Consider the following 56,488-nt stretch of genomic DNA (forward strand, 5'->3'; position numbering starts at 1 on the left):
GCTGGCGTGGCGCAGGTCAGCTGAGCGAGTTGCCGACGGCGCGCTCCTGCTGGCTGCTGACCTTGGGCGGTGTGCGCGGGGCGGTAACCCTGGCGGGCACGCTTTCAGTCCCATTGTTGATGGCCCCTGGGCAAGACTTCCCCGAACGCGACCTGCTGATCTTCATCGCGGCGGGGGTGATCCTGTTGTCGCTGGTGACGGCCTGCATCGGCCTGCCATTACTGTTGCGCGGCCTGGTGCGCGGCCCGGACGATGCGCAGCAGCGTGCCGTGCGCGAGGCGCGCAGGGCCACCGCCGAAGCCGCGATCCGCGAGCTGGAGACGGACGATCCAGCGGATGCGGCCACCGGCGATGAAGCCGCCCAAGCCGCTCAGGCGGCGTTGGCCACTGAAGCCAAGGCGCGGGTCATGTCCGAGTATCGGCACCATCTGGACATCTTCAACGATTCGGAAGAGGCCCAGGCGCTGGCCAGGCAGATGGATCAGCTGGAGCGCCGCCTGCGGCTGCGCGCTTTGCGCGCGCAACGCCGCGAGCTGTACAGCCTGCAGCGTAGTCGGCGGGTGGGGGATGATGTGGTGCGCGAGGTGCTGGCCGAATTGGACCTGAGTGAGGCGCAGTTGGGCAGAGGGGTCTGACGGCAAAGTTCGAGGGGCTGTGCCCCCTCCCGGATTAGCCCCGCCACAGGGGGCCCGCGTTGAGGTGGGAGGGGGCGAAGCCGCCGAAAGGCCGGTTTGATCCCGAGAGGATCAGCGCTGCTGTACGAACTCGCGAATCCGCCCAGCCGCCTCGATGCATTCGGCCAGAGGGGCCACCAGCGCCAGGCGCACGCGCTGAGCGCCGGGGTTGAAGCCGTCGACTTCACGGGACAGGTACGAGCCGGGCACCACGGTCACATGCTGGCTGGCAAACAGCTCGCGAGTGAACTGCGCATCGTCCATCGGCACCTTCGGCCACAGGTAGAAGCTGCCGTCCGGCCGTTGCACGTCCAGCACCGGCGCGAGGATGTCGAGCACGGCGTCGAACTTGGCGCGGTACAGGTCGCGGTTGGTGCGCACGTGGGCTTCGTCGTTCCAGGCGGCAATGCTCGCCAGCTGGGTCTGCACGGGCATCGCGCAGCCATGGTAGGTGCGGTACAGCAGGAAGGCCTTGAGAATCTCGGCGTCGCCGGCAACAAAGCCCGAACGCAGGCCTGGCAGGTTGGAGCGCTTGGACAGGCTGTGAAACACCACGCAGCGCTTGAAGTCGCTGCGGCCCAGTTGCGCACAGGCAGTCAACAGGCCTGGTGGTGGCGCCTCTTCATCGAAGTACAGCTCGCTGTAACATTCGTCGGCGGCGATCACGAAGTCGTGTTCGTCGGCCAGGGCGATCAGTTTTTTCAGGGTCGCCAGCGGCACCAGTGCGCCGGTCGGGTTGCCGGGCGAGCACAGGAAGAGGATCTGGCAGCGCTGCCAGGTTTCGGCGGATACCGCATCGAAATCCGGATTGAAGCCGTTTTCAGCCAGGCAGGGCAGGTAGTGTGGCTGGGCGCCGGCGAGCAAGGCCGCCCCTTCGTAGATCTGGTAGAACGGGTTGGGGCTGACGACCAGGCCGTCGACGTCGCGCTGCACCACCGTTTGGGTGAAGGCGAAGAGCGCCTCGCGGGTGCCGGTCACTGGTAGCACGTGGCGCGCAGCGTCGAGCCAGCCGGCCGGCACGTCGAAGCGCCGCTCGCACCACTGGGCGATGGCCTCGCGCAGCGCAGGCAGCCCCAGCGTGGTGGGGTAGACCGCCATCTTGTCGAGATTGTCGGCCATGGCCTGGGCGACGAACGCCGGCGAGGTGTGCTTGGGTTCGCCGATCGACAGCGATATCGCGCGCTTGTCGGCCGGCGGCACGGCGCCGGCCAGCAGGGCGCGCAGCTTTTCGAACGGGTAGGGTTGCAGCAGATTCAGGGCGTTGTTCATTTCAAATGCTCAAGCGGGACAGTTCGACGCCGGGCGCCTGGCTGACGCTCAACTGTTCGACGATGGTGTTCTGCAGTCGCCCGCACAGGTGCGGGTCGGACAGCGGCTGGTTGTGCGCGTCGGTGATGAAGAACACGTCTTCGACGCGCTCGCCGAGGGTGGCGATCTTGGCGTTCTGCAGCGACAGGTCAAATTCCAGGAAGATCTTGCCGATGCGCGCCAGCAGGCCGGGACGGTCCGGGGCATTGAGCTCGAGAATGGTAACCGGGCGCTGGGTGTCGTTCTGGATGGTCACCTGCGGCGCAAAGGCGAAATGCTTGAGCTGGCGCGGGACCCGGCGCTGGATGATGGTCGGGTAGTCGTCCGGGTTGCGCAGTGCCTCGGCCAGGCCTTCGCGGATCTGCTTGATGCGCTGAGGGTTGTCGCCGATCGAGCCGCCGTCGTTGTCGAGCACTATATAGGTGTCGAGGGTGAACTGGCTGCTCGAGGTGATGATGCGCGCGTCATGGATGTTCAGGTTCAGCTGGTCCATGGCGGCCACGGTCACGGCGAAGAAGTCGTGCTGGTCCGGTGCATAGATGAAGATCTGCGTGCCGCCCTCGAACTCGCGCTGGGTGGTCTCCTTGATCAGTACCAGCGGGCCGCCGTCTACCGGTTGCTGCAGGATCGCGTCGCTGTGCCAGGCCACATCGGCGGCGTTGTGGCGCAGGAAATAGTCGTCACCCAGTTGCGACCACAGCTGCTCGACGTCGTCGGGGTCGGTGCCGCCGCGCACCAGGATATCCAGCGCGGCGCTTTGCGTGCGGCGGATCTGCTCCTCGCGCTCGAGCGGGTTCTCCAGGCCGCGGCGCAGTGCGCGCTTGGTCTCGGTGTAGAGCTGGCGCAGCAGGCTGGCCCGCCAGGAATTCCACAGCGTCGGGTTGGTGGCGTTGATGTCGGCCACGGTCAGCACATAGAGGTAGTCCAGGTGTACTTCGTCGCCAACCTGGCCGGCAAAGTCATGGATCACCTGGGGGTCGGATAGATCCTTGCGCTGTGCAGTAGTGGACATCACCAGGTGGTTCTGCACCAGCCAGACGATCAGCCGGCTGTCCCATGCTGGCAGCTGATGGCGCGCCGCGAAGGCTTCGGCATCCAGCGCGCCGAGTTCGGAGTGGTCACCGTTACGGCCCTTGCCGATGTCATGGTACAGCCCGGCCAGGTAGATCAGCTCGGGCTTGGGCAGGCGTCCCATGACCTTGCTGGCCAGGGGGAATTTCTCCGACACCTGGGTCTGGCTGTACTGCAGCTTGCGCAGATGCTTGATCAGGTTGAGCGTGTGCGCATCGACGGTATAGATGTGGAACAGGTCGTGCTGCATCTGCCCGACGATGTGGCCGAACTCGGGCAGGTAGCGGCCGAGGATGCCATAGCGGTTCATGCGACGCAGGTTGCGATGGATCCCGACTTCACATTTGAACAGCTCGATGAACAGGCTGGTGTTGCGGATATCGTTGCGAAATTCGTCGTCGATCAGGTGTCGGTGTTCGCGCAGCAGGCGGATGGTGTCGGCGCGCACGCCCTTGATGTCGGGGTTCTGGGCCATCAGCACGAAGATTTCCAGCATGGCGAACGGTGTACGCTTGAACACGTTGGCGTGGGTTGCCTCGATGTAGCCGTCATGAAGCTGGAAGCGCGAGTTGATCGGCTGGGTGCTGCTGCCGTCGTCGTCGGCGAGAATGACTTCCTCGAAATGCTGAATGATCAGATCGCTCAGTTCGGCAATGCTCATTACCACGCGGTAGTACTTCTGCATGAAGCGCTCGATGGCCAGCTTCGCGTCGCTGTCCTTGTAGCCCAGCAACCCGGCGATGCTGCGCTGGTAATCGAACAGCAGGCGGTCTTCGCTGCGCCCGGCGAGCATGTGCAAGGCGTAGCGTACCTTCCAGAGAAATTCCTGGGAGGAGGCCAGCAGGCTGTTCTCGCTCTCCAACAGGAAACCCTGGCCAGCCAGTGCGTGCAGGTTGAGGGTGCCGAACTGGCGCCGGGCGACCCAGAGGATGGTCTGGATGTCGCGCAGCCCGCCGGGCGAGCCCTTGACGTTGGGCTCCAGGTTGTATTCGGTGTCGTTGTACTTGTGATGCCGGGTCTTCTGCTCGGCACGTTTGGCCAGGAAGAATTCCTTGCTTGGCCACATGTGCGCAGGGCTGGTCACCTCGATCATGCTCCGGCGCAGGCGCTCGGGGCCGGCGATGGTGCGGCTCTCCATGAGGTTGGTGATGACGGTCAGGTCGGCCCGCGCCTCGGATGCGCACTCGGCGACCGAGCGCACGCTCTGCCCAACCTCCAGGCCGATGTCCCAGAGCAGCGTGAGGAAACGCTCGATGGAATCGCGGAAGACCTCGTGGTCGTCATGCTCCAGCAGAATCAGCAGGTCGATGTCGGAGTAGGGGTGCAGCTCGCCGCGACCGTAGCCGCCCACGGCCACCAGGGCGATGTCGGCCTCGTCGCTCCAGTCGAACTGCGCCCAGGCCTGCTGCAGGATGTTGTCGACGAACCAGGCACGGTCCTCGATCAGCCGGCGAATGTTGCGCCCGGCGCGAAACCGCCCGTCGAGCACTTCATGGGCCTGGCGGATGGCTTTCTTGAAGGCGCCGATAGGGCTGGCCTTGAGGGCGAGCTCGGCCTGGAACTGGCCGCGGTCGAACAGCTCCGGATCCACTTGTGGCATTACTACCTTCCTCGATTCGAACGGTGTCGCGGGCGGTGCATCAGTTGCTGCGAGGAATGGTGTCATCCGAGCGCAAGGTGAAGATCTCGTAGCCGTTGGCCGTCACCAGAATGGTGTGTTCCCACTGCGCGGAGAGCTTGCGGTCCTTGGTGATGGCGGTCCAGCCGTCGCCCAGCACCTTCGTGTCGGCCTTGCCCTGGTTGATCATCGGCTCGATGGTGAAGGTCATGCCCTCGACCAGTTCCATGCCCGTGCCGGCGCGCCCGTAATGCAGGACCTGCGGCTCTTCGTGGAACACCTTGCCGATGCCATGGCCGCAGAATTCACGCACCACCGAGAAGCCGTTCTTCTCCGCGTGCTTCTGGATCACTTCGCCGATGTCACCCAGGCGGCAGCCTGGCTTGACCAGTTCAATGGCCTTGTACAGGCATTCCTGGGTGACCTGGGACAGGCGCTCGGCCCATACCGGCACGCTGCCGACGTGGAACATGCGGCTGGTGTCGCCGTGGTAGCCATCCTTGATCACGGTGACATCGATGTTCAGCGTGTCACCGTCCTTGAGGGGCTTGTCGCCGGGGATCCCGTGGCATACGACGTGATTGATCGAGGTGCAGATCGACTTGGGGAAACCCTTGTAATTCAAAGGTGCGGGAATGGCCCGCTGCTCGTTGACGATGTAGTCGTGGCACAGCCGGTCAAGCTCTTCGGTGGTCACACCGGGCTTGACGTAGGAAGCGATCATTTCCAGGACATCGGCAGCCAACTGGCCGGCGATGCGCATTTTCTCGATGTCCTCGGGGGTCTTGATGGTGACGGTCATACAGGCTCTCTCGGCGCCACAGGCGCGGGTGAAGATGCAAAGAGGCTGATTCTACCAGAGCTCCGGCTGGGCATGGCGGACAGCTTTATATAGAGTAGCAAGCCACCGCAATGGGGCCCGCCACCTTGTGATTCAAGGGGTAACATGACCGGCGACACTCCGTCGGGCAGAAAACCCTTGGCGATCAACAGCATTACGGGTTTATCTGGTCAAGAATCTGTGTTATAAAATGCGCCGCTTTGCGAGGCACGCCCATGGCAGGCCCCGAAGCACAAACCCCACACACGTGTCGACACGATGACCTGGGTGCCTGAGGCGAATGCCGCTGGTTGGTCATTGGGATACGTGGAGGCCTAACCCGACTTATCAAGGAACTATCATGTCCCAAGTCAATATGCGCGATATGCTGAAGGCCGGTGTGCACTTCGGCCACCAGACCCGTTACTGGAACCCGAAAATGGGCAAGTACATTTTCGGCGCGCGCAACAAGATTCACATCATCAACCTCGAAAAAACCCTGCCTATGTTCAACGAAGCTCTGACTTTCGTTGAGCGTCTGGCCCAGGGCAAGAACAAGATCCTGTTCGTCGGCACCAAGCGTTCGGCTGGCAAGATCGTTGCTGAAGAAGCAGCACGTTGCGGTTCGCCGTACGTTGACCACCGCTGGTTGGGCGGCATGCTGACCAACTTCAAGACCATCCGTGCTTCGATCAAGCGTCTGCGCGACCTGGAAACCCAGGCCGAAGATGGCACCTTCGCCAAGCTGACCAAGAAAGAAGCCCTGATGCGCACCCGCGACCTGGAAAAACTGGATCGCAGCCTGGGTGGTATCAAGGACATGGGCGGCCTGCCTGACGCACTGTTCGTCATCGACGTCGATCACGAGCGCATCGCGATCACCGAAGCCAACAAGCTGGGCATCCCGGTCATCGGCGTTGTCGATACCAACAGCAGCCCGGAAGGCGTTGACTACATCATCCCAGGCAACGATGACGCCATCCGCGCCATCCAGCTGTACATGGGTTCGATGGCCGACGCCGTCATCCGTGGCCGCAACCACGTCGCTGGCGGTACTGAAGAATTCGTTCAGGACGCACCGGCTGCAGCGGTAGAAGGCTGAGTCTTAGACGCCAGGCGTTTACTCAGTACGCAAAAAGGGGGCTAGGCCCCCTTTTTGCCACCTCAAGAATCAGTCCAAGAGGATTTTGAAATGGCAGAAATTACTGCAGCGTTGGTCAAAGAACTGCGCGAGCGCACCGGCGAAGGCATGATGGATTGCAAGAAGGCCTTGACCAAGGCTGGCGGCGACATCGAAAAAGCCATTGATGACATGCGTGCTTCGGGCGCCATCAAGGCCGCCAAGAAGGCTGGCAACATTGCCGCTGAAGGTGCTATCGCGGTCAAGGTTGCAGCTGACCACAAGTCCGCTGTCATCCTCGAAGTCAACTCGCAGACCGACTTCCTGGCTCTGCAGGAAGACTTCAAGAATTTCGTCGCTGCCAGCGTTGAAAAGGCTTTCGCCGACAAGCTGACCGACGCCGCTCCGCTGATCGCTGCTCAAGAGCCTGCTCGTGAAACCCTGGTCGCCAAGGTCGGCGAGAACGTCAACATTCGCCGCCTGGTGCGTGTGGAAGGCGACGTGGTCGATGCTTACCTGCACGGCAACAAGATCGGCGTCGTGGTTGCCCTCAAGGGCGGCAACGCTGAACTGGCCAAGGACATCGCCATGCACGTGGCTGCCAGCAACCCTGAGTTCCTGCTGCCGTCGGAAGTCTCGGCCGAAGCGATCGAGCGCGAGAAGGGCGTTTTCCTGTCCCTGAACGAAGACAAGATCAAGGGCAAGCCTGCCGACATCGTCGAAAAGATGGTCGCCGGTCGCATCAGCAAGTTCCTCGCTGAAGCCAGCCTGGTCGAGCAGGCGTTCGTCAAGAACCCTGAGATCAAGGTCGGTGAACTGGCCAAGAAAGGCGGCGCTGAAATCGTCTCCTTCACCTACTTCAAAGTAGGTGACGGCATCGAGAAGCCGGTCGACAACTTCGCCGACGAAGTGGCTGCGCAGGTTGCGGCTGCCAGCAAGCAATAAGACAGCCTCACGTCTGTCGCCCCAAAAAAGAGGCTGCCCGCTCACGCGCGCGGCCTTTTTTTACAAAGTCTGTTTGGAACACTTTCGACAGTTTTTGTAACGGGGCATTGCAAGTGCGGGGCTGAAACCATCAGCCTGCTTGCAGAGCAAGGCGAGCAACGTGGATGGCGTGTACACTGCCGATCCACTGTGGGATGTGTTTTACCGGTTTGTAGTAATTTCGATCGAGGAAGGCGAACAATGATCAACGAAATCAAGAAAGACGCCCAGGCGCGTATGCAGAAGAGTCTGGAGTCGCTGGCTCACGCTTTCAGCCGCATCCGCACTGGCCAGGCGCACCCCAGCATTCTCAGTGGCGTGATGGTGCCTTACTACGGCGCCGACACCCCGATCAATCAGGTGGCCAACGTCACCGTCAAGGACGCCCGCACCTTGCAGGTGGTGGCATTCGAACGCAACATGCTCGGCGCCGTGGACAAGGCCATTCAGAGCTCCGGTCTGGGCTTCAACCCGACCAACCTGGGCGAGCTGCTGCTGATCTCCATGCCGGCGCTGACCGAAGAAACCCGCAAGGGCTTCACCAAGCAGGCGCGGGACGCAGCAGAAGACGGTCGTGTGGCCGTGCGCAACATTCGTCGCGATGCCTTGAGCCAGCTCAAGGATCTGGTCAAGGAAAAGGAAATCAGCGAAGACGAAGAGCGTCGTGCCGCTGACGAAGTCCAGAAGCTGACCGACAAGTTCGTTGCCGAAATCGAAGTGGCAGTGAAACAGAAAGAAGCTGACCTCATGGCCGTATAAGGACCAGCACTTTTTCATGGACAAGACCAAGCTGGCAGTGCCTGCCGCCGTGCCGCGCCACGTCGCGATCATCATGGACGGCAATAATCGTTGGGCCAAGAAACGCCTGTTGCCTGGTGTCGCCGGGCACAAGGCTGGCGTCGACGCTGTGCGCGCGGTGATTGAAGTCTGTGCCGAAGCCAAGGTCGAGGTGCTGACGCTGTTCGCCTTCTCCAGTGAGAACTGGCAGCGCCCGGCCGAAGAGGTCGGGGCGTTGATGGAACTGTTCTTCTCGGCGCTGCGCCGCGAGGCCCGGCGCCTCAACGACAACCAGATCAGCCTGCGCATCATCGGCGACCGCTCGCGGTTCCACCCCGAGCTGCAGTCCGCCATGCGCGAGGCCGAGGCCTTGACCGCCGGCCCCGGGCGCTTCGTGCTGCAGATCGCCGCGAACTATGGCGGTCAGTGGGATATCGCGCAGGCCGCCCAGCGCCTGGCGCGCGAAGTCCAGGCTGGCCATCTGCAGCCCGAGGACATTACCCCGCAGCTGTTGCAGACGTGCCTGGCCACCGGCGACCTGCCGCTGCCCGACCTGTGCATCCGCACCGGTGGGGAGCACCGCATCAGCAACTTCCTGCTGTGGCAGCTGGCCTATGCCGAGCTGTATTTCTCCGACCTGTTCTGGCCGGACTTCAAACACGAGGCCATGCGCAATGCCCTGGCCGATTTCGCCTCGCGTCAGCGTCGCTTCGGTAAAACGAGCGAACAAGTCGAGTCTGGAGCCCGCGCTTAATGCTCAAGCAACGCATCATCACCGCCCTGATCCTGCTGCCCATCGCCATTTGTGGCTTCTTCCTGCTGAGCGGTGCCGGTTTCGCTCTGTTCATCGGCCTGGTGGTGACCCTGGGTGCCTGGGAGTGGGCGCGCCTGGCCGGGCTCGACGGTCAGGTCTCGCGTATCGTCTTCGCGCTGGCCGTGGCCCTGGCGCTGACCTGGCTGTACCACTCGCCAGGTCTGGCGCCATGGCTGCTCGCCGTGGCCGTGCTGTGGTGGCTGGTGGCGACTTTCCTGGTACTGACCTACCCGCGTACTGTCGCGCTGTGGGGCGGCCTGGCCCGCCGGCTGGTGATCGGCCTGGTGATTCTGCTGCCGGCCTGGCAAGGCCTGGTGCTGATCAAGCAGTGGCCACTGGGCAACTGGCTGATCATGGCCGTGATGGTCCTGGTCTGGGGTGCCGACATCGGCGCCTACTTTTCCGGCAAGGCCTTCGGCAAGCGCAAGCTGGCGCCGCAGGTCAGCCCGGGCAAGAGCTGGGAAGGCTTCATTGGCGGCATGCTGTTGTGCCTGTTGATTGCGCTGATAGTCGGGCTGCAACGTCATTGGAGTGCGCGCGAGCTGGTGCTGGGGCTGATCGCCACGGCGCTGGTGGTAGCCATCTCGGTGGTCGGTGACCTGACCGAAAGCATGTTCAAGCGCCGCGCCGGGATCAAGGACAGCAGCAATCTGCTACCTGGCCACGGCGGCGTGCTTGACCGTATCGACAGCCTGACTGCGGCCATTCCGGTGTTCACCGTGTTGCTCTGGGCTGCAGGCTGGGGCGCGTTTTGAACGGCTCGGCCGGCGCCGTGCAGCGCATTACCGTACTCGGTGCCACCGGCTCCATCGGCCTGAGCACCCTGGATGTGGTAGCACGCCATCCCGATCGTTACCAGGTGTTTGCCCTGAGTGGGTTCTCGCGCCTGCAGGAGCTGCTCGCCCTGTGTCTGCGTCATCGTCCGCAGATGGCGGTGGTGCCGGATGACCAGGCCGCCCAATGGCTGGTCGCCGGGTTGCGCGCCGAAGGGCTGCACACCGAGGTGCTGGTGGGTGAGGCGGGGCTGTGCGAAGTGGCCGCGGCCCCCGAGGTGGATGCGGTGATGGCCGCCATCGTCGGCGCCGCGGGCTTGCGCCCGACCCTGGCGGCCGTGCAGGCGGGCAAGAAGGTGTTGCTGGCCAACAAGGAAGCGCTGGTGATGTCCGGCGCATTGTTCATGCAGGCGGTGCGCGCCAGCGGCGCCGTGCTGCTGCCGATCGACAGCGAGCACAACGCTATTTTCCAGTGCCTGCCGGGCGACTTCGCCCGCGGTCTGGCGCCGGTTGGCGTGCGGCGTATCCTGCTGACGGCCTCGGGTGGGCCGTTCCGCCAGACGCCGTTGGCGAGCTTGCAACATGTCACCCCTGAGCAGGCGTGCGCTCACCCCAACTGGTCAATGGGCCGCAAGATCTCGGTCGATTCGGCCAGCATGATGAATAAAGGCCTGGAGCTGATCGAGGCCTGCTGGCTGTTCGACGCCACCCCGGCCCAGGTCGAAGTGGTGGTGCATCCGCAAAGCGTGATTCATTCGCTGGTGGACTACGTCGACGGCTCGGTGCTCGCGCAACTGGGCAACCCCGACATGCGCACGCCTATCGCCCATGCACTGGCCTGGCCGCAGCGCATCGATTCGGGTGTGGCGCCGCTGGACCTGTTTGCCATCGCCCGGCTCGACTTCGAAGCACCCGACGAGCAGCGCTTCCCCTGTCTGCGCCTGGCGCGGCAGGCTGCGCAGGCGGGCCACAGCGCCCCGGCCATCCTCAATGCGGCGAATGAAGTGGCCGTGTCGGCTTTCCTGGCGGGGCGCATTCGCTATCCGCAGATCGCGGGTATGATCGAGGATGTGCTGAACCAGCAGCCGGTGTTGCCGCTGCAGGATCTGGAGGCTGTGTTCGCTGCCGACACTCAGGCTCGGCAGCTGGCCCAACATTGGTTGCAGCAGCACGGCAGCGACGCCACGCAAGGCAGACGATGAGTAACTTCACCGCGCCCGACAGCGGCAGGGCAGATTTTCGGAGAGAGCCATGAGCGCGCTTTACATGATTGTCGGCACCCTGGTGGCATTGGGCGTGCTGGTCACGTTTCACGAGTTCGGCCATTTCTGGGTCGCGCGGCGCTGTGGCGTCAAGGTCCTGCGCTTCTCCGTGGGCTTCGGCACCCCCTTGCTGCGCTGGAAGGATCGGCAGGGCACCGAGTACGTGGTCGCGGCCATTCCCTTGGGCGGCTACGTCAAGATGCTCGACGAGCGTGAAGGCGAAGTGCCCGCCGAGCTGCAGGATCAGTCTTTCAATCGCAAGACTGTGCGCCAGCGCATTGCAATCGTGGCCGCCGGACCGATTGCCAACTTCCTGCTGGCCCTGGTGTTCTTCTGGGTGTTGGCAATGCTGGGCAGCCAACAGGTGCGGCCGGTCGTCGGCGCGGTGGAGGCGGGCAGCATCGCCGCCCATGCCGGGCTGGTCAGTGGTGAGGAAATAGTTGCAGTCGATGGCGAGGCCACCCCGGGCTGGTCGGCGGTCAATCTGCAGCTGGTGCGTCGCCTGGGTGAGAGCGGTGTGCTGACCTTCAGCGTACGCGACGGCGCGTCGTCGGAGCCGGTGGCCAGGCGCCTGCAGCTCGATGACTGGCTCAAGGGTTCCGAAGAGCCTGATCCGATCCGCTCGCTGGGGATTCGCCCGTGGCGTCCGGCGCTTGCCCCGGTGCTGGCCGAAATCGATCCGAAAGGCCCGGCGCAGAGCGCTGGCCTCAAGGCCGGCGACCGTCTGTTGAGCCTTGACGGCCAGCCTCTGGACGACTGGCAGCAAGTGGTCGACCGGGTTCGTACACTCGCTGATACCCGAATTGTGCTGCATATCGAACGCGACGGTGCTCCAATTGACGTTCCGGTCAGCCTGGCCACGCGCGGGGAGGGCAAGGCAGCCACCGGTTATCTGGGGGCCGGGGTCAAGCCGGTCGACTGGCCAGCGGACATGCTTCGTGAAGTGCGTTACGGCCCGCTCGACGCTGTGGCCGAGGGCGCGCGGCGCACCTGGACCATGAGTGTGCTGACCCTTGATTCTCTGAAGAAAATGCTGTTCGGCGAGCTCTCGGTAAAAAACTTGAGTGGACCGATAACCATTGCTAAAGTGGCGGGCGCTTCGGCCCAGTCAGGCATCGGGGATTTCCTGAATTTCCTTGCCTATCTGAGCATTAGCCTGGGGGTTCTGAATTTGCTACCCATTCCTGTACTGGATGGGGGGCATTTGCTCTTCTATCTGATCGAGTGGGTGCGTGGTCGCCCAGTCTCTGATCGGGTGCAAGGTTGGGGGATCCAGATCGGTATCAGCTTGGTGGTTGGGGTCATGCTCCTCGCCCTGATAAACGATTTGGGTCGACTGTAAAGCTTCGCTCAATTGCGAACCTGCCGCATCTGCGGCAGTTTGTTTATTGCCAGTTGGAATAAGAAAGGACTTCATGAAACGTCTGTTGCTAACTGCGGTTCTTTCCGTATTGATGATCGCTGAAGTTCACGCCGAGTCCTTCACTGTCTCCGATATCCGTGTCAACGGCCTGCAGCGGGTATCCGCCGGCAGCGTCTTTGGTGCCCTGCCGCTGAACGTCGGCGAGCAAGTAGATGACAAGCGTCTGGTGGACTCCACCCGGGCGCTGTTCAAAACCGGTTTCTTTCAAGATATCCAACTGGGCCGCGACGGCAACGTCCTGGTCATCAATGTGGTGGAGCGTCCGTCCGTCTCGGCTATCGAGATCGACGGCAACAAGGCGATCACTACAGAAGACCTGCTCAAGGGCCTGAAAAGTTCCGGGCTGGCCGAAGGCGAGATTTTCCAGCGTGCCACCCTCGAAGGCGTGCGTAACGAATTGCAACGCCAGTACGTAGCTCAAGGCCGCTACTCTGCCGAGGTCGACACCGAGGTGGTGCCGCAGCCGCGCAACCGCGTACTGCTGAAAATCAAGATCAACGAGGGCGAAGTCGCCGCGATCAAGCACATCAACGTGGTGGGCAACACGGTGTTCTCCGAAGAGGACCTCACCGACCAGTTCGAGCTCAAGACCACCAACTGGCTGTCGTTCTTCAAGAACGACGACAAATACGCCCGTGAAAAGCTCTCCGGTGACCTGGAACGTCTGCGCTCCTACTATCTGGACCGCGGCTACATCAACATGGACATCGCCTCCACCCAGGTGTCGATCACTCCGGACAAGAAAAGCGTCTACATCACCGTCAATATCAACGAAGGGCAGAAGTACTCCGTTCGTGACGTCAAGCTCAGCGGTGACCTCAAGGTGCCGGAAGACCAGGTCCGTGCCCTGTTGCTGGTCAAGCCAGGCCAGGTGTTCTCGCGCAAGGTCATGACCACCACCTCCGAGCTGATCACCCGGCGCCTGGGTAACGATGGCTACACCTTTGCCAAGGTCGACGGCGTGCCGGTACCGCACGACGATGACCATACCGTCGACATCACCTTCATGGTCGATCCGGGCAAACGCGCCTATGTGGACCGCATCAACTATCGCGGCAACACCAAGACCGACGACCAGGTACTGCGCCGTGAAATGCGCCAGATGGAAGGCGGCTGGGCTTCGACCTACCTGATCGACCAGTCCAAGACTCGCCTCGAGCGCCTGGGCTTCTTCAAGGAAGTCAACGTCGAGACCCCGGCCGTGCCAGGCGTGGACGACCAGGTCGACGTCAACTACACCGTGGAAGAGCAGGCTTCCGGTTCGATCACCGCCAGCGTCGGTTTCGCCCAGAGCGCCGGTCTGATCCTCGGTGGCTCGATTAGCCAGAACAACTTCCTGGGTACCGGCAACAAGGTATCGCTGGGTTTGACCCGCAGCGAATACCAGACGCGCTACAACGCCAGCTACGTGAACCCGTACTTTACCCCCGACGGCGTCAGCCTTGGCTACAACGCGTTCTACCGCAAGACCAACTACGATGACCTCGATGTCGACGTCGCAAGCTATGCAGTGGACAGTCTGGGTGCCGGCTTGACCTTCGGCTACCCGATCAGCGAGACCTCGCGTCTGAACTTCGGCCTGACCGTGCAGAACGACCAGATCAAGACCGGTACCTACACCGTCGACGAGATCTTCAAGTTCATCGACGACGAGGGCAAGAACTTCCTCAACTACAAGGCCTCGGTCGGCTGGTCGTCGTCCACCCTCAACAAGGGCACCTTGCCCACCCGTGGCGCCTCGCAGAGCCTGACCGGTGAAATCACCATTCCGGGCAGCGACCTGTCGTTCTACAAGATCGACTACCGCGGCCAGTTGTTCCAGCCGCTGACCGACAGCCTGACCATGCGTTTCCACAGCGAACTGGGTTATGGCGACGGCTACGGCTCGACCAATGGCCTGCCGTTCTACGAGAACTACTACGCCGGTGGCTTCAACTCCGTGCGCGGCTTCAAGGACAGCACCCTGGGCCCACGCAGCACGCCGAGCAGCGGCAAATACCCTGGTACTGTGGCTGACCCTGACCAGGACCCGCTGGCCTTCGGTGGTAACGTGCAGATCACCGGCGGCGCGGAAATCATGTTCCCGATGCCGTTCGTCAAGGACCAACGCTCGCTGCGCACCTCGATCTTCATGGACGTGGGTAACGTGTTCGACACCAACTGCTCGGACAGCACCACGACCACGGGCGAGAAGGTCAAATGTACCAACATCGACCTGAGCAACATGGCCGTTTCCACTGGTCTGGGCGTTACCTGGGTGACCGCACTGGGTCCGCTGAGCTTCAGCCTGGCAATGCCGATCAAGAAGCCTGACTACTCGGAAACCCAGATCTTCCAATTCTCGCTTGGCCAGACTTTCTAAGGCCTGACCCAAGCAACAGCAATGAATTCTGTAGGAGTGTAACGTGCGTAAGTTGACTCAAATGATGGTACTGGCCGCCACCCTCACCGCTGCACTGGGTGCCACGCCAGCCTTCGCCGATATGAAGATCGCGGTACTGAACTATCAGATGGCGCTGCTCGAGTCCGACGCGGCCAAGCAGTACGCCGTGGATGCCGAGAAAAAATTCGGTCCGCAACTGACCCAGCTCAAGGCCCTGGAAAGCAGCGCCAAGACCATCCAGGACCGCCTGAACGGCACCGAGAAGCTGTCGCAGAACGACCGTGACAGCCTCGAACTGCAATTCAAGCAGAAGGCGCGCGACTTCCAGGTCAACTCCAAGAACCTCAACGAAGCCAAGGCCAACGCCGACCGTGACATGCTCAAGGTGCTCAAGCCGCGCCTGGATGGCGCTGTCGAAGAAGTGATCAAGAAGGGTGGCTTTGACCTGGTGCTCGAGCGTGGCGCGGTAATCGATGTCAAACCTCAATACGACATCACCCGCCAGGTCATCGAGCGTATGAACCAGTCCAAGTGAGCATGACGGCTACCATGAAACTCGGCCAGCTGGCCGAGTTCCTCGGCGCCACCTTGCGTGGCGACGCGGAGAAGCAGATTACCGGGCTGGCCACTCTTCAGGAGGCCGGCCCTTCTCAGTTGAGCTTCCTGGCCAACCCCCAGTACCGCAAGTACCTGACCGATGCCAAGGCCGGCGCCGTGCTGCTCAAGCCGGCCGACGCCGACAGCTGGGCCGGTGACGCCCTGGTGGTGCCGGATCCCTACCTGGCCTATGCGCGCCTCTCACACCTCTTCGATCCCAAGCCGCGTGCGGCTGCCGGCGTGCATCCTTCGGCGGTGATCGCCGACGACGCTCGAGTCGACGCCAGCGCCAGTATCGGTCCCTTCGTGGTGGTCGAGAGCGGTGCGGTGATTGGTGCCGGTACCACCATCGGCGCCCACTGCTTCATCGGCGCCCGCTGCGTGATCGGCGACGGCGGCTGGTTGGCGCCGCGGGTCACCCTGTACCACGACGTGCGCATCGGCCAGCGAGTGGTGGTGCAGTCGGGCGCGGTGCTGGGTGGCGAGGGTTTCGGCTTTGCCAATGAAAAAGGCGTGTGGCAAAAGATCGCCCAGATCGGTGGCGTCAGCATTGGCGACGATGTCGAGATCGGCGTGAACACTGCCATCGACCGCGGCGCGCTGGCCGACACGGTCATCGGCAACGGGGTCAAGCTCGACAACCAGATCCAGATCGCCCACAACGTGCAGATCGGCGACCACACGGCCATGGCTGCCTGTGTCGGTATCTCCGGCAGCGCCAAGATCGGCCGACACTGCACCCTGGCGGGCGGCGTCGGCCTGGTCGGGCACATCGAGATCTGCGACAACGTATTCATCAGCGGCATGACCATGGTCACCCGCTCGATTACCGAGCCGGGCGCCTATTCCTCCGGCACGGCCATGCAACCCATTGCCGACTGGCGCAAGAGCGCGGCGCGCATTCGCCAGCTCGACGACATGTACCGCCGCCTGCAGCAGGTGGAAAAACGGGTCGATTCGGTGACCCCGGGCGGTAAAGCATCATCTGATGGCTAGGGCCCTTGGCGAAGGGCCATCGAACAAGTGCACACAGCGGCTAAACTGCCACCTTTGATGCAACAGGAGTGCTGCGCATCGGTCGCGCGCTCCCTATCTTTTATACAGGCTTCCCCCAGAAATGATGGACATCAACGAGATTCGCGAATACCTGCCCCACCGTTACCCGTTCCTGCTGGTGGACCGGGTCGTGGAGCTGGATATCGAGGGCCAGAGCATCACCGCCTACAAGAATGTCAGCATCAACGAGCCGTTCTTCAACGGCCACTTCCCGGCGCATCCGATCATGCCCGGCGTGCTGATCATCGAGGCAATGGCTCAGGCCGCGGGTATTCTCGGCTTCAAGATGCTCAACACCAAGCCGGCCGATGGCACCTTGTACTACTTCGTCGGCACCGACAAACTGCGCTTTCGCCAGCCGGTGCTGCCGGGCGATCAGCTGATCCTGGAAGCCAAATTCTTGCGCAAGAAAGGCCAGATCTGGCGGTTCTCCTGCCGTGCGCTGGTCGACGGCAAGCCGGTGTGCTCGGCTGAAATCGTCTGTGCGGAACGGGAACTATGAGTTTGATTGACCCTCGCGCGATCATCGATCCGTCGGCCGTACTGGCCGATGGCGTCGAAGTCGGCCCGTGGTCGATCGTGGGACCCGGTGTAGAGATCGGCGAGGGCACGGTGATCGGCCCGCATGTGGTGCTCAAGGGGCCGACGCGCCTGGGCAGGCATAACCGCATCTATCAGTTTTCGTCGGTGGGTGAAGACACCCCAGACCTGAAATACAAGGGCGAGGACACGCGCCTGGTGATCGGTGACCACAACGTCATCCGCGAAGGCGTGACCATCCACCGCGGTACCGTCCAGGACCGTGCGGAGACCACCCTGGGTGATCACAACCTGATCATGGCCTATGCCCACATCGGCCACGACAGCGTCATCGGCAACCACTGCATCCTGGTCAACAACACCGCGCTGGCGGGCCACGTGCATGTCGACGACTGGGCGATCCTGTCCGGGTTTACCCTGGTGCACCAGTTCTGCCACATTGGTGCCCACAGTTTTTCCGGCATGGGCACGGCCATTGGCAAGGACGTTCCGGCGTTCGTCACGGTGTTCGGCAACCCGGCCGAGGCGCGCAGCATGAACTTCGAAGGCATGCGCCGGCGCGGTTTCAGCGACGACGTGTTGCACGCGCTGCGCCGGGCCTACAAGGTGGTCTACCGCCAGGGCCTGACCGTGGAGCAGGCGGTGCTCGAGTTGACCGAGCCGGCGGCCAAATACCCCGAAGTGGCGGTTTTTCGCGACTCGATCATGCGTTCGACCCGCGGCATCACCCGCTGATGCTGGCGTCTGGTCCCTTGAAGGTCGCGTTGGTCGCCGGTGAAGCCAGCGGCGACATCCTCGGCGCCGGCCTGATGCGCGCGCTCAAGCAGCGCCATCCGCAGGTGCAGTTCATCGGTGTGGGTGGGCCGCTGATGGAAGCCCAGGGGCTGGTCTCGTACTTTCCCATGGAGCGCCTGGCCGTCATGGGCCTGGTTGAAGTGCTGGGCCGGCTGCGCGAGCTGCTGGCGCGGCGCAAGGCGCTGATCGCCACCTTGATCGGCGAGCGGCCGGACGTCTTCATCGGGATCGACGCCCCTGACTTCACCCTCAATATCGAACTCAGGCTGCGCCAGGCCGGGATCAAGTCGGTGCATTACGTCAGCCCGTCGGTCTGGGCCTGGCGGCAGAAGCGCGTGCTGAAGATCCGCGAGGGCTGCGACCTGATGCTCACGCTGTTTCCGTTCGAGGCGCGCTTTTACGAAGAGCAAGGCGTGCCGGTGCGTTTCGTCGGCCACACGCTGGCCGATGCCATCCCCCTGGAGGCCGACCGTGCGGCGGCCCGCGCGCAGATCGGCCTGCAGGCCGCAGGCACTGTCGTGGCGTTGATGCCGGGCAGCCGCGGCGGTGAAGTCGGCCGCCTCGGCGGCCTGTTCTTCGATGCGGCCGAGCGCCTGCTGGCCGTGCGTCCGGATGTGCACTTCGTGCTGCCGTGCGCCAACGCCAGCCGGCGCGCCCAGCTCGAAGCGCAGTTGAACGGCCGCGAGCTGCCGCTGACCTTGCTCGATGGCCAGTCGCACCTGGCCCTGGCTGCCTGCGACGCGGTATTGATCGCCTCGGGCACCGCCACCCTGGAAGCCTTGCTGTACAAGCGGCCAATGGTAGTGGCCTATCGCGTGGCACCGGTGACCTACTGGATCCTCAAGCGCATGGTCAAGAGCCCCTACGTGTCGCTGCCCAACCTGCTGGCCCAGCGGCTGCTGGTGCCCGAGTTGTTGCAGGATGCGGCCACGCCTGAGGCGCTGGTCGATACTCTGCTACCCTTGTTGGCCGATGGCAGTGTACAGACCGACAGTTTCGATGCGATTCACCGTACCTTGCGCCAGGATGCTTCCAATCAGGCGGCCGAGGCGGTGTTGAGCCTGATCGACGGAACCCTCCCATGAGCAGACAGATGGAAATGGGCCTGGACTTCGAACTGGTCGAAGAGCTGGTCTGCGGTGTCGACGAAGTCGGTCGCGGACCGCTGTGCGGCGCCGTGGTGACCGCTGCGGTGATCCTTGACCCGGCGCGGCCGATCCTTGGCCTCAATGACTCGAAAAAGCTCACAGAAGCCCGGCGCGAGTTGCTCTATGAAGAGATCACCGAAAAAGCCCTGAGCTGGTTCATCGCCCGTGCCGAAGTGGCCGAGATCGACTCGCTGAATATTCTCCACGCGACCATGCTCGCCATGCAGCGAGCGGTCGAGGGCCTGCACATCACCCCACGGCACGCCATGATCGACGGCAATCGTTGCCCGAACCTGCGCATTCCTGCCTCGGCGGTGGTCCAGGGCGATGCCAAGGTCCCTGCCATCGCCGCTGCGTCGATCCTTGCCAAGGTCAGCCGTGACCGTGAAATGACTGCTTTCGATTTGATCTATCCCGGCTACGGCATCGGCGCGCACAAGGGCTACCCAACCCCCGTTCATCTGGAAGCCTTGGCCCGCTTGGGCCCCACGCCCATTCACCGGCGCAGCTTCGCGCCGGTGCGGGCGGCGTACGAGGCGCGCTTCGATCTCGACGCAGATTTCGCAACGGTTTGACCGGCTGATGTTTTAACCAAGGCCCGGTACAATCCGGGCCTCGTCGTCTTTGCGCTGGCCGCTCTGCACAATCCATAGGGTCACAACAGGCCATAGGGTCACAACAGGATCAACATGTCGGTTTCCTTCGTTCACCTGAGATTGCACACCGAATATTCCCTGGTCGACGGCCTGGTGCGCATCAAGCCGCTGGTCAAGGCCCTGACTGGCCTGAACATGCCGGCGGTGGCAGTGACCGACCAGAACAACATGTGCTCGCTGGTGAAGTTCTACAAGGCGGCCATGGGCGCCGGCATCAAGCCGATCTGCGGCGCCGACCTGTGGCTGTCCAACCGCGACCCCGACGCGCCGCTGAGCCGCATCAGCCTGCTGGCGATGAACGCCGTGGGTTATCGCAACATCACCGAGCTGATCTCCCGCGGCTTCATCGACGGCCAGCGCAACGGCCAGGTGATCATCGAACGCGAGTGGGTGGCCGAGGCCAGCGAAGGCGTGATTTGCCTGTCGGCGGCCAAGGAGGGCGAGATCGGCCGCGCGCTCCTCGACGGCAACCCCGCCGAGGCCGAGCGCCTGCTGGGCGAGTGGATGGCGGTGTTCCCGCAAAGGTTCTACGTCGAAGTGCAGCGCACCGACCGCGCCAACGATGAAGAACACCTGCACCTGGCGGTTGAGCTGGCCGACCGGCTGGGCGCGCCACTGGTGGCCACCAACGACGTACGGTTCATTCGCCAGGAAGATTTCGAAGCTCACGAGACCCGTGTGTGCATCGGTGAGGGCAGGGCGCTCGACGATCCGCGCCGCTCGAAGAACTACAGCGACCAGCAATATCTGAAAAGCGCCGAGGAAATGGCCGAGCTGTTCAGCGATCTGCCCGAGGCGCTGGCCAACACTGTCGAGATCGCCAAGCGCTGCAACATCGAGGTCAAGCTGGGCAAGCACTTCCTGCCTGACTACCCGATCCCGGATGGCATGACCATCGACGAGTATTTCCGCAAGGTCTCGTTCGATGGCCTAGAAGACCGCCTGCGCGTGCTGCTGCCCCGCGATACCACCGAAGACTATGACGCCCGGCGCCAGGTGTATGTCGACCGGCTTAATTTCGAACTCGACATCATCATCCAGATGGGCTTTCCCGGCTATTTCCTGATCGTGATGGACTTCATCCAGTGGGCCAAGAACAACGGCGTTCCAGTGGGCCCCGGGCGCGGGTCGGGTGCCGGTTCGCTGGTGGCCTACGTGCAGAAGATCACCGATCTCGACCCGCTGGAATACGACCTGCTGTTCGAGCGCTTCCTCAACCCCGAGCGGGTCTCCATGCCCGACTTCGACGTCGACTTCTGCATGGACGGTCGCGATCGGGTCATCGACTACGTGGCCGAGAAATACGGGCGCAACGCGGTGAGCCAGATCATCACCTTCGGTTCCATGGCGGCCAAGGCGGTGGTGCGCGACGTGGCGCGGGTACAGGGCAAGTCCTATGGCCTGGCCGACCGACTGTCCAAGATGATCCCGTTCGAAGTCGGCATGACCCTGGAAAAGGCCTATGAGCAGGAAGAAATCCTGCGCGATTTCATCAAGGTCGATGAAGAGGCCGCAGAAATCTGGGAGATGGCGCGCAAGCTCGAAGGCGTGGTGCGCAACGTCGGCAAGCACGCCGGCGGCGTGGTCATCGCGCCGACCAAGCTCACCGATTTCTCGCCCATCTACTGCGACGAGGCCGGTGATGGCCTGGTGACCCAGTTCGACAAGGACGACGTCGAGGCCGCCGGCCTGGTCAAGTTCGACTTCCTTGGCCTGCGCACCCTGACCATCATCGACTGGGCGCTGAAGACCATCAATCGCGACCGCGCCAAGGTCGGCGAAGAGCCGCTGGACATCGCCTTCATCCCTCTCGACGACAAGCCGACCTACTCGCTGCTGCAGAAGGCCGAGACCACTGCCGTGTTCCAGCTCGAGTCGCGGGGCATGAAGGAGCTGATCAAGAAGCTCAAGCCCGACTGTCTCGAAGACCTCATCGCCCTGGTGGCGCTGTTCCGCCCAGGCCCGCTGCAGTCGGGCATGGTAGACGACTTCATCAACCGCAAGCACGGCCGCGCCGAGCTGGCCTACCCGCACTCCGACTACCAGTACGAGGGTCTCAAGCCGGTGCTGGCGCCGACTTACGGCATCATCCTGTACCAGGAACAGGTGATGCAGATCGCCCAGGTCATGGCCGGCTACACCCTGGGTGGCGCCGACATGCTGCGCCGTGCCATGGGTAAAAAGAAACCCGAGGAGATGGCCAAGCAGCGCGGTGGTTTCATCGAGGGCTGCGCCGGCAATGGCATCGACGCCGACCTTGCGGGCAACATTTTCGACCTGGTGGAAAAGTTCGCCGGCTACGGCTTCAACAAATCCCACTCCGCCGCCTATGGCCTGGTGTCGTACCAAACCGCTTGGTTGAAGGCGCACTACCCAGCGCCGTTCATGGCCGCCGTGCTCTCGGCGGATATGCACAACACCGACAAGGTCGTGACCTTGATCGAGGAAGTGCGCACCATGAAGCTGCGCCTCGACGCGCCGGACGTGAACACCTCGGACTTCAAGTTCACGGTCAACGACGAGGGCCGTATCGTCTATGGCCTAGGCGCGATCAAAGGCGTGGGTGAGGGGCCGGTGGAGGCTATCATCGGTGCCCGTGAAGCTGGGCCGTTCACCGACCTGTTCGACTTCTGCAGCCGCGTCGACCTCAAGCGCATCAACAAGCGTACCCTCGACGGCCTGATCCGCAGCGGCGCACTGGACCGTCTGGGGCCGTACTTCCACGACGAGCCCAAGCAGTACCAGGCCAACATCGACCGCAACCGCGCCGTGCTACTGGCGGCCATGGAGGAGGCCATCAAGGCCGCCGAGCAGACGGCTCGTACCCATGACAGCGGGCATGCCGACCTCTTTGGCGGGTTGTTCGTCGAGGAAGACGCCGACGTCTACGCCAACCATCGCAAGGCCAAGGACCTGACGCTCAAGGAGCGCCTGCGCGGCGAGAAGGAAACCCTGGGCCTGTACCTCACCGGCCACCCGATCGACGAATACGAAGGCGAAATCCGCCGCTTCGCCCGTCAACGCATCATCGACCTGAAACCGGCCCGCGACACCCAGACGGTGGCCGGCATGGTTATCGCCCTGCGCGTGATGAAGAACAAGAAAGGCGACAAGATGGGCTTCATCACCCTCGACGACCGTTCCGGGCGCATCGAGGCCTCGCTGTTCGCCGACGCCTTCATGTCCGCGCAGTCGCTGCTGCAGACCGACGCCATGGTGGTGGTAGAGGGCGAGGTCAGCAACGATGACTTCTCCGGCGGCCTGCGCCTGCGGGTCAAACGGGTGATGAGCATGGAAGACGCGCGCACCAACCTGGCCGAGAGCCTGCGCCTGAAGGTGCGTGCCGAGGCGCTCAAGGGCGACCGGCTGGTCTGGCTGGGCGATCTGTGCAAGCGCCATCGCGGCGCCTGCCCGATCACCATGGATTACACCGGCACCGACGCCAAGGCCATGCTGCAGTTCGGCGAAGGCTGGCGCATCGACCCGGCCGACAGCTTGATTCAAGCGCTGCGTGACCAGTTCGGACGTGAGAACGTCTTTCTGCAATATCGTTGAAACCTGGCACCCGGCCAGCGGTCCTTTCTAGACCAGGCCGGGTGCGCACGTGCAACGTCAATTATTAAACTCGACCTGAATGCGCCAGTTCCTTTAAGGTATGGCGCCAAACGGATCAACCGGCCGGCCGCCTGGCCGTCGACCCAAGACGGAAGACTATGAACCCGAATTTTCTTGATTTCGAACAGCCGATCGCTGACCTGCAGGCCAAGATCGAAGAATTGCGCCTGGTGGGCAACGACAACTCGCTGAACATCGGCGACGAGATCTCCCGCCTGCAGGACAAAAGCAGCACGCTGACCGAAAGCATCTTCGGCAATCTGACCAGCTGGCAGATCGCACGGCTGGCGCGTCACCCGCGTCGCCCGTACACACTGGACTACATCCAGCACATCTTCACCGAGTTCGACGAACTGCACGGCGACCGGCACTTCTCCGATGACGCTGCCATTGTCGGTGGCATCGCCCGCCTGAACGACCAGCCGGTGATGGTCATCGGTCACCAGAAAGGCCGCGAAGTGCGCGAGAAGGTTCGCCGCAACTTCGGCATGCCGCGCCCCGAAGGCTACCGCAAAGCCTGCCGCCTGATGGAAATGGCCGAGCGCTTCAAGATGCCGATCCTGACCTTCATCGATACCCCGGGCGCCTATCCCGGCATCGACGCTGAAGAGCGCAACCAGAGCGAAGCGATCGCCTGGAACCTGCGGGTCATGGCGCGGCTCAAGACCCCGATCATTGCTACCGTCATCGGCGAAGGCGGCTCCGGCGGCGCCTTGGCCATTGGCGTCTGCGACCAGCTGAACATGCTGCAATACTCCACCTACGCGGTGATCTCGCCAGAAGGCTGCGCCTCTATCCTGTGGAAAACCGCCGAGAAGGCGCCGGACGCCGCCGAGGCCATGGGTATCACTGCCGAGCGCCTCAAAGGCCTGGGCATCGTCGACAAGGTGATCGGCGAGCCTTTGGGCGGCGCGCACCGTGACCCGGTCGCCGCGTCCGCGTCGATCCGCGCCGAATTGACCGCGCAACTGGAAATGCTCAAGGGCTTCGACACCGAAGCCTTGCTCAAGCGCCGTTACGACCGGTTGATGAGCTACGGCCTGTAACCTCGGAAACACTTGCGGGCTTTGCCCGCTCTCACCGTGTGAGGCCACTGCATGTGAGAGCGGGCCAAGCCCGCGAGAGGCCACCAGGCCGGTTCCAGCGTTCGGGAAGAGGAAACGGCAATGCTCGAACACCTCACCGCCTACCTACAGGCCCCCCGCTGGCACGTCGCCTTTTCCGGCGGCCTCGACTCCACGGTGCTCCTGCACCAGCTGGCGCAGCTTTCCCGCCGGCAGCTGCTGCCCAGCCTCCACGCCATCCATGTGCACCACGGCCTGCAAGCGGCGGCCGATGCCTGGCCGGCCCATTGCCAGACGGTCTGCGATGGTCTCGGCATCCCGCTGACCATTGTCTGCGTCAAGGTGCAGCCGGGCGCCAGCCTCGAACAGGCGGCACGCGATGCGCGCTATCAGGCATTTTGCCAAATCCTGCAACCCGGTGAGCTGCTGCTCACTGCCCAGCATCGCGACGACCAGGCCGAAACCCTGCTGTTTCGCCTGCTGCGTGGCAGCGGCGTGCGCGGCCTGGCCGGCATGCCGCGGCAGCGGCCGCTGGGGCAGGGGACCTTGCTCAGGCCATTGCTGGAACAGTCGCGCGGGCAACTGGAAAGGTACGCGCACGCGCACGGCCTGAGCGCCGTCGAGGACCCCAGCAATGGCGACCTCGGCTTTGCACGCAACTACCTGCGCCATGCCGTCCTGCCGACTCTCCGGCAACGCTGGCCCCAGGCCACGGCCACCCTGGCGCGCACCAGTGAACACCTGCGTGAGGCCCTGGAGTTGCTCGAAGAGGTCGCCGGGGATGACCTGCGTGCCGCCAGCACGCCCAGTGCCTGGCCCTGGCTACAGCTGCCGTCGCTGGCCCTGGCGCCGCTGCGCGAGCTGTCCGCCGCGCGCCAGCGCAATGCCTTGCAAACCTGGCTGGCCGCCCGTACGCGGCTGCCCGACGCGCGTCATTGGCAGGGTTGGGAAAACCTGCGCGACGCGGCCGCCGATGCAGCACCTCACTGGGTGCTGGGCGATGGCCAGCTGCAGCGCGGTGCCGAGCGCCTGTGGTGGCTCAGCGGGGCCTGGTTGCGCCCGGTGGCCGCAGGTGGCGCCTGGCCCGATCCGCAGACCCCCCTGCAATTGGCGGACAACGGTACCGTCCGCCTCAGCGGTACGCCGGCGCAGGGGAGGCTCAGCATCGGTTATCGCCAGGGGGGAGAAACCTTGCTGCTGCCGAGCCGCGGTCGCCGCGATCTCAAGCGCCTGCTCAACGAAGCGGCGTTGCCAGGCTTCGTTCGCAGCCGCCTGCCGCTGCTGTTCATCGACGGCCAGCTGCACGCCGTGGCCAACCTCGGCTTGAGCGCCAGCGCGGTGCAACTGCACTGGACACCACCGACGAACGCGCAACGTTTGAGATGAAACGCTGTTTCCGGTAGACTACGCTCCCTTCTTGATACAACTTCTGTGGGTTCTCCCGAACCACCAGTGGTTGCTGGTTGCCAGGCACTTTTCAACGGAAAAGGTCGGGCAATCGGGGGCTTCGGCCTTCCTTCGCTTTCCCAGGCGGCTAAACCGCCTTAACGCAGACTTCTAGGGTTTTTCATGACGCGCTACATCTTCGTCACGGGCGGTGTTGTTTCTTCATTGGGGAAAGGCATTGCCTCGGCTTCATTGGCGGCCATCCTGGAGGCGCGGGGGCTCAAGGTCACCATGCTCAAACTGGATCCGTACATCAACGTCGACCCAGGCACCATGAGCCCCTTCCAGCACGGTGAGGTGTTCGTCACCCACGATGGCGCCGAGACCGACCTGGACCTGGGTCACTACGAGCGGTTCATCCGCACCACCATGACCCAGAACAACAACTTCACCACCGGCCGTGTCTACGAGCACGTGCTGCGCAAGGAGCGCCGTGGTGACTACCTGGGCGCGACCATCCAGGTCATCCCGCACATCACCGATGAAATCAAGCGCCGCATCATCAAGGGCGCCGGCGACGCCGACGTGGCCATGGTCGAGATCGGCGGCACGGTAGGCGACATCGAGTCGCAACCCTTCCTGGAAGCCATCCGCCAGCTGCGTTTCGAAGTCGGCTCCAAGCGCGCCATGCTGATGCACCTGACCCTGGTGCCGTACATCGCCACGGCCGGTGAGACCAAGACCAAGCCCACCCAGCACTCGGTCAAGGAGCTGCGCTCCATCGGCCTGCAGCCTGACGTGCTGGTGTGCCGCTCGGATCACCCGATCGACGTGTCGTCGCGGCGCAAGATCGCCCAGTTCACCAACGTCGAAGAGCGCGCGGTGATCGCCCTGGAAGACGCCGACACCATCTACAAGATCCCCGGCATCCTGCACTCCCAGGGCCTGGACGATTTCGTCGTAGAGCGTTTCGGCCTGCAGTGCGGTACTGCCGACCTGTCCGAGTGGGACAAGGTGGTCGACGCCAAGCTCAACCCTGAGCATGAAGTGACCATCGCCATGGTCGGCAAGTACATGGAACTGCTCGACGCCTACAAGTCGTTGATCGAGGCCATGAGCCACGCCGGCATCAGCAACCGCACCAAGGTCAATCTGCGCTACATCGATTCCGAAGACATCGAGAACCAGGGCACCGGCCTGCTGGAGGGCGTGGACGCCATTCTGGTGCCGGGCGGCTTCGGTCTGCGCGGCGTCGAGGGCAAGATCACCGCCGTGCAGTTCGCTCGCGAAAACAAGGTGCCCTACCTGGGTATCTGTCTGGGCATGCAGGTGGCGGTCATCGAATTCGCCCGTAACGTCATGGGCTGGAAAGACGCCAACTCCACCGAATTCGACCGCAGCAGTGGCCACCCGGTGGTCGGTCTGATCACCGAGTGGGCAGATGCCACCGGCGCCGTCGAAGTGCGCACCGAGGCCTCCGACCTGGGTGGCACCATGCGCCTGGGCGCTCAGGAGTGCCAGCTGGAGACCGGTTCCAAGGTCTTCGACTGCTACGCCAAGGAAGTCATCGTCGAGCGTCATCGTCACCGCTATGAAGTGAACAACAACCTGCTGCCGCAGCTGCTGGAAGCCGGCATGATCGTTTCCGGTCGGTCGGGAGACGGCGCGCTGGTGGAAGTGGTCGAGGCGCAGGACCATCCGTGGTTTGTGGCGTGCCAGTTCCACCCTGAGTTCACCTCGACGCCGCGTGATGGCCACCCGCTTTTCAGCGGCTTCGTCAAGGCAGCGCTTGCCCAACACCAGAAGAAGGCCTGACCCATGGCTCAGAAGACGATCCGCGTCGGCAACATCGACATCGCCAACGACAAGCCCATGGTGCTGTTCGGTGGCATGAACGTGCTCGAGTCCCGCGACATGGCGCTCAAGGTCTGCGAAGAATACGTGCGGGTCACCGAAAAGCTCGGTATCCCCTACGTATTCAAGGCCAGCTTCGACAAGGCCAACCGTTCTTCGGTGACCTCCTACCGCGGCCCGGGTCTGGAAGAAGGCCTGCGGATTTTCGAAGAGATCAAGCGCACCTTCAACGTGCCGCTGATCACCGACGTGCACGAGCCTCATCAGGCCGCCCCGGTGGCCGAGGTCTGCGACATCATCCAGCTGCCGGCTTTCCTCTCGCGGCAGACCGACCTGGTGGTGGCCATGGCCAAGACCAACGCGGTGATCAATATCAAGAAGGCGCAGTTTCTCGCGCCCCACGAGATGAAACACATCCTCGCCAAGTGCGAGGAGGCCGGCAACGATCAGTTGATCCTCTGTGAGCGCGGTTCGAGCTTTGGCTACAACAACCTGGTGGTCGACATGCTCGGCTTCGGCATCATGAAGTCGTTCGAATACCCGGTGTTCTTCGACGTCACCCACTCGCTGCAGATGCCCGGTGGCCGCGCCGACTCGGCCGGTGGTCGCCGCGCCCAGGTCACCGACCTGGCCAAGGCGGGCATCAGCCAGAGCCTGGCCGGGTTGTTCCTCGAGGCCCACCCGGACCCCGACCACGCCAAGTGCGACGGCCCCTGTGCCCTGCGCCTGGACAAGCTGGAACCCTTCCTTGGCCAACTCAAGGCTCTGGACGCATTGGTGAAGAGTTTTCCACCGATAGAGACCGCTTGACCGGAAAACTTCGGTAACATTGTCCCGAATATCGCTCTGGCCCGGCAGTTCTTGTGGGCCCGGGCTCGCCCTGGAAGGCTGCCGCATGACTTTCCGGGTTGGCCTGGTCGCACAATAACAAGGCGCCGCAACGTTCTAGCTAACCTTGGAGTGTTCATAACAATGGCAAAAATCGTCGACATCAAAGGTCGTGAAGTACTCGACTCCCGTGGCAACCCCACCGTGGAGGCCGATGTACTTCTGGACAACGGCATCATCGGCAGCGCCTGTGCACCGTCCGGTGCCTCCACCGGTTCGCGCGAAGCGCTGGAACTGCGTGATGGCGACAAGAGCCGTTATCTGGGCAAGGGCGTTCTCAAGGCGGTCGGCAACATCAACGGCCCGATCCGTGATGCACTGCTGGGCAAGGATCCCGTGGACCAGAAAGCCCTGGACCGCATCATGATCGACCTGGACGGTACCGAAAACAAAGGCAATCTGGGCGCCAACGCGATCCTCGCCGTGTCCCTGGCCGCCGCCAAGGCTGCTGCCCAGGACCAGGACCTGCCGCTGTACGCGCACATCGCCAACCTCAACGGCACTCCGGGCGTCTACTCCATGCCGGTACCGATGATGAACATCATCAACGGCGGCGAGCACGCCGACAACAACGTCGACATCCAGGAGTTCATGATCCAGCCGGTCGGCGCCAAGAGCTTCTCCGACGCGCTGCGCATGGGCACCGAGATTTTCCACCACCTCAAGGCCGTGCTCAAAGGCCGTGGCCTGAGCACTGCTGTCGGTGACGAGGGCGGTTTCGCCCCTGACCTGGCCTCCAACGAAGACGCGCTGTCGGCCATCGCCGAAGCCGTGGCCAAGGCCGGCTACAAGTTGGGCACCGACGTGACCCTGGCACTGGACTGCGCGGCGAGCGAGTTCTACAAGGATGGCGTCTATGACCTGGCCGGCGAAGGCCACAAGTTCGACGCCGCCGGTTTCGCCGACTACCTGGCAGGGCTGACCGAGCGTCATCCGATCATCTCGATCGAAGACGGCCTGGACGAGTCCGACTGGGCTGGCTGGAAAATCCTCACCGACAAGATCGGCGAGAAGATCCAACTGGTGGGCGACGATCTGTTCGTCACCAACACCAGGATCCTCAAGGAAGGCATCGACAAGAAGATCGCCAACTCGATCCTGATCAAGTTCAACCAGATCGGCACCTTGAGCGAAACCCTCGAAGCCATCCAGATGGCCAAGGCCGCCGGTTACACGGCGGTGATTTCGCACCGCTCCGGTGAAACCGAAGACTCGACCATCGCCGACCTGGCTGTCGGTACCGCCGCCGGCCAGATCAAGACCGGTTCGCTGTGCCGTTCCGATCGCGTCTCCAAGTACAACCAACTGCTGCGCATCGAAGAGCAGCTGGGCGCCAAGGCCGTATATAACGGTCGTGCCGAGTTTCGCGGTTAAGCCGAAGATGGTAAAAAGACCGCTGCGTTGATTGAAACATCTGCATAGGCCCGGTTATCCGGGTCTTTGCCATAAGTCTGCGCTTGGCGTGGCTGTCTTTTTACAACGGATATCGTGATGCGCAGTCCTAATTGGTTGTTCCTTGTCCTGCTCTTGCTGCTCGGCGGTTTGCAGTATCGTCTGTGGGTGGGCAACGGCAGCCTCAAGCAAGTGGCCGAACTCCAGGCGCAAATCGCCAGCCAGCATTCCGAGAACGAGCAGTTGCTCGAGCGCAATCGCGTGCTCGATGCCGAAGTGGCGGAATTGAAGAAAGGCATGGAAACCGTCGAAGAGCGTGCCCGCCACGAGCTGGGCATGGTCAAGGGCGGCGAAACCCTTTATCAGCTAGCACAGTGACCCTGACTACGTGACAACCCCTTCTTCCCCTGGCTTCTGGGCCGTTGTCCCGGCAGCCGGCGTCGGCGCGCGCATGGCCGCCGACCGCCCCAAGCAGTACCTGCCCCTGGGCAGGCAAACCATCATCGAGCATAGCCTCGACTGTTTTCTCGGCCACCCCGGCCTCAAGGGGCTGGTGGTCAGCCTGGCCGCAGACGATCCGTTCTGGCCCACCCTGGCGATCGCCCACGACCCCCGCGTGCAGCGAGTAGCCGGCGGTTTGCAGCGCGCCGACTCGGTGCTCAACGCCTTGCTCTACCTGCACGGCAATGGCGCCAGCGATGACGACTGGGTGTTGGTGCACGATGCGGCGCGGCCCAACCTGGCCCGTGCCGACCTCGACAAGTTGCTCGACGAGCTGGCCGCAGATGCCGTCGGCGGTCTGCTCGCGGTGCCGTCGCGTGACACCCTCAAGCGTGCCGATGCCAGCGGCCGCGTGCTCGAGACGGTGGACCGCAGCGCCATCTGGCAAGCCTTCACCCCGCAGATGTTCCGCCTCGGGCCGCTGCATCGAGCGCTGGCCGACAGCCTGGTCGCCGACGTCGCCATCACCGACGAAGCTTCGGCGATGGAATGGGCAGGGTACTCACCGCGTTTGATCGAAGGCCGCGGCGACAACATCAAGATCACCCGGCCGGAAGATCTTGAATGGCTCCGCTCGCGCTGGGATATGCAGGGTTAAGGATTGTCGACGCGATATTCCGGCCTGCCAGCCAGGCCCTCGCGCAGATGATCCACCAGCCGCCTGACCTTCGGGGACAGGTGCCGTTGCTGCGGATACAGCCCCCACACCGCCGTATCGGGCGGTTGATGGGTTTCGAGTAAAGACACCAGCGCGCCGCTGTGCAGATGTCCCTGCACGTAATAGTCCGGCAACTGGCATAAGCCTACCCCCAATAACGCCGCCTCGAGTACCGCCTGGCCGCTGTTGCAGCGCCAGTTGCCGGCCACCCGCTGGGTCGCGTCGCGGCCGTCCTGTACCAGTTGCCATGCATCCGAGCTGCCTACCAGGCAATTGTGCCGGGCCAGCTCGGAGAGGCTGTGCGGCCGGCCGTAGCGCTCCAGATACGCCGGCGAGGCGCACAGGTATAGACGCCGTGGTGCCAGGCGGACCGCCACCAGCCGCGAATCCTGCAGGCGGCCCAGGCGAATGGCCAGGTCCATGCCTTCGTGCAGCAGGTCGAGAGGGCGGTTGCTCAGTTCGATGTCCACCCGCAGCTGCGGGTGCAAGGCCATGAAACGGGTCACCAGTGGCACGATGAAACGCTCGCCGTAGGCCACCGCACAGGTCATGCGCAGCAGCCCCTTGGGCTCGCCGCCCAGATCACTGACGGCACGCAGGGCTTCTTCGCGGCTGTCCTGCAGGCGCCGACAGTGGTGCAGAAAGGTTTCGCCGGCCTCGGTCAGGCTCACTCGGCGGGTGCTGCGGTACAGCAGGCGAGTCTGCAGGCGATCCTCCAGCCGGGCCACTTGGCGGCTGATGTGTGAAGACGACACGCCCAGCCGTTCGGCCGCCGCCGTGAACTGGCTGGATTCGGCGACGGCGACAAACTCGTCGATGCCTTCCCAGAGGTTGTCCATGGATTGTCCCTGCTCGGCAATAATGTTTTGCGATGCGCTGGATTATTCATCAAAAGCTGATGAATTACACTGCTGGACTCTACTGTCCTGCTGGAGCCCTGCTCATGATCAAGTCCCGTGCCGCCGTTGCCTTCGAGGCCAAGAAGCCACTGGAAATCGTCGAGGTCGACGTCGCCATGCCCAAGGCTGGCGAAGTACTGCTGCGCGTGGTGGCTTCCGGGGTCTGCCACACCGATGCCTACACCCTATCGGGCGCCGACCCGGAAGGCATCTTCCCGTCGATTCTGGGCCATGAAGGCGGCGCCATCGTCGAAGCCATCGGCGAAGGCGTGACCTCGCTCGCCGTGGGCGACCACGTGATTCCGCTGTACACGGCCGAATGCCGTCAATGCAAATTCTGCCTGTCGGGCAAGACCAACCTTTGTCAGGCGGTGCGCGCTACCCAAGGCAAGGGCCTGATGCCCGATGGCTCCAGCCGCTTCTCCTACAAAGGTCAGCCGATTTTCCACTACATGGGCACCTCGACCTTCTCCGAGTACACCGTGCTGCCGGAAATCTCCGTGGCCAAGATCCAGAAAGAAGCGCCGCTGGAAAAAGTCTGCCTGCTGGGTTGCGGCGTCACCACCGGCATCGGTGCCGTGCTCAGCACCGCCAAGGTCAAGCCGGGCGATACCGTTGCCATCTTCGGCCTGGGTGGCATCGGCCTGTCGGCCGTGATCGGCGCAGTCAAGGCCAAGGCCAGCCGCATCATCGCCATTGACATCAACCCGGCCAAGTTCGAGATCGCCAGACAATTGGGCGCCACCGACTGCGTCAACCCGAAAGACTTCGACCGGCCGATCCAGGAAGTCATCGTCGACATGACCGACGGTGGCGTGGACTTCTCGTTCGAATGCATCGGCAACGTGCAACTGATGCGCGCGGCCCTGGAGTGCTGTCACAAAGGCTGGGGTGAATCGGTGATCATCGGCGTCGCCGGCGCCGGCCAGGAAATCTCCACCCGTCCGTTCCAGCTGGTCACCGGCCGCGTCTGGCGCGGTTCGGCTTTTGGTGGCGTGCGTGGCCGTACCGAACTGCCAAGCTACGTCGACATGGCCGAGAAGGGCGAAATCCCGCTGGACACCTTCATCACTCACACCATGGGCCTGGAAGACATCAACAAGGCGTTCGACCTGATGCACGAAGGCAAGAGCATCCGCTCGGTCATCCACTTCTGAGGAACCTTGCCATGAGCCTGGAAAATCTCTCCAGCCAGAAGAGCTTTGGCGGCTGGCACAAGCGCTACCGGCATGCGTCCAAGGTGCTGGGCTGCGATATGACCTTCGCCGTGTACCTGCCGCCGCAGGCCGAGCTGAATGACCGCTTGCCGGTGCTGTACTGGCTCTCGGGCCTGACCTGCACCGATGAGAACTTCATGCAGAAGGCCGGAGCGCATCGGTTGGCGGCGCAGCTTGGGCTGATCATCGTGGCGCCCGACACCAGCCCGCGTGGCAGCGACGTGCCGGGTGACCCGGACGGCGCCTGGGATTTCGGCCTCGGCGCTGGCTTCTATGTCAATGCCACCGAACAGCCTTGGGCGCGGCATTACCGTATGCACGACTATGTCGTGCATGAGCTCCCGGCGCTGGTCGAGGCGCACTTTCCGGCGTCGCAGAGCCGCTCCATCAGCGGCCATTCCATGGGCGGCCATGGCGCGCTGGTTTGCGCCTTGCGCAATCCTGGGCGTTACCGCTCGGTGTCGGCGTTCGCGCCGATCAGCAATCCGATGGACTGCCCCTGGGGCCAGAAGGCTTTTTCGCGTTTCCTGGGCGAGGATCGTGCGCGTTGGCGCGAATGGGATGCCTGTGCCTTGATCGCTCAGGCGAGCGAAAAGCTGCCGCTGCTGGTGGATCAGGGCGATCGCGACGATTTCCTCACCACCCAGCTCAAGCCCGAGGCCCTGGTGCAGGCCTGTAATCAGGCGGGAGTGGCGTTGGAATTGCGCTTGCAACCGGGGTATGACCATAGCTACTACTTCATCGCCAGCTTTATCGATGACCATCTGCGGCATCATGCGCAGGCTTTGAAAGGCTAGGGCATCGGCGCTGCGGCGACTACCTTGAAAAGCGCGGCTTTTGATCTGGCTTTTGATCTGGCTTTTGATCTGGCTTTTGATCTGGCTTTTGATCTGGCTTTTGATCTGGCTTTTGATCTGGCTTTTGATCTGGCTTTTGATCTTGATCTGCCGCGACTTCAGCAGGCCGACTGAAGCAGCGCGGGAGTGGTGGCGCGAGGCAGGAGCCGAGCGAGCGCCGCGCGGCCAGGGACGGCCGCTCGGCGCGTACGCCACGGAGCGATGCGTAAGGAGGGAACCCGTAACGTAGCGTAGCGAAGTGCAGGGCCAATGAATGGAGCGGAGGCCTTTTGCTTACTTTTGGGCCTTTCCAAAAGTAAGACGCCGTAAGGGCGGAAAGGTGATGTTGCACCACCCTAGCAAATGGATTAGCTTAGAAATCAACGGGTCGCTACTGCAATGTTGGAGCTTATCCGGCATCTTCAACGCGGCCGAAGGCCCCTTTCGCTCTTACAGCGACTTACTTTTGGAAAGGCCCAAAAGTAAGCAAAAGGCCTCCGCTCCATTCATTGGCCCTACGCTTCGCTCCGGGTTCCCTCACTCCACATCGCTCCGTGGCGTACGCGCCGAGCGGCCGTCCCTGGCCGCGCGGCGCTCGCTCGGCTCCTGCCTCGCGCCACCACTCCCGCGCTGTTCCGTTCGGCCTGCTGAAGTCGCGGTAGATCAAGATCAAGATCAAGATCAAGATCAAAAGCAGATCAAGATCAAAAGCCAGATCAAGATCAAGAGCCGCATCTGAAGCAAAGCAGATAACAAGCCGATCGCAATCGGATCTGACGGGGGGCTCCTATCGCGAGCTCGCTGCGACCAGCCTGGCTCTGGATAGCGCAACATTCGCACCGACAAGGTAGAATCACGCCCTGACTCAATCGGGGCGTTCTTTTTTATGCGTATTGGCCACGGCTACGATGTGCACCGTTTCACCCAAGGCGAATTCATCACGCTGGGCGGCGTCAAGATCGCCCATACGTTCGGCCTGCTGGCGCACTCCGATGGCGACGTGCTGTTGCATGCCCTGAGCGACGCCTTGCTCGGCGCTGCAGCGCTAGGTGACATCGGCAAGCATTTCCCCGACACCGACCCCCAGTTCAAGGGCGCCGACAGCCGCGTGCTGCTGCGACACGTGGTCGCGATCGTGGCTGCCAAAGGTTGGAAGGTCGGCAACGTCGACGCCACCATCGTCGCCCAGGCGCCGAAAATGGCGCCGCACATCGAGGCCATGCGTGCCTGCATCGCCAGTGATCTGCAGATCGACCTCGATCAGGTCAACGTCAAGGCGACCACCACTGAAAAGCTCGGCTTTACCGGCCGTGAAGAAGGCATTGCGGTACACGCCGTCGCCTTGTTGCTGCGCCCATGACCGAACTCGAACTGCTGGGCCCACGGGCCTGCGGCCCGGCCCTGGGCAGCGCAGTGCTCAAGGCCAGTGCCGAAGACTTCCAGGTCGACGAAGTGCTCGATATCCCCCTCAGCGGTGTCGGCGAGCACCTCTGGCTATGGGTCGAGAAGCGCAACCTCAACACCGAGGAAGCGGCGCGCCGCCTGGCCAAGGCCGCTGGCGTGCCGCTGCGCACGGTCAGCTACGCCGGCCTGAAGGATCGCCAGGCCTTGACCCGGCAATGGTTCAGCCTGCACCTGCCAGGCAAGGCCGACCCCGACCTGGGCGCTGCCGAGGATGCCACGCTGAGCATCATCAAGCGCACCCGGCACTCGCGCAAACTGCAGCGCGGGGCGCATTCGGCCAACGGGTTCACCCTGCGCCTGACCAACCTGGCCGCCGACCACAGCGCGCTCGACCAGCGCCTGGAGCAACTGAAGCAGACCGGCGTACCGAATTATTTCGGCACCCAGCGCTTCGGCTGGCAAGGTGGCAACCTGGTCGAAGCGCGGCATTGGGCTGAACGCGGCGCCCTGCCTGAGCAGCGCAATGTGCGTTCGCGGCTGCTGTCCACCGCGCGCAGCTACCTGTTCAACCAGATCCTCGCTGCACGCGTGGCGCAAAGCGACTGGAACCGGGCGCAGGTCGGCGACCTGTTGGCGTTTACCGACAGCCGCAGCTTCTTCCCGGCCGGCGTTGCCGAGTGCAGTGATCCGCGCCTGGCCATCCTCGACCTGCACCCTACCGGCGCACTGTGGGGCGAGGGTCAATCACCGGCGGGCGGCAGCGTGCAAGCGCTGGAGCAGGGGGTCGGATTGCGCGAGTCAGCGCTGGCGACCTGGCTTGCGAATGCGGGCATGGCGCACGAACGTCGCATCCTGCGGCTGCCCATTGGTGGATTGTCGTGGCATTATCCCGGGCCTGACATTCTGCAACTGGAATTCGTCCTGCCGGCCGGATGCTTCGCCACCGTCGTGGTGCGTGAACTCATCGATCTGGTTTCGGCAGGGCAGACGGACAGCTCATGCGTATTCTGATATCCAACGACGACGGGGTCAGCGCTCCCGGTCTCGCCGCGCTTCATGCTGCGCTGGCCGATTATGCCGAGTGTTCCGTGGTGGCCCCTGACGGTGACCGCAGCGGCTCGAGCAGCTCGCTGACCATCGATCGTCCGCTGCACCCGCACGCCTTGCCCAACGGCTTTATTAGCCTCAACGGCACGCCGACCGACTGCGTGCACCTGGGCCTCAACGGCCTGCTGCCCGAGGAACCGCACATGGTGGTGGCCGGGATCAACCTGGGGGCCAATCTGGGCGACGACGTGCTGTACTCAGGCACCGTAGCCGCAGCCCTGGAAGGGCGCTTTCTGGGTGCCACCTCGCTGGCGTTCTCGCTGGTGTCGCGCCAGACCGAGCACTTGCCCACGGCCGCGCATTTCGCCCGCCTGTTGGTCGAGGCCCAGGCGCAGTGGCAGCTGCCACCGCGCACGGTGCTTAACGTCAATATCCCCAACCTGCCATTGGATCGCGTGCGCGGCGTCGTGCTGACCCGCCTGGGTCACCGCGCCCGCGCCGCACGGCCCAACTACGTGGTCGACCCGCGCGGCAAGCCGGGTTACTGGATCGCCGCTGCCGGCGACGCCGAGGATGGCGGCGAGGGCACGGATTTTCACGCTGTGCTCCAAGGCTATGTGTCGGTTACGCCATTGCACCTGGATCGCACCTTTCACGAGGCGTTCGGCGCGCTGGAAGGTTTGCTGGAGGGGCTGCACTGATGCGTGAGCAAGACGACCTGCAGCGCCGCGGCATCGGCATGACCTCGCAGCGTACCCGCGAGCGGCTGATCCAGCGGCTGTACGAGGAAGGGTTGACCAACACCCGCGTGCTCGACGTGATCAGGCGCACCCCGCGCCACCTGTTCGTCGACGAGGCGCTGGCCCATCGCGCCTATGAAGATACCGCGCTGCCGATCGGGCACAACCAGACCATCTCGCAACCTTATATGGTTGCGCGCATGAGCGAGCTGCTGCTGGCAGCGGGCCCACTGGACAAGGTCATGGAAATCGGCACCGGTTCGGGTTACCAGACCGCCGTGCTGGCGCAGTTGGTGGAGCGGGTGTTTTCCGTGGAGCGCATCAAGGTCCTGCAGGACCGCGCCAAGGAGCGCCTGGTCGAGCTGAACCTGCGCAACGTGGTGTTTCGCTGGGGGGACGGCTGGGAAGGCTGGCCGGCGCTGGCGCCCTACAACGGCATCATTGTCACGGCGGTCGCGGCCGATGTGCCCCAGGCCCTGCTCGACCAATTGGCGCCCGGTGGCCGCATGGTCATTCCGGTGGGCTCCGGCGAGGTGCAGCAATTGATGCTTATCGTGCGCGAAGAGCATGGCTTTGCCCGTCATGTGCTAGGAGCGGTGCGCTTCGTGCCGTTGCTCAACGGGCCTCTGGCTTGAGCCACGGTCATTGATTGCCACTGAATTCGTCTGATGCGCGCGTGTCTGAGGGGCTGCACGGTAAAATAATGTATTGAATTATCTTACCAGTGCCATCCTCTTCGATAGCGAATCGTTATAATTGCGCCACTATATTTTGCATAAATTCATCACCAGGAAAGGGAGCGGCGGGTGAGTCTCACAGTCAATCGGCAGCGTGTGCGACGGTTCGCACGGACAGGTTCAAGCTTCAAGCTTCTGACGACTGGCCTTGTCCTTGCCCTGACCTTGGTAGGCTGCGCCAGCGCACCGTCCAATGGCGTGCGCGTGGTCGACCGCAGCAACGGTGGTGCCACTGGCAGCGCTCCAGCCCGGGCAGCGGCGGCCACCACGCCACAACGCCCTATGGTCACCACCGGGCAGTACGTAGTGCGCCGTGGCGACACGCTGTATTCCATCGCCTTTCGTTACGGCTGGGACTTCAAGGCCCTCGCCGAACGCAACAGGATCGCACCGCCCTATACCCTGTACCTTGGCCGAGTCATCCGCTTCGATGGCGGTTCCGGCACCGCCCCTGCGGCGGCGCCACGCACCGAGATCGCCGCAGCGCCAGGCTCGACTTCAACCGTTACCTCCAGCTCCACGCCTTCTTCTTCACTGAAGACAACGGTCATTCGTCGGCCCATCGTTGCGGCTCCGGCTGTTGCTACTGGTACGCCCGTGCCATCCTCAACTGTGGCGCCGAGCACCAACCCCGTCCCAGCCGGAGAACGGCTGGCGGGCAACTGGGCATGGCCGGCTAATGGCACTTTGATCGGGAAATTTGCTTCAAACGGTAGTTTGAATAAAGGAATTGATATCGCCGGGGATTTGGGACAGCCTGTTTTTGCCGCGTCTGATGGATCGGTGGTTTACGCTGGGAGTGGCTTGCGGGGCTACGGCGAACTGATCATCATCAAACACGGCGACACCTACGTCAGCGCCTACGGTCACAACCGCAGGCTCTTGGTTCGGGAGGGGCAGCAGGTCAAAGTCGGGCAGACGATTGCCGAAATGGGTTCTACGGGTACTGACCGTGTGAAGCTGCACTTTGAAATCCGCCGTCAGGGCAAACCTGTGGATCCGTTGCAATTTCTGCCGCGTCGGTGATTTGTTGTCAGCCTGTTCCTGTACGTAGAAGGGGACAGGCTCCAGCGTAGCCAAGGAAAACGGCAGCGCTAGAGCTTGAGGTCGAACTCAGCAAAGGACTATAACAATGGCTCTCAACAAAGAAGCGCCGGAGTTTGACATCGACGATGAAGTGCTCCTTATGGAAACTTCTATCGTCCTGGATGCAGAGTCGGAAGAACCACCTGTTCAACCGGCAGTTCGGGCCAAGGCCAAAAGCAGCACGGCGCTCAAGCAGCACAAGTACATCGACTACACCCGGGCGCTGGACGCCACGCAGCTGTACTTGAATGAAATCGGTTTTTCCCCCCTGTTATCACCTGAAGAGGAGGTGCACTTCGCCCGACTCTCGCAAAAGGGTGACCCGGCGGGCCGCAAGCGGATGATCGAAAGCAACCTGCGCCTGGTGGTCAAGATCGCCCGGCGCTACGTCAACCGCGGCTTGTCGCTGCTCGATTTGATCGAAGAAGGCAACCTGGGCCTGATTCGCGCGGTCGAGAAATTCGACCCGGAACGCGGTTTCCGCTTCTCCACCTACGCGACCTGGTGGATCCGCCAGACCATCGAACGCGCCATCATGAACCAGACCCGGACCATCCGGCTGCCCATTCATGTGGTCAAGGAGCTCAACGTCTACCTGCGGGCCGCCCGCGAACTGACCCAGAAGCTCGATCATGAGCCCTCACCGGAGGAAATCGCCAGCCTGCTCGAGAAGCCGGTCGGCGAGGTCAAGCGCATGCTGGGGCTCAATGAGCGGGTGTCGTCGGTGGATGTCTCCCTGGGGCCTGACTCGGACAAGACCCTGCTCGACACCCTCACCGATGATCGGCCGACCGATCCCTGCGAGCTGTTGCAGGACGACGATCTCTCGCAAAGCATCGACCATTGGCTATCGGAGCTCACCGACAAGCAGCGCGAGGTGGTGGTACGCCGCTTTGGCCTGCGCGGGCACGAGAGCAGCACCCTGGAAGATGTCGGCCTGGAGATTGGGCTGACCCGCGAGCGAGTCCGGCAGATTCAGGTCGAAGGCCTCAAGCGTCTGCGCGAGATCCTCGAGAAGAACGGGCTGTCCAGCGAATCGCTGTTCCAGTAACCCCCACGCACTACCCTGCAGCGCCCCGCCTTGCGGGGCGTTGTGCTTTGTGTATGACGCTGTTGTGGATTGCACCAGTGACTGACTATGAATGTAGGTCATCGCTGACAACTAGCGTAAGTGATCGACCAAGCTGAATGAAATCTGCGGCTGAACTGATTTAGTGCCCGATTACAACTAACTGAATTGAAAGTAATTTCTTGTAGTAACCGGATGGTTAATCGAATTCCTTTGAAAGCTTTTGCCGGTTGCCGTGATCGCTGGAGAGAGTAATATCGAACCGTGCTCAAGGATAAGGGCACCGGCAGCTAAGGAAGGTTGTCGAGGACATTGCACGACGCGATTCATCAGGACGATGGACAGGAAAACAGGGAACATGGAAGAAAATGTGGGCGGGTCAAACCGCCCCTTTTTTTGCCTGCAATAAAAAGGCCTCCGTGTGGAGGCCCTGAGGAGCTGGATGGTCTGACGCCTTAGCGTTCCAGGTCCTTGATCTTGCCTTTCACGCCATCGAACTCTTCAGCGTCCGGTAGTGCGTCTTTTTTCTCGGTGATGTTCGGCCAGACTTCCGCCAGCTCTACATTCAACTGAATGAATTCTTGCATGTCCTCAGGCACTTCATCTTCGGAGAAGATCGCATTGGCCGGGCATTCCGGTTCACACAGGGCGCAGTCGATGCACTCATCCGGGTGGATAACCAGGAAGTTCGGCCCTTCGTAGAAGCAGTCCACCGGACAGACTTCTACGCAGTCGGTGTATTTGCACTTGATGCAGTTGTCGGTGACGACGAAGGTCATTTCTCTTTCTCTCCTCAGGCGGCGGCAGCGAAGCCCTGCTGATAGGGCCGCTTGGTCTGACTGTATCGACGTGGCCCAGGCTAGGAGGCCACGGCATTGCCAAACCGCGCGGGATTCTAACAGCTTGTTACAGGCGGCGTTAGACCCGCGTCTTCAATGTATAGAGCAATTCCAGCGCCTGGCGTGGCGTCAGCCCGTCGACATCGACCTTGGCCAGCTCATCCAGCACCGGGTGGGGGAGGCTGGCGAACAGATCGCTCTGGTGCGGCACCTTGACCTTGCCCTGCTTGGCCACCGCAACATCCCGGGGCAGGCTGGAGGTTTCCAGGCGGCTCAGGTGTTCACGAGCGCGCTTGATCACCGGAGTCGGGACCCCGGCCAGTTGCGCGACCGCCAGGCCATAGCTCTGGCTGGCCGGCCCGGGCAGTACGTGGTGCAAAAAGACGATGCGCTCGTTGTGTTCAGTGGCATTGAGATGCACGTTGGCCACCAGTGGCTCGCTTTCCGGCAGTACCGTCAGTTCGAAATAATGCGTCGCGAACAACGTATAGGCACGCAACTGCGCCAGACGTTCCGCAGCCGCCCAGGCCAGTGACAAGCCGTCGAAGGTACTGGTGCCGCGGCCCACCTCGTCCATCAGCACGAGGCTGCGCTCGCTGGCATTGTGCAGGATGTTGGCGGTTTCGCTCATCTCCACCATGAACGTCGAGCGCCCGCCCGCGAGGTCATCGCTGGAGCCGATCCGGGTGAAGATGCGGTCGACCATTGATAGTTCGCAGCGGGCAGCAGGCACATAGCTACCGATATGAGCCAATAGCACGATCAGCGCCGTCTGGCGCATGTAGGTGGATTTACCCCCCATGTTTGGCCCGGTAATGACCAACATGCGCGTATTGTCGTCCAGTGCCAGGTCGTTGGCCACGAACGGCGTGGTCAGCACCTGCTCGACCACCGGGTGGCGACCCTGGGTGATGCGCATGCAAGGCTCGTCGACAAAGCTCGGGCAATTGAGATCAAGGGTGAGCGCGCGCTCGGCCAGGTTGCTCAGCACATCCAGCTCGGCCAGGGCGGCAGCGGTGTCCTGCAGCGGTGCCAGGTGTCCGATCAAGTCTTCGAGCAATGCCTCGTAAAGCATCTTTTCCCGGGCCAGCGCGCGGCTTTTGGCCGACAGCGCCTTGTCCTCGAACTCCTTGAGTTCCGGCGTGATGAAGCGCTCGGCGCCCTTGAGTGTCTGGCGTCGGATATAGTCGGCCGGCGCCTGTTCGGCCTGCTTGCTCGGCAATTCGATGAAATAGCCGTGCACCCGGTTGTAGCCGACCTTGAGGTTGGCCAGGCCGGTGCGGGCCTTTTCCCGGGCTTCGAGATCGATGAGGAACTGCCCGGCGTTTTCGCTGAGCGACAGCAGTTCGTCGAGCTCGCCGTCATAGCCGGTCTTGAGCACCCCACCGTCGCGGATCACCGCGGGCGGGTTGTCGATGATCGCGCGTTGCAGCAGGTCGGCGAGCTGTGGATATGTGCCGGCAGTCCGCGCCAGCCCGGCCAGATGCGGCGCCTCCAGCTCGGCCATGGCCACTTGCAGTTGCGGCAGGGCGCCCAGAGCATCGCGCAGGCGCGCGAGGTCCCGCGGACGGGCGTTACGCAGGCCGATACGGGCAAGGATGCGCTCGATATCGCCGATTTCCTTGAGCTGGGGTTGCAACTGCTCGAACCGGTAACCTTCCAGCAGGCAGCCTATGGAGCTCTGCCGGGCTTGCAACACCTTGAGGTCGCGCAGCGGGCGATTCAGCCAGCGCGTCAGCAGGCGGCTGGCCATGGCGGTCTGGCAACGATCGACCACCGACTGCAGGGTGTTGTCGCGGCCACCGGCCAGGTTGGTGTCCAGCTCCAGGTTGCGGCGGCTGGCGCCGTCGAGGATCACCGTGTCGTCCAGGCGTTCGTGACGCAGGCTGCGCAAGTGGGGCAGGGCGGTGCGCTGGGTTTCCTTGGCGTAGGCGAGCAGGCAGCCGGCAGCGCCGATGGCCAGGGTCAGGGTTTCGCAGCCGAAACCCTTGAGGTCCTGGGTGGAAAACTGCTGGCACAGGCTTTTGTGCGCGCTGTCGCGCTCGAAGTCCCACGGCGCCCGGCGCCGCGAGCCGCGACGTTTTTCCGCCGGCAGGCCCTGGGGCCAGTCGTCCGGGATCAGCAGCTCCACCGGATTGATGCGTTCAAGCTCCGCCAGCAGGGTTTCCCAGCCCTTGATCTCCAGCACGCTGAAGTTGCCGCTGGTGATATCCAGCACGGCGAGGCCGAACAGCCGTTCGTCGCCGAGCACGGCGGCAATCAGGTTGTCGCGGCGCTCGTCCAGGAGTGCTTCGTCGCTGACCGTTCCCGGCGTGATGATCCGCACGACCTGACGTTCCACCGGCCCTTTGCTGGTGGCCGGGTCGCCGATCTGCTCGCAGATGACCACCGACTCGCCGAGCTTGACCAGCTTGGCCAGATAGCCCTCGGCGGCATGGTAGGGGATGCCGCACATGGGAATCGACTGGCCGGCCGACTGGCCCCGCGCGGTCAGCGTGATGTCCAGCAACTTGGCCGCTTTCTTCGCATCTTCGTAGAAGATTTCGTAGAAGTCGCCCATGCGGTAGAACATCAGCTGGTCTGGGTGCTGGTTCTTCAGGCGCCAGTACTGCTGCATCATCGGGGTGTGGTTGGAAAGGTCAGACATTCAATGACTTGGCTCGTGTCGGAAGGTGCAGGGAAGCTAACCGCCCATGGTACAGGGATTTTTTCACGAGTGCCGCTGGTGTACGGTAGGCGCACCCTCATGTAATGGAGCCCTGCCGATGGACGTAGTGACCACCCTTGCCACCACCCTGGGGCTGCGTCTGCACGCGCTGTCGGCGCAGGTCAGCACGGCCGAATCCTGCACCGGTGGCGGCATCGCCGAGGCGATCACCCGGGTTGCCGGCAGCTCGGCCTGGTTCGAGGCTGGCTATGTGACCTACTCCAATGCGCAGAAGACCCGCCAGCTGGGTGTGCCTGAAGTCCTGTTCGGCCAAGTGGGTGCGGTCAGCCGCGAGGTGGTCGAGGCCATGGCCGCCGGCGCTCTGGGGCACAGTGGTGCGCGCTTCAGCGTGGCAGTCAGCGGCGTCGCCGGCCCCGATGGCGGCTCGGCCGAGAAGCCGGTGGGCACCGTCTGGCTGGCCTGGGCCGATGGCGCTCGGCTATACAGCGAGCGGCGGCAGTTCACCGGCGATCGGGAAGCGGTGCGCCGACAAACGGTAATCGCCGCGCTAGAGGGCTTGTTACACCTTGGCGCAGGAGAAAATCCAATACAGGGGTAGGCGCGCGGCGGCCACTGTGGAATAATACTGTCTACTTATACAGGTGTTCAGGCCTCCCCGGCCTTATTGATTACGTGAGGACTTCAATGGACGACAACAAGAAGCGTGCCTTGGCTGCGGCCCTGGGTCAGATCGAACGTCAATTCGGCAAGGGCGCCGTCATGCGTATGGGCGATCATGATCGCCAGGCTATCCCTGCCATTTCGACCGGTTCCCTGGGCCTGGACATCGCGCTGGGCATCGGCGGTTTGCCAAAAGGCCGTATCGTCGAAATCTACGGCCCGGAATCGTCGGGTAAAACCACGCTGACCCTGTCGGTCATCGCCCAGGCCCAGAAGAGCGGCGCCACCTGCGCCTTCGTCGACGCCGAGCACGCGCTGGACCCCGAGTATGCCGGCAAGCTGGGCGTCAACGTCGACGACCTGCTGGTCTCGCAGCCGGACACCGGCGAACAGGCCCTGGAAATCACCGACATGCTGGTACGCTCCAACGCCGTTGACGTGATCATCGTCGACTCCGTGGCGGCACTGGTGCCCAAGGCGGAAATCGAAGGCGAGATGGGCGACATGCACGTGGGCCTGCAGGCTCGCCTGATGTCCCAGGCACTGCGCAAGATCACCGGCAACATCAAGAACGCCAACTGCCTGGTCATCTTCATCAACCAGATCCGCATGAAAATCGGCGTCATGTTCGGCAGCCCGGAAACCACCACTGGTGGTAACGCGCTGAAGTTCTACGCGTCGGTGCGCCTTGATATCCGCCGTACCGGTGCGGTGAAGGAAGGCGACGAAGTGGTCGGCAGCGAAACCCGCGTCAAGATCGTCAAGAACAAGGTTGCTCCACCTTTCCGTCAGGCTGAATTCCAGATCCTGTACGGCAAGGGTATCTACCTGAATGGCGAGATCATCGACCTGGGCGTTGCCAATGGCCTGCTGGAGAAATCCGGTGCATGGTACAGCTACCAGGGCAGCAAGATCGGCCAGGGCAAGGCCAACTCGGCCAAGTTCCTGCAGGACAACCCGGAAATCGGTGCAGCCCTCGAGAAGCAGATCCGCGACAAGCTGCTGACCGGTGGTCAAGACGCCAAGGATGCGAAAGACGCGAAAGACGCCAAAGACGTCAAGGACGCCAAAGGTAAGCAGGCCGCTGTCGAAGACTCCCCGGCCGATGATTTGGTAGACGCCGACGCCGATTTCTAAGGTCTATTGATGTCAGCGGTATTGGATACACCCGTCGCCGTGCGACGGACGGCCATGGATCTGCTCGCTCGTCGCGAGCACGGCCGAGTCGAGTTGACGCGCAAACTGCGTCAACGCGGCGCCGATCCGGAAATGATCGAGCAGGCCCTCGATCGTTTGAGCGAAGAGGGGCTGTTGTCCGAAGCTCGCTATCTGGAAAGCTTCGTTCGCTACCGAGCCGGTTCAGGCTACGGGCCAGCGCGTATCCGTGAAGAACTGCAACAGCGTGGCCTGGCACGCGCCGATGTCGAACAGGCATTACGCGAGTCGGGTTTCGATTGGGCGGCGCAGCTGGCAGACACTTGGCAGCGCAAATTTGCCGGACGCCTGCCGGCTGATATGCGCGAACGGGCCAAGCAGACTCGTTTTCTGGTGTATCGCGGCTATTCCATGGAGCTGGTCAGTCGGCTGCTCAGTGGTCGGTCTCTGGACGACTGAAACAGTGGGGGGCAAGCCCCCGACCGGCCGCGAGGCCGGCCGATGTGCTCCTGCTTCAGGGTTTCAATCAGCCCAATTCCCCGCCTCATTGATGTAATCCACCAATTCGCGCAGCCGCCCGTGATGCCGGCCATTGAAGGTAAAGGCCAGCCTTGCCAAATGGGCGAACTGCGCGTCGTCTTGGCCGTCGTCGACGTACTGATGAAAGCGATCGCTCAGCTTGATGTCGGCGAAACGCGCTTGCAGCTCTTCGAGTGCATCGAGCGTCAAGGCATGGTGCATGCGAATCACGAATAGATTCTTCAGCCAGCGGCTGGAGTGGAAGTTGCTGTAGAAGCGGTTGATCTCGGCCACTGCGTCGTCGGCGTTGTCCACCAGCCGCAGCAGCTTGAGGTCGCTGGGCAGGATGTAATGGTTGGCTTCGAGTTGGTTGCGGATGAAACTCAGCGCGTCGCGCCAGAAACTGCCGTCCGGGGTGTCCAGCAAAACCACTGGCACCAGCGGGCTCTTGCCGGTCTGAATCAGCGTCAGCACTTCCAGCGCCTCGTCCAGCGTGCCGAAGCCGCCCGGGCAGAGCACCAGGGCATCGGCCTCCTTGACGAAGAACAGCTTGCGAATGAAGAAGAAGTGGAAAGGCACCAGTTGCTCGCTGCCTTCCATGGTGGCGTTGGCATGTTGCTCGAAGGGCAGGGTGATGTTGAAGCCCAGGCTATGCTCGGCCCCCGCACCCTCGTGGGCGGCCGCCATGATGCCGCCGCCGGCGCCGGTGATGACCATCAATTGTGCCTTGGCCAGGGCCGCACCGAGGTCGCGCGCCTGGGCATACAAAGGGTGCTCGACGGGTGTGCGCGCGGAGCCGAAGACGGTGACCTTGCGACGGCCCTTGAAGCGCTCGAGCACACGGAAGGCATGGTCAAGTTCGCGCAGGGTCTGCAGGGTGATTTTGGCATTCCAGCGGTTGCGGTCATCCTCGGCCATGCGCAGCACGGTCAACATCATGTCGCGGTAGAGTGCAAGGTTGGGGCTGTCGGGCGCCAGGTGGCTCAGTTGGCGCTCGATGGTGTCGGTCAGATCCAGGCCTTTGGCGGCAAAGTGCCGGGTCAAGGCGTCGTCGGGTTGGTAAGGCATTCACGTCTCCTTGTACGCCGCTGTGACGGCAACATCCGCAGGATAATGACCTCGACAGTCGAAGGGTGGCAACCGGTTTTCTGACCGCCTGGATAGCAGCCAAGGGCCATCCGTCAGATAGGATCCTAAGACCGGTGTGCTCTGATTTAATGAATATAAGCAGGAAGCACAGCGCGCTAAGGAGGCCTCGTGCCCAGGCTCACGTTGGAAATAGATTCAAACTTGTATGCTCTGCTCAAGCAGGCCGCCCAGGCCAATCACTCAACCCTGGAGCAGGAGTGCGTGAGGCGGCTGGAAGGTGGCGAGCGCCACTCGCGCTACATGCAGGCTCTGCTCGCGGAAATGCGCGCCGAGGAAGAGCAGCGGCGCGCCGATTCTTCTCGTTAGCTTACTTGGTCTTCTTTTTCGCGGCGGGCTTGCCGCTGCAATCGGCCAGGGTAAAGCGGTGGGTCATGATTTCGCGGTTGGTCTGATACTCGGTGAAGTCATAGCGCATGACCGCGCCCTTCTTCATCAGGTCGAGGTAACCCTGGTTGCGGCACACGCTGGCGCCCAGCTGGAAGTAAACGGTCTTGGGATCGGCGCGCATCTGCTCGGCCTGGCCTTCGCGTACGCTCAGATGATCGATCAGTTCCTTGCCCTCGACGGTGTAGCCCTGGTCGAGGATGTCTTCGCTGATCGCGCGCGGGGTGCCGACGCTGCTTTGCTGAGCCACTTCCTGGAGCAACTTGTTCAGTTCGAAATCCTGCTTGGAAGCCGCTTGAACAGCCAACGGCAGGGCCAGCAGCAGGGCAACGGACGGGACGATAAGGCGTGGCATTAAGCTCTCCATTGGTTCAGGACATGTGCGGTAACAGGTGCGTTGGACCGGCCAACCCGGGGTGTGTTCCCCGCAGGCGTACCTGATGGCCGCCGATTATAGGGGCTCGAGCCGGGCGGTACTACTTTTGACGGATGAAGCCAGGTTCAGGTTGCGCTGTTAGAATGCGCCGCCGTGGCGACCTGGCCGCGAAGAGCCCACCAGCACAGTGACCTGCAATGACCCACGCCATCTTCCGTCTGCGCGCCGAGCGCCTCGCCGAAACCGACCTGCCGCTGGTGCGCGGCTGGCGCGCGCCGCGCTGTCATCGCTGCCGAGTAATTGCCGACTATTGCCTGTGCCAATGGAAGCCCAGCGTACCGGCCCATTCGGGCATGTGCCTGCTGATGGCCAAGGGTGAGTCGCTCAAACCCAGCAACACCGGCTGGCTGATCGCCGATGTGGTCGAGCAGACTCATGCCTATGTGTGGGAACGCACGGCCGTCGACGCCGCCTTGTTGCAATTGCTGGAGGACCCGCAGTGGCAACCCTACATTGTCTTCCCGGGCGAGTTCGTCGAGCCGCAGCGGGTAGTCAGCGAGGTCACGCCGGTAGCGGGCAAGCGCCCGTTGTTCATCCTGCTCGACGCGACATGGACCCAGGCGCGCAAGATGTTTCGCAAGAGCCCCTATCTGGAGCGCTTCCCGGTACTGAGCCTGGCGCCGGAACAGTTGTCCCGTTACCAGCTCAGGCGCTCCCGGCGCGACGATCACTTCTGCACCGCCGAGGTGGCAGCGCTGTGTCTGGAGCTGGCCGGGGAAGAGACTGCGGCGCGGGTGCTGGATGCTTATCTGGATGTGTTCAGCGCACACTATCTGTGCGGCAAGGCAAAGACGGCGGTGGATCCGGACGACGCCGCTCACTGCTTTCTGCGGCCGTTCATCGGCCCTTGACCGCCCGCTGTGGGCTGGTCATCCTTGGCCGCCTGCTGTTCAACGACCTGCCGTACAGGATCAGCCTGATAGATGGCCACCTACGAAATCCTCATTGCCGATGACCACCCATTGTTCCGCAGCGCCCTGCATCAGGCATTGACCCTGGGCCTGGGCGCCGAGGTGCGTCTGGTCGAGGTGGCCAGCATCGCCGAGCTGGAAGGCCGGCTGGACGAGAAAGCCGATTGGGACCTGGTCCTGCTCGATCTCAACATGCCGGGTGCCTACGGCTTCTCCGGGCTAGTGCTGCTGCGCGGGCAGTATCCGCAGATTCCGGTGGTGATGGTCTCGGCCCAGGAAGAGGCGGCGGTAATGGTGCGCTCGCGCGAGTTCGGCGCCAGTGGTTTCATTCCCAAGTCGAGCCCGCTGGAAGTGATTCAGCAGGCGGTACGGGCCATTCTCGACGGCGACGTCTGGTGGCCGCCGCAGGCGTTCGAGGCGGTCAGCGTCTCGGACCAGGCGCGGGCCGCCAGCGAGGGGTTGGCCAGCCTGACGCCGCAACAGTTTCGCGTGCTGACCATGGTGTGCGAAGGCCTGCTGAACAAGCAGATCGCCTACGAGCTGAATGTCTCCGAGGCCACGGTCAAGGCGCACGTCACGGCGATCTTTCGCAAGCTCAATGTGCGCACTCGCACCCAGGCGGCACTGCTTCTGCAGCAGTTGGAGTCCATCTCGCCCAATTGAGTCGATTCACGTTTTTTTGACTCGTTTGCTCGTACAATCGTCATCTTTTATCGGTAGCAGACCTCCCCTATGTCGCCTTTCAAGGGCCAGACCGGCCTCAAGCGTATTTTCAATGCCGCTGGCTACTCGCTGGACGGTCTGCGGGCCGCCTTTACCGGGGAAGCTGCTTTCCGCCAACTGGTGCTGCTCAACGTGGTGCTGATCCCGTGCAGCTTCCTGTTGCACGTCAGCCGCGCCGAACGGGCGATCATGATCGCCGTGTGCCTGCTGGCCCTGATGGTCGAGCTGCTCAACTCGGCTATCGAGGCGGCTATCGACCGTATCTCGCTGGATCGCCACCCGCTGTCCAAGAACGCCAAGGACATGGGCAGCGCCGCGCAATTTGTGGCGTTGAGCGCCATCGCTCTGGTCTGGGGTGTGATCCTGCTCTGAAGCGTCAGACGATGCTCTGCAGGACGATTTCATCGCTGCGCTGCACGCCGGCGGTGAACTGCCGGCACAGGTCGAGAAACTCGCGCATGGCCGAGGTCTGGTATTTCTGCTTGTGCCAGATGAAGTAGAACTGGCGCAGCAGGTCCAGGCCCGGGGTTTGCAGGGCCACCAGGCTGCCACGGCGGAAGGCGTCGCGCAGCGCCAGCCGCGAGATGCAGCCGATGCCCAGGCCTGACTCCACAGCGCGCTTGATCGCCTCGGTGTGCTCCAGCTCCAGACGAATGTTCAGTGACGAGCGGTGATGGCGCATCGCTTGGTCAAAGGTCAGGCGAGTGCCTGAGCCCTGTTCGCGCAGGATCCAGGCCTCGCGGGTCAACTCCTCCATGCTTGCCCGCGCCTGCTGTGCCAGCGGATGGCTGGGCGCGCAGAACACCACCAGCTCGTCTTCTACCCACGGCTGCACCTCGATGTCGGGGTGGCTGCAGTCGCCCTCGATCAGGCCCAGGTCGATCTCGTAATGGGCCACCTGCTGCACCACGTGCTGGGTGTTGTGCACATGCAGCTTGACCTGGCTTTCCGGGTGCAGCTGCATGAATCGGCCAATGAGCAAGGTGGCCAGGTAGTTGCCAATGGTCAGGGTGGCACCAACCGCCAGCGAGCCGAAGCCCGACTTGCCGTTGAGCAGGTCCTCGATCTCCTTGGCCTGGTCGAGCAGGGCAACCGCCTGGGGCAGCAGCTGCTGGCCCAGGGCATTGAGGCTCAGGCGTTTACCGGCGCGGTCGAACAGCTGGCAGCTGGACTGGCGCTCCAGCTCGGTGATGGAGGTGCTGGCCGCCGATTGCGAGAGCGCCAGCAGCACGGCAGCGCGCGACACGCTCTCCTGTTGGGCCACGGTGACAAAGACTTGCAGTTGACGAAGTGTGAATCGCATATCTATATAACCGATAACCCATATCTTGATAATTCAGTTAACAGATATTGTGGCTGCCTTTAGAATAGTGCGCAATCGCGCTCTTGATCAGCGCACGCGAATTCCCGAGGAGCTTTAGTCCCATGAGCAACATGAACCACGAACGAGTTCTCAGTGTTCACCACTGGAACGACACCCTGTTCAGCTTCAAGTGCACCCGCGACCCGGGCCTGCGCTTCGAGAACGGGCAGTTCGTGATGATCGGACTGCAGCAGCCCAATGGCCGTCCGCTGATGCGCGCCTATTCCATCGCCAGCCCGAACTGGGAAGAGCATCTGGAGTTCTTCAGCATCAAGGTGCCCGACGGCCCGCTGACTTCCCAGCTGCAGCACCTCAAGGAAGGCGACGAGATCATCATCAGCAAGAAGCCCACCGGCACCCTGGTGCTCGATGACCTCAAGCCCGGCAAGCACCTGTACCTGCTGAGCACCGGCACCGGCCTGGCGCCGTTCATGAGCGTGATTCAAGACCCGGAAACCTACGAGCGCTTCGAAAAGGTCATCCTCTGCCACGGCGTGCGCTACGTGAACGAAGTCGCCTATCGCGAGTTCATCACCGAGCACCTGCCGCAGAACGAGTTCTTCGGCGAAGCGCTGCGTGACAAGCTGATCTACTACCCCACCGTGACGCGCGAGCCGTTCGAGAACGAAGGCCGCCTGACCGACCTGATGCGCAGCGGCAAACTGTTCAGCGACATCGGCTTGCCGCCGATCAACCCGCAGGACGACCGCGCCATGCTCTGCGGCAGCCCGAGCATGCTCGACGAGACCAGCGAAGTGCTTAACAGCTTCGGCCTGACCGTGTCGCCGCGCATGCGCGAGCCGGGCGATTACCTGATCGAGCGGGCGTTCGTCGAGAAGTGAGCCCGGCACCCCTCGGGGTGCAGTGCTGCCAATGTGGGAGGGGGCCCAGCCCCCGAGCTTTTACCAGGTCACACTCAAGCGCTCGCGGGCTATGCCCGCTCCCACGCCGACTCAGTTCGCTGCCTGCACTTGCTGCACACAGATCACCCCCGCCTGCGGATAGTGCCAGCGCACATCCACATCCCAGAACCTTGCCCCGTACACCCGTTCCGGCGACGGCACTTGATAGGCCGGGCGCGGGTCCTGGGCCAGGCACTGTTCGATCAACGCCACCAGCGGTTCGCCCAGGCGCAAGGCGTGCTCGTGGGCCTGCTGCAGGCCCGTCTCGCTCCAGCTCACCTGAATCAACAGCGGCGCCGCACTGGCGATCCCGTTGGCCGCATCGGCCACCTGGTCGGCGTAGGGCACGTAGGGCTTGATATCGAGCACCGGGGTGCCATCGAGCAGGTCGATGCCCGACAGGTGCAGCCGACCGGGTTCGACCTGGTCCAGCTTGACCACCGACTGGCCGATGCCATTGGGACGATGGGTGGCACGGGTGGCGAACACGCCCATGGCCTTGTTGCCGCCCAGGCGCGGTGGGCGCACCTTGAGGCGCGGCGTACTCTCCAGGGCCTGGTGGAACAGGAACAGCAGCCACACGTGGCTGACCTGTTCGAGCCCTTGCACCGCATCGCCGTTGTCGAACGGTGGCACCAGCTCCAGCACGCCGCGCGCGGCGGGTGCCAGCTGCGGCTGGCGCGGGATGGCGAACTTCTCCTTGAAGCAGGAGCGCACGAAGCCTACCGGCGTGACGCTGTGGCTCATGCCAGGGCTCAGCCGCGCACGCGCAGGGTCAGGCCCTTGAGGAAGTTGCGCAGCAGCTGGTCGCCGCAGGGGCGATAGTTGTTATGGCCGAATTTGCGAAACAGGGCGCTGAGTTCCGGCTTGGACACCGGGAAGTCGGCGGCCTTTAGAATCGCGTGCAGGTCGTCTTCCTTGAGCTCGAAGGCCACCCGCAGCTTTTTCAGGATGACGTTGTTGGTCACCGGCAGTTCGATCGGCAGAGGCGGGCGGCTGTCGTCGCGGCCACGCTTGAAGATCACCAGGCCGTCGAGAAAGTGCGCCATGGCCTCGTCGGGCAGGTGCACGAAACCCTCTTCCTCGTCCTTCTTGAGCCAGCTGATGACATCGGCCTTGCTGGCCTCCAGGCCCGACAGCCTGATGATGTCGACGACCTTGGCGTCGCTGATGTCGAGCATGTAGCGCACGCTACGCAATACGTCGTTGTGGATCATGGGCAGTACCTGATGCGATGGCGCCGCAAGCGCGGCGCACGGGAAGGGTCAGAACTTTTCGTTGTTGGCCAGATAGCGCCATTGCCCGGCCGCCAGCTTGCCCATGGACACACCGCCCACGCGCAGGCGGCGCATGGAAACGATGGTCAGGCCGACACTGGCACACAGCTGCGCGAGCAGGCCGGGCTGCGGGTTCTTCATGGCAAAGCGCAGGCGCGTCTCGTTCTGCCAGCTGCACTTGACCGGCGGCAATTCGCGGCCCTTGTAGGTGGCGCCGTGGTGCAGGCGGTTGAGGCCGTGGGGGCTCATCTCGCCTTTGATTTCCACCAGGTATTCGTGTTCGAGCTTGCCCTTGTCGTCGGTCAGCTTGCGCAGCACGCGAAAGTCCTGGGTGAACACCTGCAGGCCGCTGGCATGGGCCTGCAGCTCGGCCGCGCAGGTCAGGCGCAGGAAATGGCCTTTGAGCGGGCGCTTGCCGAAGCGGAATTCTTCGCCGAGGTTGTCGGCGGTCAGGGCCGCCAGGGCCTGCTCCGCCGTCATGTCGGCGCTCTGGTGCAACAGCAGGGTGACCGGCTCCGGTGCTACCGCCTTGGCTGCGGGGTCCAGCGCGACGACCTGGCTGTCGACCTTGAATTGCGGCTCGTCGATCACCTGGCCATCCACTGTGACCCAACCGCCCTCGATGAACAGTTCAGCCTCGCGGCGGGAGCAACCCACCAGTTCGATCAGGCGTTTGGAGAGACGGATGGGTTCGGACATGACGGGGGCCGCTGTAAAGAAAGGGCAACAGTGTACTCGCCTGACGCCCTTTAAGCCCGCGCAGATTGCGCCTGGGCCAGGCGCATACGCAACAGCGGGTAGGGTTGGCCCATGCCGTCCACCGCAGAACGGCTGACCACTTCGAAGCCCTGCTTGCGGTAGAACGCCAGCGCCTTGGGGTTCTGCTCGTTGACTTCCAGCTCGTTGGCGTTGAGCCGCTGCACCGCGTAGCGCAGCAGGCAGGTGCCGATGCCGTGGCCACGATGGCGAGGGTGGATGAAGAGCATTTCCACCTTGCCCATGGCCACCCCGGCGAAACCGGTGATGTGGCCACGGCGGTCGCGGCAGCAGATCAGCATGACGGCGTCCAGGTAGCGTTGCTCGACCAGGGGCCGTAGCAGTCTTATATAGCTGTCGGGAAGAAAGTGGTGGGTGGCACGCACGGACTTTTCCCAGAGCAGGGCCAATTCCGGGTAGTCGTTTGGATGGGGGGTGGACACAACCAGCTCGTCACGCATCGCGGCCCTCTGGGCGGGGGGTATGCGTAAACGCTAGCACAGGATTGTGCGGCGGCATGGCGGGGCAGCTTGCGCACCGGCCTGCGCCCTCTCGGGCGTCAGGCCGGTTTCAGGCCTTGGGCATCAGATCAACTCGGCCCACAGGTCGTACTCATCGGCATCCACCACCCGGCACATGACCTTGTCGCCCGGCTTGATGGCCGCAGTGGTTTCGATGAACACGCTGCCGTCGATTTCCGGAGCGTCGAAGAAGCAGCGGCCGACCGCGCCTTGTTCGTCGACTTCATCGATCAGCACTTCAATCTGCTTGCCGATCTTCAGCTGCAGGCGCGCGGCGCTGATGGCCTGCTGGTGCTCCATGAAGCGGTCCCAGCGTTCCTGCTTGATGTCGTCGGGCACCACTGGCAGGTCCAGCAGGTTGGCCGGCGCGCCTTCGACCGGCGAATACTGGAAGCAGCCAACGCGGTCCAGCTGGGCTTCGGTGAGCCAATCGAGCAGGTACTGGAAGTCCTCCTCGGTCTCGCCGGGGAAACCGACGATGAAGGTCGAGCGGATGATCAGGTCCGGGCACTGTTCGCGCCAGTTCTTGATGCGCGCCAGGGTCTTGTCCTCGAACGCCGGGCGTTTCATGGCCTTGAGCACTTTGGGGCTGGCGTGCTGGAACGGGATGTCCAGATACGGAAGGATCTTGCCGGCGGCCATCAACGGAATCAGCTCGTCGACGTGCGGGTAGGGGTAGACGTAGTGCAGGCGCACCCACACGCCCAGGCTGCTGAGGGCTTCGCACAGTTCGGTCATGCGCGTCTTGACTGGCTGGCCGTTCCAGAAACCGGTGCGGTACTTGACGTCCACGCCGTAGGCGCTGGTGTCCTGGGAGATCACCAGCAGTTCCTTGACCCCGGACTTGACCAGGCGCTGCGCTTCGTCGAGCACATCGCCCACCGGGCGGCTGACCAGCTTGCCGCGCATCGAGGGAATGATGCAGAAGCTGCAGCTGTGGTTGCAGCCTTCGGAGATCTTCAGGTAGGCGTAGTGACGCGGGGTCAGCTTGACCCCTTGCGGGGGCACCAGGTCGATCAGCGGGTTGTGGTCCAGCTTCGGCGGCGCGGCGTCGTGCACGGCGTTGACCACCTGTTCGTACTGCTGCGGTCCGGTGACCGCCAGCACGCTGGGATGCACGTTGCGGATCACGCTTTCGTCGACGCCCATGCAGCCGGTGACGATGACCTTGCCGTTTTCGGCGATGGCTTCACCGATCACTTCCAACGATTCGGCCTTGGCGGTGTCGATAAACCCGCAGGTGTTGACCACCACGACGTCGGCGTCCTGGTAGGTCGGCACGACTTCGTAGCCTTCCATGCGCAACTGGGTCAGGATGCGCTCGGAGTCGACCAGGGCCTTGGGGCAACCCAGAGAGACGAAGCCGACCTTGGGGGCGGCGGACGTGGGGACGGTGGACATGACTAACCTCGGTGTGATGTAAGGCGAGCCCGATGGGCGGCCTGGCAGGGCGCTCGATGGGCGCCTCTGATCAAAAAGTGCGCAATTCTAGCGATGAGAAACGCGCTTGACCAGCATTATGAAGGGAAATACGACGAGTGCTGCGCTATGCTTCGCCGCGTTACGCACCGTCAAGTTTTGAAAGCATTGTTTCAGGAGTGGTTGATGTCTCAGGCAAGCAGTGCGGCAAGCGCCGAACATTCAGCGGTCAAGCCGTTAAGCATGTTGGTCGCGGCCGTTGGGGTCGTGTATGGCGACATCGGTACCAGTCCTTTGTACACCCTCAAGGAGGTGTTCACCGGCGGTTACGGTATCCCCGTGGACCACGACGGCGTGCTGGGCATCCTGTCGCTGATCTTCTGGTCGCTGATCTGGGTGGTGTCCATCAAGTACATGCTGTTCGTGCTGCGCGCCGACAACCAGGGCGAAGGCGGCATCATGGCCCTGACTGCGCTGGCGCGCCGCGCCGCTGCGCCCTATCCACGCCTGAGCGCAGCCTTGGTGGTGTGCGGGCTGATCGGCGCGGCGCTGTTTTACGGCGACAGCATGATCACCCCGGCGGTGTCGGTACTC

At 62.9% G+C, this 56,488-nt stretch carries 55 protein-coding genes (2 of these 55 only partly in view); 41 read left to right on the forward strand and 14 right to left on the reverse strand.

Translation table 11 applies throughout. The features are described 5' to 3' along the window. A protein-coding gene (locus tag SFA35_RS06630; RefSeq protein WP_320576452.1) for a Na+/H+ antiporter crosses the window boundary here: on the forward strand, positions 1-635 show its final stretch. Its footprint begins 1,021 nt before the window's first position; only the last 635 of its 1,656 coding nucleotides appear in the window; the start codon falls outside the window, past its left edge; it ends in the stop codon at positions 633-635. A 111-nt stretch (positions 636-746) separates the two neighbouring features. Here the strand turns inward: SFA35_RS06630 and dapC are convergent, their stop codons facing one another. Genes dapC through map form a run of 3 tightly spaced genes read right to left on the reverse strand, consistent with a single transcriptional unit; the run spans position 747 to position 5,473 of the window. Beyond that, positions 747-1,943, reverse strand: a complete 1,197-nt coding sequence (gene dapC, locus SFA35_RS06635) for a succinyldiaminopimelate transaminase (RefSeq protein ID WP_320576454.1) — start codon at positions 1,941-1,943, stop codon at positions 747-749. Position 1,944: 1 nt separating this feature from the next. Beyond that, positions 1,945-4,653 carry a [protein-PII] uridylyltransferase gene (locus SFA35_RS06640; RefSeq protein ID WP_320576455.1) on the reverse strand — a complete coding sequence of 903 codons (2,709 nt, stop codon included), beginning with the start codon at positions 4,651-4,653 and terminating at the stop codon, positions 1,945-1,947. Positions 4,654-4,693: 40 nt separating this feature from the next. Further along, positions 4,694-5,473: a type I methionyl aminopeptidase gene (gene map / locus SFA35_RS06645; RefSeq protein ID WP_320576460.1), complete on the reverse strand. Its 780-nt coding sequence runs from the start codon at positions 5,471-5,473 to the stop codon at positions 4,694-4,696. A gap of 379 nt (positions 5,474-5,852) precedes the next feature. On the opposite strand from map, the gene rpsB reads away from it, so the two are divergent. The 22 genes from rpsB to ispD all read left to right on the forward strand — a co-directional run bounded on the left by rpsB (position 5,853) and on the right by ispD (position 31,117). Beyond that, a complete protein-coding gene (gene rpsB / locus SFA35_RS06650; protein WP_320576464.1) occupies positions 5,853-6,593 on the forward strand; it encodes a 30S ribosomal protein S2 in 741 nt (246 codons plus the stop codon). 90 nt (positions 6,594-6,683) lie between these two features. Further along, positions 6,684-7,556, forward strand: coding sequence for a translation elongation factor Ts (tsf, locus tag SFA35_RS06655; RefSeq protein ID WP_320576466.1), 873 nt, complete (start codon positions 6,684-6,686; stop codon positions 7,554-7,556). Positions 7,557-7,796: 240 nt separating this feature from the next. After that, entirely contained in the window at positions 7,797-8,354 is a 558-nt protein-coding gene (frr, locus tag SFA35_RS06660; RefSeq protein WP_320576468.1) for a ribosome recycling factor, read from the forward strand. 16 nt (positions 8,355-8,370) lie between these two features. Beyond that, complete coding sequence (gene uppS, locus SFA35_RS06665; protein WP_320576470.1) at positions 8,371-9,126, forward strand: polyprenyl diphosphate synthase; 756 nt, start codon at positions 8,371-8,373, stop codon at positions 9,124-9,126. Next, positions 9,126-9,941: a phosphatidate cytidylyltransferase gene (locus SFA35_RS06670; protein WP_320576472.1), complete on the forward strand. Its 816-nt coding sequence runs from the start codon at positions 9,126-9,128 to the stop codon at positions 9,939-9,941. The genes uppS and SFA35_RS06670 overlap by 1 nt, the downstream gene beginning before the upstream one ends. Positions 9,942-9,958: 17 nt before the next feature. Continuing rightward, positions 9,959-11,161, forward strand: coding sequence for a 1-deoxy-D-xylulose-5-phosphate reductoisomerase (gene ispC, locus SFA35_RS06675; RefSeq protein WP_320578881.1), 1,203 nt, complete (start codon positions 9,959-9,961; stop codon positions 11,159-11,161). A gap of 49 nt (positions 11,162-11,210) precedes the next feature. Further along, positions 11,211-12,563 carry a sigma E protease regulator RseP gene (gene rseP / locus SFA35_RS06680; protein ID WP_320576474.1) on the forward strand — a complete coding sequence of 451 codons (1,353 nt, stop codon included), beginning with the start codon at positions 11,211-11,213 and terminating at the stop codon, positions 12,561-12,563. Between the two features lie 73 nt (positions 12,564-12,636). Further along, positions 12,637-15,006: an outer membrane protein assembly factor BamA gene (gene bamA / locus SFA35_RS06685; protein WP_320576476.1), complete on the forward strand. Its 2,370-nt coding sequence runs from the start codon at positions 12,637-12,639 to the stop codon at positions 15,004-15,006. Positions 15,007-15,049: 43 nt separating this feature from the next. Then, complete coding sequence (locus SFA35_RS06690) at positions 15,050-15,562, forward strand: OmpH family outer membrane protein (RefSeq protein WP_320576477.1); 513 nt, start codon at positions 15,050-15,052, stop codon at positions 15,560-15,562. Between the two features lie 2 nt (positions 15,563-15,564). Continuing rightward, a complete protein-coding gene (lpxD, locus tag SFA35_RS06695; protein ID WP_320578883.1) occupies positions 15,565-16,620 on the forward strand; it encodes a UDP-3-O-(3-hydroxymyristoyl)glucosamine N-acyltransferase in 1,056 nt (351 codons plus the stop codon). A gap of 121 nt (positions 16,621-16,741) precedes the next feature. Further along, a complete protein-coding gene (fabZ, locus tag SFA35_RS06700; protein ID WP_320576478.1) occupies positions 16,742-17,182 on the forward strand; it encodes a 3-hydroxyacyl-ACP dehydratase FabZ in 441 nt (146 codons plus the stop codon). Further along, entirely contained in the window at positions 17,179-17,955 is a 777-nt protein-coding gene (gene lpxA, locus SFA35_RS06705) for an acyl-ACP--UDP-N-acetylglucosamine O-acyltransferase (RefSeq protein ID WP_320576480.1), read from the forward strand. The genes fabZ and lpxA overlap by 4 nt, the downstream gene beginning before the upstream one ends. A gap of 2 nt (positions 17,956-17,957) precedes the next feature. Then, entirely contained in the window at positions 17,958-19,100 is a 1,143-nt protein-coding gene (gene lpxB, locus SFA35_RS06710; RefSeq protein WP_320578885.1) for a lipid-A-disaccharide synthase, read from the forward strand. An 8-nt stretch (positions 19,101-19,108) separates the two neighbouring features. Continuing rightward, entirely contained in the window at positions 19,109-19,738 is a 630-nt protein-coding gene (gene rnhB, locus SFA35_RS06715) for a ribonuclease HII (protein ID WP_320578886.1), read from the forward strand. A 114-nt stretch (positions 19,739-19,852) separates the two neighbouring features. Further along, complete coding sequence (dnaE, locus tag SFA35_RS06720; protein ID WP_320576482.1) at positions 19,853-23,374, forward strand: DNA polymerase III subunit alpha; 3,522 nt, start codon at positions 19,853-19,855, stop codon at positions 23,372-23,374. Between the two features lie 158 nt (positions 23,375-23,532). Beyond that, positions 23,533-24,480, forward strand: coding sequence for an acetyl-CoA carboxylase carboxyltransferase subunit alpha (locus SFA35_RS06725; RefSeq protein WP_320576483.1), 948 nt, complete (start codon positions 23,533-23,535; stop codon positions 24,478-24,480). 120 nt (positions 24,481-24,600) lie between these two features. Next, complete coding sequence (gene tilS / locus SFA35_RS06730) at positions 24,601-25,884, forward strand: tRNA lysidine(34) synthetase TilS (RefSeq protein WP_320576485.1); 1,284 nt, start codon at positions 24,601-24,603, stop codon at positions 25,882-25,884. A gap of 183 nt (positions 25,885-26,067) precedes the next feature. Continuing rightward, positions 26,068-27,699, forward strand: coding sequence for a CTP synthase (locus tag SFA35_RS06735; RefSeq protein WP_320576487.1), 1,632 nt, complete (start codon positions 26,068-26,070; stop codon positions 27,697-27,699). Positions 27,700-27,702: 3 nt separating this feature from the next. Beyond that, positions 27,703-28,548, forward strand: a complete 846-nt coding sequence (kdsA, locus tag SFA35_RS06740; protein WP_320576489.1) for a 3-deoxy-8-phosphooctulonate synthase — start codon at positions 27,703-27,705, stop codon at positions 28,546-28,548. A 162-nt stretch (positions 28,549-28,710) separates the two neighbouring features. Beyond that, positions 28,711-30,000, forward strand: coding sequence for a phosphopyruvate hydratase (eno, locus tag SFA35_RS06745; RefSeq protein WP_320576491.1), 1,290 nt, complete (start codon positions 28,711-28,713; stop codon positions 29,998-30,000). Between the two features lie 117 nt (positions 30,001-30,117). Continuing rightward, positions 30,118-30,396: a cell division protein FtsB gene (ftsB, locus tag SFA35_RS06750; protein WP_320576497.1), complete on the forward strand. Its 279-nt coding sequence runs from the start codon at positions 30,118-30,120 to the stop codon at positions 30,394-30,396. A gap of 73 nt (positions 30,397-30,469) precedes the next feature. Beyond that, complete coding sequence (gene ispD / locus SFA35_RS06755; RefSeq protein WP_320578888.1) at positions 30,470-31,117, forward strand: 2-C-methyl-D-erythritol 4-phosphate cytidylyltransferase; 648 nt, start codon at positions 30,470-30,472, stop codon at positions 31,115-31,117. Here the strand turns inward: ispD and SFA35_RS06760 are convergent. Continuing rightward, positions 31,114-32,016: a LysR family transcriptional regulator gene (locus SFA35_RS06760; RefSeq protein WP_320576499.1), complete on the reverse strand. Its 903-nt coding sequence runs from the start codon at positions 32,014-32,016 to the stop codon at positions 31,114-31,116. The two genes, ispD and SFA35_RS06760, sit on opposite strands and share 4 nt — an antisense overlap. A 104-nt stretch (positions 32,017-32,120) precedes the next feature. Here SFA35_RS06760 and SFA35_RS06765 point away from each other — a divergent pair, with 104 nt between their 5' ends. From SFA35_RS06765 to rpoS, 9 genes are all read left to right on the forward strand, one after another. Then, entirely contained in the window at positions 32,121-33,233 is a 1,113-nt protein-coding gene (locus SFA35_RS06765) for an S-(hydroxymethyl)glutathione dehydrogenase/class III alcohol dehydrogenase (protein WP_320576501.1), read from the forward strand. Between the two features lie 11 nt (positions 33,234-33,244). Then, the gene (gene fghA, locus SFA35_RS06770; RefSeq protein WP_320576504.1) at positions 33,245-34,090 is read left to right on the forward strand and encodes an S-formylglutathione hydrolase; all 846 of its coding nucleotides are present in this window, start codon (positions 33,245-33,247) and stop codon (positions 34,088-34,090) included. Positions 34,091-34,114: 24 nt separating this feature from the next. After that, positions 34,115-34,264 (forward strand): hypothetical protein, encoded by a 150-nt coding sequence (locus SFA35_RS06775; protein ID WP_320576506.1) that lies wholly within the window; start codon positions 34,115-34,117, stop codon positions 34,262-34,264. A gap of 751 nt (positions 34,265-35,015) precedes the next feature. Beyond that, positions 35,016-35,489 carry a 2-C-methyl-D-erythritol 2,4-cyclodiphosphate synthase gene (gene ispF / locus SFA35_RS06780; protein ID WP_320576508.1) on the forward strand — a complete coding sequence of 158 codons (474 nt, stop codon included), beginning with the start codon at positions 35,016-35,018 and terminating at the stop codon, positions 35,487-35,489. Then, on the forward strand, positions 35,486-36,544 hold the full coding sequence (gene truD, locus SFA35_RS06785; protein ID WP_320576510.1) for a tRNA pseudouridine(13) synthase TruD: 1,059 nt from the start codon (positions 35,486-35,488) through the stop codon (positions 36,542-36,544). The genes ispF and truD overlap by 4 nt, the downstream gene beginning before the upstream one ends. Further along, complete coding sequence (gene surE, locus SFA35_RS06790) at positions 36,532-37,281, forward strand: 5'/3'-nucleotidase SurE (protein WP_320576512.1); 750 nt, start codon at positions 36,532-36,534, stop codon at positions 37,279-37,281. The genes truD and surE overlap by 13 nt, the downstream gene beginning before the upstream one ends. A 38-nt stretch (positions 37,282-37,319) precedes the next feature. Beyond that, positions 37,320-37,955, forward strand: coding sequence for a protein-L-isoaspartate(D-aspartate) O-methyltransferase (locus tag SFA35_RS06795; RefSeq protein ID WP_320578891.1), 636 nt, complete (start codon positions 37,320-37,322; stop codon positions 37,953-37,955). Between the two features lie 171 nt (positions 37,956-38,126). Continuing rightward, complete coding sequence (locus tag SFA35_RS06800) at positions 38,127-39,083, forward strand: peptidoglycan DD-metalloendopeptidase family protein (protein WP_320576514.1); 957 nt, start codon at positions 38,127-38,129, stop codon at positions 39,081-39,083. A gap of 106 nt (positions 39,084-39,189) precedes the next feature. Further along, the gene (rpoS, locus tag SFA35_RS06805; RefSeq protein WP_320576516.1) at positions 39,190-40,194 is read left to right on the forward strand and encodes an RNA polymerase sigma factor RpoS; all 1,005 of its coding nucleotides are present in this window, start codon (positions 39,190-39,192) and stop codon (positions 40,192-40,194) included. A 473-nt stretch (positions 40,195-40,667) separates the two neighbouring features. Here the strand turns inward: rpoS and fdxA are convergent, their stop codons facing one another. Further along, entirely contained in the window at positions 40,668-40,991 is a 324-nt protein-coding gene (gene fdxA / locus SFA35_RS06810; protein ID WP_320576518.1) for a ferredoxin FdxA, read from the reverse strand. Positions 40,992-41,130: 139 nt separating this feature from the next. Next, positions 41,131-43,698: a DNA mismatch repair protein MutS gene (mutS, locus tag SFA35_RS06815; RefSeq protein ID WP_320576520.1), complete on the reverse strand. Its 2,568-nt coding sequence runs from the start codon at positions 43,696-43,698 to the stop codon at positions 41,131-41,133. A gap of 118 nt (positions 43,699-43,816) precedes the next feature. On the opposite strand from mutS, the gene SFA35_RS06820 reads away from it, so the two are divergent. The 3 genes from SFA35_RS06820 (at position 43,817) to recX (ending at position 45,993) form a co-directional block, all read left to right on the forward strand. After that, positions 43,817-44,317 carry a CinA family protein gene (locus SFA35_RS06820; protein WP_320576522.1) on the forward strand — a complete coding sequence of 167 codons (501 nt, stop codon included), beginning with the start codon at positions 43,817-43,819 and terminating at the stop codon, positions 44,315-44,317. 86 nt (positions 44,318-44,403) lie between these two features. Then, entirely contained in the window at positions 44,404-45,516 is a 1,113-nt protein-coding gene (recA, locus tag SFA35_RS06825; protein WP_320576525.1) for a recombinase RecA, read from the forward strand. A gap of 9 nt (positions 45,517-45,525) precedes the next feature. Next, positions 45,526-45,993, forward strand: a complete 468-nt coding sequence (recX, locus tag SFA35_RS06830) for a recombination regulator RecX (protein ID WP_320576526.1) — start codon at positions 45,526-45,528, stop codon at positions 45,991-45,993. Positions 45,994-46,056: 63 nt separating this feature from the next. Here recX and SFA35_RS06835 read toward each other — a convergent pair whose 3' ends face one another. Beyond that, a complete protein-coding gene (locus tag SFA35_RS06835) occupies positions 46,057-47,121 on the reverse strand; it encodes a TIGR00730 family Rossman fold protein (RefSeq protein ID WP_320576527.1) in 1,065 nt (354 codons plus the stop codon). Between the two features lie 189 nt (positions 47,122-47,310). Here SFA35_RS06835 and SFA35_RS06840 point away from each other — a divergent pair, with 189 nt between their 5' ends. Beyond that, entirely contained in the window at positions 47,311-47,508 is a 198-nt protein-coding gene (locus SFA35_RS06840; protein WP_320576528.1) for a hypothetical protein, read from the forward strand. 1 nt (position 47,509) lies between these two features. Here the strand turns inward: SFA35_RS06840 and SFA35_RS06845 are convergent, their stop codons facing one another. Beyond that, positions 47,510-47,941, reverse strand: a complete 432-nt coding sequence (locus SFA35_RS06845) for a PA3611 family quorum-sensing-regulated virulence factor (RefSeq protein ID WP_320576529.1) — start codon at positions 47,939-47,941, stop codon at positions 47,510-47,512. Between the two features lie 218 nt (positions 47,942-48,159). Here SFA35_RS06845 and SFA35_RS06850 point away from each other — a divergent pair, with 218 nt between their 5' ends. The 3 genes from SFA35_RS06850 to SFA35_RS06860 all read left to right on the forward strand — a co-directional run bounded on the left by SFA35_RS06850 (position 48,160) and on the right by SFA35_RS06860 (position 50,028). After that, the gene (locus SFA35_RS06850) at positions 48,160-48,873 is read left to right on the forward strand and encodes a tRNA-uridine aminocarboxypropyltransferase (RefSeq protein ID WP_320576531.1); all 714 of its coding nucleotides are present in this window, start codon (positions 48,160-48,162) and stop codon (positions 48,871-48,873) included. Between the two features lie 72 nt (positions 48,874-48,945). Further along, positions 48,946-49,596, forward strand: coding sequence for a response regulator transcription factor ErdR (gene erdR / locus SFA35_RS06855; RefSeq protein WP_320576535.1), 651 nt, complete (start codon positions 48,946-48,948; stop codon positions 49,594-49,596). 69 nt (positions 49,597-49,665) lie between these two features. Further along, on the forward strand, positions 49,666-50,028 hold the full coding sequence (locus SFA35_RS06860) for a diacylglycerol kinase (protein WP_320576538.1): 363 nt from the start codon (positions 49,666-49,668) through the stop codon (positions 50,026-50,028). Between the two features lie 4 nt (positions 50,029-50,032). Here the strand turns inward: SFA35_RS06860 and SFA35_RS06865 are convergent, their stop codons facing one another. Further along, the gene (locus tag SFA35_RS06865; protein WP_320576540.1) at positions 50,033-50,959 is read right to left on the reverse strand and encodes a LysR family transcriptional regulator; all 927 of its coding nucleotides are present in this window, start codon (positions 50,957-50,959) and stop codon (positions 50,033-50,035) included. Positions 50,960-51,081: 122 nt separating this feature from the next. On the opposite strand from SFA35_RS06865, the gene fpr reads away from it, so the two are divergent. Continuing rightward, on the forward strand, positions 51,082-51,861 hold the full coding sequence (fpr, locus tag SFA35_RS06870) for a ferredoxin-NADP reductase (protein ID WP_002554680.1): 780 nt from the start codon (positions 51,082-51,084) through the stop codon (positions 51,859-51,861). Positions 51,862-51,972: 111 nt separating this feature from the next. Here fpr and tsaA read toward each other — a convergent pair whose 3' ends face one another. From tsaA to rimO, 5 genes are all read right to left on the reverse strand, one after another. Next, the gene (gene tsaA / locus SFA35_RS06875; protein WP_320576543.1) at positions 51,973-52,668 is read right to left on the reverse strand and encodes a tRNA (N6-threonylcarbamoyladenosine(37)-N6)-methyltransferase TrmO; all 696 of its coding nucleotides are present in this window, start codon (positions 52,666-52,668) and stop codon (positions 51,973-51,975) included. Positions 52,669-52,676: 8 nt separating this feature from the next. Continuing rightward, entirely contained in the window at positions 52,677-53,138 is a 462-nt protein-coding gene (locus SFA35_RS06880) for a DUF1456 family protein (RefSeq protein WP_320576545.1), read from the reverse strand. 48 nt (positions 53,139-53,186) lie between these two features. Beyond that, positions 53,187-53,897, reverse strand: coding sequence for an rRNA pseudouridine synthase (locus SFA35_RS06885; protein ID WP_320576547.1), 711 nt, complete (start codon positions 53,895-53,897; stop codon positions 53,187-53,189). Positions 53,898-53,947: 50 nt separating this feature from the next. Then, positions 53,948-54,415: a GNAT family N-acetyltransferase gene (locus tag SFA35_RS06890; protein ID WP_320576549.1), complete on the reverse strand. Its 468-nt coding sequence runs from the start codon at positions 54,413-54,415 to the stop codon at positions 53,948-53,950. Between the two features lie 123 nt (positions 54,416-54,538). Continuing rightward, positions 54,539-55,876 (reverse strand): 30S ribosomal protein S12 methylthiotransferase RimO, encoded by a 1,338-nt coding sequence (gene rimO / locus SFA35_RS06895; protein WP_320576552.1) that lies wholly within the window; start codon positions 55,874-55,876, stop codon positions 54,539-54,541. A 261-nt stretch (positions 55,877-56,137) separates the two neighbouring features. Between rimO and SFA35_RS06900 the strand changes: the two genes are divergently transcribed. After that, positions 56,138-56,488 carry the start of a potassium transporter Kup gene (locus tag SFA35_RS06900; RefSeq protein ID WP_414058529.1) on the forward strand. Its footprint extends 1,491 nt past the window's final position, so 351 of the gene's 1,842 nt are visible here — the first part of the coding sequence; the start codon lies at positions 56,138-56,140; its stop codon lies off the right edge, out of view.

It is taken from the genome of Pseudomonas sp. HR96, assembly GCF_034059295.1.
Taxonomy (GTDB): domain Bacteria; phylum Pseudomonadota; class Gammaproteobacteria; order Pseudomonadales; family Pseudomonadaceae; genus Aquipseudomonas.

Coding starts and splice junctions, on each gene's coding strand:
- dapC (WP_320576454.1), bottom strand. CDS start 1,943: ATGAACAACGCCCTGAATCTGCTGCAACCCTACCCGTTCGAAAAGCTG.
- SFA35_RS06640 (WP_320576455.1), bottom strand. CDS start 4,653: ATGCCACAAGTGGATCCGGAGCTGTTCGACCGCGGCCAGTTCCAGGCC.
- map (WP_320576460.1), bottom strand. CDS start 5,473: ATGACCGTCACCATCAAGACCCCCGAGGACATCGAGAAAATGCGCATC.
- rpsB (WP_320576464.1), top strand. CDS start 5,853: ATGTCCCAAGTCAATATGCGCGATATGCTGAAGGCCGGTGTGCACTTC.
- tsf (WP_320576466.1), top strand. CDS start 6,684: ATGGCAGAAATTACTGCAGCGTTGGTCAAAGAACTGCGCGAGCGCACC.
- frr (WP_320576468.1), top strand. CDS start 7,797: ATGATCAACGAAATCAAGAAAGACGCCCAGGCGCGTATGCAGAAGAGT.
- uppS (WP_320576470.1), top strand. CDS start 8,371: ATGGACAAGACCAAGCTGGCAGTGCCTGCCGCCGTGCCGCGCCACGTC.
- SFA35_RS06670 (WP_320576472.1), top strand. CDS start 9,126: ATGCTCAAGCAACGCATCATCACCGCCCTGATCCTGCTGCCCATCGCC.
- rseP (WP_320576474.1), top strand. CDS start 11,211: ATGAGCGCGCTTTACATGATTGTCGGCACCCTGGTGGCATTGGGCGTG.
- bamA (WP_320576476.1), top strand. CDS start 12,637: ATGAAACGTCTGTTGCTAACTGCGGTTCTTTCCGTATTGATGATCGCT.
- lpxD (WP_320578883.1), top strand. CDS start 15,565: ATGACGGCTACCATGAAACTCGGCCAGCTGGCCGAGTTCCTCGGCGCC.
- fabZ (WP_320576478.1), top strand. CDS start 16,742: ATGATGGACATCAACGAGATTCGCGAATACCTGCCCCACCGTTACCCG.
- lpxA (WP_320576480.1), top strand. CDS start 17,179: ATGAGTTTGATTGACCCTCGCGCGATCATCGATCCGTCGGCCGTACTG.
- rnhB (WP_320578886.1), top strand. CDS start 19,109: ATGGAAATGGGCCTGGACTTCGAACTGGTCGAAGAGCTGGTCTGCGGT.
- dnaE (WP_320576482.1), top strand. CDS start 19,853: ATGTCGGTTTCCTTCGTTCACCTGAGATTGCACACCGAATATTCCCTG.
- SFA35_RS06725 (WP_320576483.1), top strand. CDS start 23,533: ATGAACCCGAATTTTCTTGATTTCGAACAGCCGATCGCTGACCTGCAG.
- tilS (WP_320576485.1), top strand. CDS start 24,601: ATGCTCGAACACCTCACCGCCTACCTACAGGCCCCCCGCTGGCACGTC.
- SFA35_RS06735 (WP_320576487.1), top strand. CDS start 26,068: ATGACGCGCTACATCTTCGTCACGGGCGGTGTTGTTTCTTCATTGGGG.
- kdsA (WP_320576489.1), top strand. CDS start 27,703: ATGGCTCAGAAGACGATCCGCGTCGGCAACATCGACATCGCCAACGAC.
- eno (WP_320576491.1), top strand. CDS start 28,711: ATGGCAAAAATCGTCGACATCAAAGGTCGTGAAGTACTCGACTCCCGT.
- ftsB (WP_320576497.1), top strand. CDS start 30,118: ATGCGCAGTCCTAATTGGTTGTTCCTTGTCCTGCTCTTGCTGCTCGGC.
- ispD (WP_320578888.1), top strand. CDS start 30,470: ATGGCCGCCGACCGCCCCAAGCAGTACCTGCCCCTGGGCAGGCAAACC.
- SFA35_RS06760 (WP_320576499.1), bottom strand. CDS start 32,016: ATGGACAACCTCTGGGAAGGCATCGACGAGTTTGTCGCCGTCGCCGAA.
- SFA35_RS06765 (WP_320576501.1), top strand. CDS start 32,121: ATGATCAAGTCCCGTGCCGCCGTTGCCTTCGAGGCCAAGAAGCCACTG.
- fghA (WP_320576504.1), top strand. CDS start 33,245: ATGAGCCTGGAAAATCTCTCCAGCCAGAAGAGCTTTGGCGGCTGGCAC.
- ispF (WP_320576508.1), top strand. CDS start 35,016: ATGCGTATTGGCCACGGCTACGATGTGCACCGTTTCACCCAAGGCGAA.
- truD (WP_320576510.1), top strand. CDS start 35,486: ATGACCGAACTCGAACTGCTGGGCCCACGGGCCTGCGGCCCGGCCCTG.
- surE (WP_320576512.1), top strand. CDS start 36,532: ATGCGTATTCTGATATCCAACGACGACGGGGTCAGCGCTCCCGGTCTC.
- SFA35_RS06795 (WP_320578891.1), top strand. CDS start 37,320: ATGACCTCGCAGCGTACCCGCGAGCGGCTGATCCAGCGGCTGTACGAG.
- rpoS (WP_320576516.1), top strand. CDS start 39,190: ATGGCTCTCAACAAAGAAGCGCCGGAGTTTGACATCGACGATGAAGTG.
- fdxA (WP_320576518.1), bottom strand. CDS start 40,991: ATGACCTTCGTCGTCACCGACAACTGCATCAAGTGCAAATACACCGAC.
- mutS (WP_320576520.1), bottom strand. CDS start 43,698: ATGTCTGACCTTTCCAACCACACCCCGATGATGCAGCAGTACTGGCGC.
- SFA35_RS06820 (WP_320576522.1), top strand. CDS start 43,817: ATGGACGTAGTGACCACCCTTGCCACCACCCTGGGGCTGCGTCTGCAC.
- recA (WP_320576525.1), top strand. CDS start 44,404: ATGGACGACAACAAGAAGCGTGCCTTGGCTGCGGCCCTGGGTCAGATC.
- recX (WP_320576526.1), top strand. CDS start 45,526: ATGTCAGCGGTATTGGATACACCCGTCGCCGTGCGACGGACGGCCATG.
- SFA35_RS06835 (WP_320576527.1), bottom strand. CDS start 47,121: ATGCCTTACCAACCCGACGACGCCTTGACCCGGCACTTTGCCGCCAAA.
- SFA35_RS06845 (WP_320576529.1), bottom strand. CDS start 47,941: ATGCCACGCCTTATCGTCCCGTCCGTTGCCCTGCTGCTGGCCCTGCCG.
- SFA35_RS06850 (WP_320576531.1), top strand. CDS start 48,160: ATGACCCACGCCATCTTCCGTCTGCGCGCCGAGCGCCTCGCCGAAACC.
- erdR (WP_320576535.1), top strand. CDS start 48,946: ATGGCCACCTACGAAATCCTCATTGCCGATGACCACCCATTGTTCCGC.
- SFA35_RS06860 (WP_320576538.1), top strand. CDS start 49,666: ATGTCGCCTTTCAAGGGCCAGACCGGCCTCAAGCGTATTTTCAATGCC.
- SFA35_RS06865 (WP_320576540.1), bottom strand. CDS start 50,959: ATGCGATTCACACTTCGTCAACTGCAAGTCTTTGTCACCGTGGCCCAA.
- fpr (WP_002554680.1), top strand. CDS start 51,082: ATGAGCAACATGAACCACGAACGAGTTCTCAGTGTTCACCACTGGAAC.
- tsaA (WP_320576543.1), bottom strand. CDS start 52,668: ATGAGCCACAGCGTCACGCCGGTAGGCTTCGTGCGCTCCTGCTTCAAG.
- SFA35_RS06880 (WP_320576545.1), bottom strand. CDS start 53,138: ATGATCCACAACGACGTATTGCGTAGCGTGCGCTACATGCTCGACATC.
- SFA35_RS06885 (WP_320576547.1), bottom strand. CDS start 53,897: ATGTCCGAACCCATCCGTCTCTCCAAACGCCTGATCGAACTGGTGGGT.
- SFA35_RS06890 (WP_320576549.1), bottom strand. CDS start 54,415: ATGCGTGACGAGCTGGTTGTGTCCACCCCCCATCCAAACGACTACCCG.
- rimO (WP_320576552.1), bottom strand. CDS start 55,876: ATGTCCACCGTCCCCACGTCCGCCGCCCCCAAGGTCGGCTTCGTCTCT.